Source organism: Flavobacterium sp. 38 (assembly GCF_057799715.1).
The window spans coordinates 173015-230685 of the sequence record NZ_JBYNWZ010000007.1 but is presented as its reverse complement, the minus strand read 5'-3'; the positions used below and the strand labels follow the sequence as shown (position 1 = coordinate 230685).

The following is a 57671-nucleotide window of genomic DNA, read 5'->3' as shown; positions in this document are numbered from 1 at the left end:
TGTATTTTTAAAGTGTCCTTTAAAACTTTATTTAATTTCGCATATCTAATTCCTCTAATATTAATAGTATCGCGCAAATCTTCACCTATCTTCAAATACTTTACTCTATTAACATTAATGGTGTCTCTCAAAATCTCTTTTACTTTTAAATATTTTCCTCCATCGACATTAATAGTATCTGAAACTAAATTTGATTTTTTTTTAGAATTGATTTTTTTTCCTATATAAAAATAAAATTCTTGATTTTCTTTTGGAATTATAATATCACCCAAATAAGATTCACTTTCTGCACTTAAAACTTTCTTTAATATGTCATCTGTTTTTTTATCACCCGTTGGCTTTAATTCCTCAATTATCAAATCATCTCCATAATAAAGATATGTTTTATATTGCTTTTCTTCAGCAACACCACCTACATCACTAACAACACAGGTATGCTTAAAAGCATCATTTATTTGTTCAGCAGTGATACCTTTGTCTGAATAAAAAGCTTTATAACTTTCGTATTTTTTACAAAAATCGCTTAAAGTTGCTTTTTGTTCGTGAACTTCCTTCATCTTTTTTGTCAATTCTTCAGAATACTTAGGATTAGGGTCATTTTTAATTTTATCCAACAGTATTTTCAATTCTTCTTCGTTCGCTTTTAACTCTTTATCTTTTTCCACAAAATCAATAGATAATTTATCAAAATCAGCTTTTGCATTTTTCAGGTTTGGATTTTCATCTTGTCCAAAACTTTTAATTGTAAATAATAAAATTGTGAGCAGTAAAATTCTTTTCATACGCTTGGGGTTTTTAGTTAATTTATTTTTGGATTTTGTCATTTTTATCTTCTCTGTATAAAAAGCATGTTAATTGAAACTTCAAACACAGAAATACAAAAACTAAACAATTGTTAACAAATAAACTTAAAAAAAAGTTAAAAAATGAGTTTTAAACTCAAAATTTCCTACAAAAATATTAAAACAGGTATAAATACCTGTTCAATATTTTATAAAAACACCGTTTTAAGTTTATTTTTGTTTATGACATAAAAAACTTATTAAAATCCATTTTATTGACCTATATCAAATTTTTTGGCTTCAAACAACTTTAGATTTGCTTCTTATTATTTCTAAAAAAAGTTTTTATGATAAGTACAGAATTAAGTCCGTTGGTGCAGTTTGGAATTTCGAGTAAAGAGCGCGTTGAAAATGCTTTGGAGCAGCTTAAAAACGGAAAAGGCGTTTTAGTAACCGATGATAAAAATCGTGAAAATGAAGGCGATCTTATATTTTCTGCTCAGTACATAAATATTCAAGATATGGCATTAATGATTCGCGAATGCAGCGGTATTGTATGTCTTTGCTTAACCAATGAAAAAGCAGATCAATTAGAACTTCCGTATATGGTAACAGAAAATACAAGCAGTTTTCAAACTCCTTTTACCATTACCATTGAAGCGAAGAACGGAGTAACAACAGGCGTTTCTGCACAAGATCGAATTACTACCATCAAAACAGCTATTGCTGCTAATTCGCAAGCAAATGAATTAGCAAGACCAGGTCATATTTTTCCATTAAGAGCAAACGATAATGGCGTTTTAGGCAGAAATGGCCATACTGAAGGAAGTGTCGATTTAATGAAATTGGCAGGCCTTCAACATGAGGCCGTTCTTTGCGAGTTGATGAACGAAGATGGAAGCATGGCTAAACTAGACAAAATCGTTAGCTTTGCACAACAGCACGATTTAGTGGCTTTATCGATTGAAGATATTATTTATTACCGCAAATTCGTGAGAGATTATAATTAACCATGATATACGAACAGCTTGGCAATTCTATTCGAAAAAGCATTACTATTTCTGATGAAGATTTAGAAATCGTTCTTTCCTATTTTAAATTATTAAAAAAAGGAAAAAATGAGGTTTTATTGGCTCAGGGGCAAATCAGTCAAGAGACTTTTTTTGTTGCGAAAGGCTGTCTGAGAATCTTTTTTATTAATGAAGAAGGAAAAGACGTTACTCGATATATTGCTTTTGAAAATCAGTTTGCTACGGCTTTGGTTAGTTTTATTACTAAAATGCCAGCAGCAGAAAACATTCAAGTTGTAGAGAAATCGGAATTGCTGACTATTTCTCATGAAGATTTTAATCATTTAATGAAAATTATTCCGCAGTGGCGAGAGTTTTACAGTAATTATCTGGAAAAAGCCTATGTGAATAATGCTAATCGTCTAATGTCTTTTACGACTATGGATGCTTTGGAAAGATACACTCAGCTTTTGAAAATAAATCCTGCAATCGTAAAACGGCTTCCTAATAAAATTGTAGCTTCATATATTAATATTTCTCAAGAAACTTTGAGTAGACTGAAGTCTAAGGTTTGATTTTTTTGCCACTAAGTTTTTTTCGCCACGAATTACACAAATTTCTTTTTGTTTAGCCACAGATTAAAAGGATTAAAAGGATTAAAATCTGTGAGAATCATTTTAATCTGTGGCTAAAAATAATTAGCGAAATTCGTGAATTGCTTCGCCAGTTCGCTATCGCTCGAGTCGTGGCAGAAAAATTTGCGATAAAAAAAAAACCGAATCTAAGAAGATCCGGTTATATGATATTTATGATTCGCAACTGCTGCACGAAACGAGACTTGTTACTAATTCTTTAGAAACACTTTGACTTCTTTGGTAGTACAAACTTTTTACTCCTTGTTGCCAAGCTTCGATCATTAAGCGGTTTACATCTTTAATTGCCAATTCGGCTGGAATATTAAGATTTAAACTTTGTCCTTGATCTACAAACTTCTGACGAATTCCTGCTTGCTGTACAATTTCTAACTGGCTGATTTCTTTAAATGTTTTAAAAACATCTTTTTCAGCTTGAGTCAATTGTTCCATGTGCTGAACGCTTCCTCCGTTTAGCATAATTCCTCTCCAAACTTCTTCGTTATCTAAACCTTTTTCTTCCAACAGTTTTTTAAGGTATTTATTTTTACGCATAAAATTCCCTTTGCTTAATCCAGCTTTGTAATAGTTACTGCTGAAAGGCTCAATTCCTGGCGAAGTTTGCCCTAAAATTGCCGAAGAAGATGTTGTTGGAGCAATTGCCATCGTTGTTGTATTACGTCTTCCGTAACCTTTTAGCAATTCTGGTTCGCCGTAAATTCTAGCCAATTCCTGACTTGCTTTGTCGGCTTTATCGCTAATATGTTTGAAAATTTCTGTTGTTTTCATTTTTGCTTCCATTCCTTCAAACGGAATCATGTTTTTCTGCAAATAAGAATGCCATCCTAAAACGCCTAAACCAAGTGCACGGTGTCTTTTAGCAAATTTATTCGCTGCCGAAAGATAATAGTTACCTTCCGTTTTTTCGATAAATTCTTGTAAAACGGCATCTAAGAAAAAGATCGCTAGTTTTACTGCTTCAGTATCTTTCCACTCTTCATATAATTCTAAATTCATAGAAGACAAACAGCAGATAAATGATTCATCATGCGTTGACGGAAGCATAATCTCGCTGCATAAGTTACTGGCATTGATTCTAAGATTCTGGTCTTTGTAAACTTGTGGTTTATTTTTATTTACATTGTCACTAAAGAAAATATAAGGCAACCCTTTTTGCTGACGGCTTTCTAATACTTTCGCCCAAATTTGTCTTTTTTCTGCATCACCGTCAATCATTTCCTGCATCCAGTAATCTGGCACGCAGATTCCAGTAAACAAGTTCTGAATTGGATTTCCAATACTTTTAATTTTCAAAAACTCTTCAATATCTGGGTGATCCACATCCAAATAAGCTGCAAACGCTCCGCGACGAACTCCACCTTGAGAAATCGTGTCCATTGCCGTGTCAAAAAGCTTCATAAAACTTACCGCTCCACTACTCTTTCCATTGTCTGTTACAGCACTTCCGCGTTCGCGTAATTCACCAAAATAACCAGAAGTTCCACCTCCAATTTTCGTCTGCATAATTACTTCTCCAAGCTTATGCGTAATTCCTTCGATTTTATCTGGAACATGCACATTAAAACAAGAAATTGGCAATCCTCTTTCTGTTCCCATATTGGCCCAAACAGGCGAACTGATACTCATCCAGCCTCTTTCGATCATTTCCATGAAAGATTCTTTCAATTCTGGTTTGTACAGTCTTCTAGCTGCGGCAGTACAAATTCTATCGATCGCTCCTTCTACAGTTTCTCCTTTTAGAAGATAACCGCGATTTAAAATCTGTTCACTTTCAGAATTTTTCCACCACATTTTGCTGTCATTTTGTGGCTCAAAATTAGTATTTGCTGGGTTTGTGTCTATCGTATTCATGTGTATTATGGGCTTGTATTAAAAAAGATCGTTTGCTGTGATACTCTTATCGTGTTTCGTATATTCGACAGGACGTTTTGCAAAGAAATCGTCTAGACTGTTGGCAAAAACCTCTTCTTCAAACCAAGTCATTTTTGAATATTCATCTGGAGAAACGTTAAAAATAGGTTCGATGTTAATTTGTTTCAAACTTTCATCAATTCTAAATTTCATGAAGTTTACCAAATCTTCTTTATTTATTGTTTCAACTGCTCCATCTTCAAAAATCCAATCCAAAATATCCGCTTCAACAGTAATCGATTCTTTAACCGTTTCTCTAATTAATTCTAACGTTTCAGCATCAAAATATTCTGGAAATTCTTCACGAATTTTATTGATGATGTAAATTCCGCCATTGGCATGAATCTGTTCGTCAATTGAAGTCCAAGCAATAATATTGCTCACATTCTTCATATATCCTTTGAATCTTGTGAAGGACAATAAAATGGCAAACTGACTGAATAAAGACACGTTTTCGATCAAAATACTGAACAAAATCAGCGAAACCATGTATTTTCTGTTGTCCTGAGACTTTGTGTCTTTTAATACATTCGAAAGATAATCTACACGTCTGCGAATTACAGGAACGTCCAATAATTTTTCGAATTCGTCATTATAACCTAAAACTTCTAGTAAACGAGAATACGCTTCTGAATGTCTAAATTCACATTCTGCAAAAGTAGTTCCCAATCCGTTGAATTCTGGTTTTGGAAAATGCTCGTATATATTGCCCCAAAAACTTTTTACAGCTACCTCAATTTGCGCAATTGCCAATAAGCTATTTTTGATTGCCGTTTTTTCTGCCAGATTTAAATGCGCATGAAAATCTTGCGTATCGGCAGTAAAATCTACTTCAGTGTGTACCCAGTAAGCTTTATTAATAGCTTCGGTAAATTGCAGAACCTCAGGATATTCAAAAGGTTTATAATTGATTCTTTTATCAAAAATTGACATATATATAGAGTTTTAAGTGACTTTTTTAAGATAGAAAAACAGAACACTGTATTTGGGGAAGTGGCAGCGTGTATTTCTAATTATACAAATTTAAGTCGCATATATTCTCATGTCCAGTTTTTGTTGTTAAAAATCAGCTCAATTATCAACAGTTTAAAAACTTCAAAAAAGAGCCGTAAAAGAATTTTTATCAACAGCTCGCGAGCATTTTGTAATTTGCATGGAGCTAGCAGTTTCTATATAAACTTCGGGAAGTTATCAACATCAAAAAAGCATCGATTTTGGAACAAATCAGAAAACAAGTTATCAACAATACTTTTTTTAAAATCGAATTTTCATCCTATTTTGGAGAGAAAAAAAACGTCTAATTATTAATAACGATTCTAAATAGAATTTTAAAGCGTTTCTAAAACTCAACATAATCCACTTTATAACAATCACTTAAATAAAAATGAATAAAATCTAAAATAATTGATTTTAATAAACTAATGATTTAAATCAACTTTAACAGTTAAAATTCTACTGTTCCAATTTTAGGTTTAGAAACGTCTTAAAAATTAATTTCCAGTTAAAATTAATTTCATTGAACATTTCAAAAAAACCTCATTTCAAAAATTACTTTTCCATCTTAAATTAAAGAAAGATTAAAATTCGCTTAAGCGATTCTTAAAATTTAGTAAATATCAATGAGAAAAGGCTTTTTACTTCAAATTGTTGTTGGTTTAAAAATATTAATCTTTACATTTGCCTTTATTTTTATTTATTCTAAATAGATAAAGAAAAACCAAAACAGATTATTCTAACAAACATAAATTACATTTCGATATGAAAAAGAATCTACTTGTTTCTTTTGCCTTCGCAACAACATTATTTGTAAGTGCACAGCAAAAAAATACACTTTTAGATGCCAATTTCTGGAAAACTTCTCCGAATACGGAAATTGTGAAAGCTGAAATCGCAAAAGGAAATAATCCGGCAGAAGCCAATGTAAATGCTTTTGACGTTACGACTTTAGCCATCAATAATGAAGCTCCAATAGAAACCATCAAATTTTTAATCGATCAGCCAGGAAATTCAATTACAAAATTAACTCACGATAACCGTATTTACTTGCACTGGGCTGCTTACAAAGGCAATACAGAATTAGTGCAATATTTAATTGCAAAAGGTTCTGATGTAAACTTTGAAGACAGCCACGGAACTGCTCCAGCAGATTTTGCAGCTTCAAACGGACAGTCGAATCCAGAAATGTATGAGGCCTTTTTTAAAGCAGGAGTTAATCCGACCAAAAAATATGCAAACGGTGCCAATCTTTTGCTTTTGGCTATTGCTTCTGATAAAGATTTAAAAGCTGCCGATTATTTTTCTACTAAAGGAATGTCTCTAAAAGATGTTGACAATGATGGAAATACTGCTTTTACGTATGCAGCAAGATCTGGAAACATTGCGCTATTGAAGAAACTTTTAGAAAAAGGAATTAAACCAACGGATAATGCACTTTTGGTTGCTGCACAAGGAAGCCGAAGAGAAACAAATACACTTGAAACGTATAAATATTTGGTTGAAGAAGTAAAAATTAAAGCAACTGCTCAAAATAAAGCGGGACAGAATGTATTGCACATTTTAGCAGGAAAACCAAATCAGACCGAAATTATTAAGTATTTCTTAGACAAAGGTGTTGATGTAAACAAAGCTGATAAAGAAGGAAATACGCCAGTTATGGCAGCTGCTTCAGCTAGAGAAATTGCTGTTTTAGAACTTTTTCTTCCGAAAGCAAAAAACGTAAATGCTCAAAATTTAAAAGGAGAATCGGCTTTAACAAAAGCAGTACAATACGGAACTCCAGAAGCGGTAAGCTTGCTTTTGGCTAAAGGTGCCGATGTAAATGTAAAAGATAAAGACGGAAATAATTTAAGCGTTTATTTAGTACAATCTTATCGTCCTGCAGGAAGAGAAAAAGCAACAGCAGATCCTTTTGATGCAAAGGCAAAACTGCTTCAAGACAAAGGATTAAACCTAGCTGCTCCTCAAAAAGACGGAAATACTTTGTATCATGTAGCGATTACAAAAAATGATGTGGCGCTTCTTAAAAAAATCACTGATTTAAAAGTTGACATTAATGCTAAAAACAAAGATGGTTTAACCGCTTTGCACAGAGCAGCGATGACTTCTAAAGACGATGCTATTTTAAAATATCTAGTTTCTGCGGGAGCAAAAAAAGACATCAGCACAGAATTTGACGAAACGGCTTACGCTTTAGCTAAAGAAAATGACTTACTTACTAAAAACAACGTTTCTGTTGAATTTTTAAAATAAAACAATTAGATAATAATCAATATTTGAAATTCCAAATTCCAAACTCTATTTTTGGGATTTGGAATTTGAATTTTAGAATTTAAATTACCAATCAATACATACAATTTTTATGAAATCAATATTAAAAATGGCTCTTGCGGGCGCTTTTATTTTTTTAGCTTCTTTTCAATCTCAGGCACAGTCAAGCAAATACAAGATTATGCTGCAAATGAATAATTATATGGGAGAAGGTGCTTATATCGTTGTTTCTCTGATTAATGCAAGCGGTGAATACGAAAAAACCCTTTATGTAATGGGAGACGACAAGAAATGGTATAAATCATTGAAAGAATGGAATAAATTTCACACGCTAAAAAATGATGACATCAGTGCTAAAACTGGTGCTTCTGTAACGGGCGGTGACCGTAGCGTGACTACCATCGAAATCGAAAATTCTAAAATTAATAAAGGATACAAATTACGTTTTGAAACAGCTGTTGAAGATCAGAAGTACTATGTGAGCGATCTTGAAATTCCGCTTTCAACTGAAGGTCTAGCTGACAAAACAGATGGCAAAGGCTACATCAAATACGTAAGATTAAGTAAAATATAATACGATTACATTTCTAGAATACACTCAATGACTCTTTCTTTTTGGCGTTACGCACACTTGGCTTTGGCCTTATTTTCTTCTATTTTTTTGCTTTTGGCTTCGGTAACTGGAATCATTCTGGCCGTCGATGCGGTTCAGGAAAAAACACTCCCGTACAAAGCTGAAAATTTCAATAAAATAACTCTGGGCGAAACGCTACCCATTTTAAAGAAAGAATATTCAGAAATTACAGAATTGAGTGTAGATTACAATCAGTTTGTAACGCTTCAAGCCATTGATGCAGACGGAAATGACATTAAGGCATACATTGATCCAAAAACTGGAAAAGCATTAGGAACTCCTGTAAAGAAAACCGAATTCATCAAATGGATTACGAGTTTGCACCGTTCGCTATTTCTTCATGAAGCAGGACGTTTTTTTGTGGGGGTAATTTCTTTTTGCTTGTTATTAATAGCAATTTCGGGTTTCGTTCTGGTTTTAAAAAGACAGCGCGGCATTCGAAATTTCTTTTCTAAAATAATAAAAGAATATTTTGCACAATATTATCATGTGCTTTTAGGAAGATTGGCTTTAATTCCGATTTTGATTATTGCACTTACCGGAACTTATTTATCTCTGGAAAGATTTAACTTTTTTATGGGTGAAGAAAAAGCAAAACCTATAAAAACTGAACTTTCAGACAAAGCCAAAACGACTTCAATTTTCAATACTACTTTATTATCGGATGTAAAAAAGATTGAATTTCCTTTTACAGACGATCCTGAAGAATCTTATATCATTGAATTGAAAGACCGAGAAGTTGAAGTAAATCAGGTCACAGGAGCTGTAATTTCTGAAAAACTTTCTCCAATGACGGCACAATTTGCTGCATTAAGTTTAGATCTTCATACGGGAAGAATTAACGGAATTTGGGCTGTAATTTTAGCTATTGCCTGCCTTAATATTCTATTCTTTATCTATTCTGGTTTTGCTATTACTTTGAAAAGAAGGTCAAGCCGAATTAAGAATAAATTTAAGGGGAACGAGAGTACGTTTATTCTTTTAGTCGGTTCAGAAAACGGGAGCACATTCCGATTTGCTAATTCTATTCAGAAACAATTAATTGATCACGGACAAAAAGTTTTTGTGAGCGAATTGAATAAATTTTCTGTTTATCCTAAAGCAGAACATATTATTGTTTTTACGTCGACTCATGGTTTGGGCGACGCGCCTTCTAACGGAACGCAATTTAAAACTTTGCTAGAAAAACAAAATCAAGAGCAAAATATTAATTTTTCTGTTGTAGGTTTTGGTTCTAAATCATATCCTGATTTTTGCCAGTTTGCCATTGAAATTGATCAACTTTTAGAAAAACAAAAATGGGCAGAACGTTATTTGAAATTACAGACTGTGAATGATAAATCGGCTGTGGAATTTGTAGAATGGGTAAAATTATGGAGCGAAAAAACGGGAATTCCGCTAGCGACAACTCCATCATTATACAATCATGTCCCGAAAGGTTTGCAAAAATTAATGGTTTTAGACAAAACACCAATTTCTGAAACCGAACACACATTTATTCTAACGCTGAGAGCGAGTGCAAGAGCTAAGTTTAGTTCGGGCGATTTATTGGCCATTTACCCTGCCAACGATTCTAGAGAACGCCTCTACTCTATGGGAAATCATTCTGGAAATATCCAACTAGTTGTAAAACTGCATCCAAACGGATTGGGTTCTGGTTTCTTGAATGCTTTGGAACCTGGAAATGTGATAAAAGCTCAAATTGTTAAAAATCCTGCTTTTCACCTTCCAAAGAAAGCTCCTAGAGTGGCTTTCATTTCAAACGGAACAGGAATTGCTCCTTTCTTGGGAATGATTGAACAAAACAAAGCAAAACAAGAGCTTCATTTATACAGCGGATTTAGAATGGAAACGCCAACTTTAATGGCTTATAAAAAGTTCGCTGGAATCATGATTCAGAAAGAACATCTGGACAATTTTCATGTGGCGTTATCGCGTGAAGCTGAACATATTTATGTGATGGATTTAATTAAAAGAGATTCTTCTTTCTTCGTGACTTTATTGAAAAAAGGCGGTGTCGTTATGATCTGCGGTTCGCTTGCCATGCAGAAAGATGTTGAAGCTATTTTAAGTGAATTGTGTTTAACAAAAGGATTAAAAACACTCGAAGAATATAAAGCTAATAAGCAGTTTTTAACAGATTGTTATTAAGAATTTTAGATTTTAGATTTTAGATTTTAGATTTTAGATTTTAGATTTTAGATTTTAGATTTTAGATTTTAGATTTTAGATTTTAGATTTTAGATTTTCTAAAAAAAATCGCTGCGCTCTTTTTTTTGGAATTTGTAATTTAATTTTTTGAATTTTAAATAAATCCCAGAGGGATGACATATTTATAGATTTAATGTGACCTCCCGAAAAAAAGCCCCAGCTGGGCGGCATATGTATCGCTCCGCTGGAGCTTTTGAAAACAACACTCATTATAAATCTATAAATATTATGCTCCTCCGGAGCTTTATCGAACTAATTTATTTATGCATAAACTAATATCATATAAATTTTTATTCTTTTTTGTAATTACATGCCACTTTTCAACACATTCACAAGTATTACGAAAAAGAACAACGCTTCTTATGGGCGGACGTTTTGATATTAGCATTGTCGACAAAGATTCACTTTCGGCTGAACAGAATATTGATATTGTGATTGGCGAAATCACGCGAATAGAAAACTTAATCTCCGATTGGAAATCCGATTCGCAGGTTTCTCAAGTCAATCAGAATGCGGGAATTAAACCGATAAAAGTTGACAAAGAAGTTTTCGAATTGACACAAAGGGCAATTAAATTTTCTGAAATAACCAATGGCGGATTTGATATTAGTTTTGCTGCCTTAGATCGCATCTGGAAATTTGACGGTTCAATGACCGAAATGCCTTCGGCGGAAGCCATAAAAAAATCGGTAGAAAAAGTGGGCTACAAAAACATCATTTTAGACAGTACAGAATCGACCATTTTCTTGAAGTTAAAGGGAATGAAAATTGGTTTTGGCGCTCTAGGCGAAGGTTATGCAACTGATAAATGCCGTGCTATGATGATTGCAAAAGGGGTTCTAGCGGGAATTATAAACGGTTCTGGAGACATGAGCACGTGGGGAAAACAGCCGAGCGGAAAAGATTGGAAAATCGGAATTACGAATCCGTTTAAACCGGAGAAGATTTTAGCCGCTGTACCGCTTAAAGAGGGCGCTGTCACTACTTCTGGCAGTTATGAAAAATTTGTCGTTTTTAACGGAAAACGATATTCACATATTATAAATCCTGCAACTGGTTATCCTGCAACGGGTTTGTGCAGTTTAACCGTTTTCGGTCCAAATGCCGAAACCGCTAATGGATTGAGCACTTCCATGATGGTTTTAGGCCAAAAAGAAGGTTTGCTTTTACTTCAAAAATTTCCAAACTATAGTTGTGTAATGATTACAGACAAAGGAAAAGTTATTAAGTCTAAGAATTTTGCTTATAAATTGTAGATTGATTTAACCGCAAAGTTCGCAAAGATTTAGGCAAAGTTCGCAAAGTTTTTTTGATAAAGCTTTGCGAACTTTGCGCTTTTAAAAGTTACTCTAAAATTCTTGCGCTCTTTGCGGTTAAAAACTATAACCATAAATGGTCTTATATGAATTATATGGTTTAAAAAAATTAACATTAAAAAAACATTAGAATCCTCCATGCAATTCTAATAATCTTCTAATTGCTTTATTTAGATTAAATTTAAATTATCATATAAGTTTGCGGCACTTTTATATGCAGACTCAATATGAGAACAACTTTACTTCTATTTTTATTTACCATTTCGGCTTGGTCGCAATCTGGAAATCTTACCGGAAAAGTCACTTTTGGAGCCGATGAATTAGCTTACGGTTCTACTGTAATTATCAAGGGAACCCAAAAATATGCTATTGTAAATGATTTTGGACGTTATGAATTCAAAGGATTAAAGTATGGCGAGTACATTTTAGAAACTTCTTCTATGGAAGGCCAAACAAGAATTACCAAAATTAATGTGAATAAACCCAATACCGAATTCAACATTTCATTAGATAGAAATGCTCCTAAAGATTTACAAGAAGTTGTAATTAAGAAATCTTCTATCAGAAAAGAAATAATGGAAAAAGGTTTTGCTGTAAACGTAATTGAAACGCAAGAAGCAGCACAAAGAAATCTGCAAACCAACGATTTATTAGATCGTTCTGGTGGCGTAAGGATTAGACAGAATGGAGGTCTAGGCTCTAGTGTTACCTACAACATTAATGGAATGTCTGGAAACGCCATACGCATCTTTATTGACGGAATTCCGATTCAGACTTATGGGGCGTCATTTAGCTTAAATAGCATTCCACCCGCTTTAATTGAAAGAATTGAAGTATACAAAGGCGTAGTTCCTGGTTATCTAGCAGATGATTCGCTAGGAGGTGCTATTAACGTTATACTTAAAAAGGGATCTAAAAACATGATTGCAGCTTCTGTTTCTTATGGTTCTTTTAATACGATACAATCCAATTTCAGTACGACTTATAGAGACAAATCTGGCTTTACTGTTAAAGCGAACGGATTCCAAAACTATTCTGACAATGATTATGAAGTCTGGGGAAGATTCGTTTATAACATTCTGCCAAACGGACGTTACGATTACATACGAGCAAAACGATTCGAAAGTATGTACAGATCGTATGGAGGAAGACTTGAAGCAGGTTTTACAGATGTAAAATGGGCCGATAATTTTTCGATCAGCTATAATGGTTCTGAAGATTACAACCAGATTCAGCACGGACAATATATGACCAAACCTTATAAAGGGCGCTTTAGCGAATCTGCTGCCAATGTTTTCAGCATCAACTATAATAAAAAAGATTTCTTGATTAAAAAACTTGATTTCTCTTTAATTTCTGTTTACAGCCACAGAAATGATGTAATCAATGACACCGTAAAATGGAATTATAATTGGGATGGCGAAAAAGCGCTGGGTCTTTATGGCGAGCCTACCACAACAACTCAAGGAGCACAACAGGGAGCGCCAACAATATTGCATCAAAGATCAGATATTTTTAATACACGAGCTGGTTTAACATACACTATTATCGACAACCATAAAGTTTTGGTAAATAATATGTTCTATAGCGTGGACCGAAATGATTTGGATGAAATGTTGCCAGAATTGGTTCGTAATTTTTTAGCAACACGCGATTTAGAAAAAAATGTTTTTTCAGCTTCATATGAAATGCAGGCTTTCAAATCTCGTCTAAAAACCAATCTTTTTGTAAAAAATTATGCTTTAAAAACAGAACAGGTTACTCCTAAATTAGTGAATCAAAATGGTCAGAGCAATCTAGTATTTGAAGCCGATTCAAGAAATACCAATTTTACTGGTTATGGTTTTGCAGGTTCTTATTCTTTTTTACAAAAGGCAATGTTAATGCTTTCTGCCGAAAAAGCGATTCGATTGCCAAACGAAAATGAAATTTTTGGACTACCAGGTGAGAATGTTCTAAGCAATCCTAATTTAGGTCCTGAGCAAAGTGAAAATCTTAATGTGGGTTTAAGATTAGGTCCGTATCTAATCAATCATCATAAATTTTCATTTTACGGAAATGCTTTTTGGAGAAATATTCAAGATAAAATTGTTCGACAAATCAGTGATCGTGTTAATGAGGCTGTTCAAGCAACGCCTTTTATCAATTTAGGAAGATCACAATCTGTTGGTTTTGAAACCTCTGTACAATATTCGTTTAAAGATAAATTATTTGCAGGTGTCAATCTTTCTAAATTCAACTCGGTTTATAAACAGAAATATGACGCTAACGGAAATCTGCTTTCTTATTATAACAAGCAATTGCCAAATGAGCCTTTCTTTAATATAAATGGGAATCTGCAATACAATTTCAAAAATTTAATTCAAAGTAAATCAGAACTTAACCTCTATTACTATTGTGGCTATGTAGCTCCATTCTATACTTCTTGGCTTGAGATTGATAGAACTACAGCTCAATTTCCGCAGGATTTAGGTTTAAGCTATGCATTTCCTAACAAACAATTTATAGTAAGCTTTGATGCTAAAAATATTTTTGACGAGCAGGTTTATGACAATTTTGCCGCCCAAAAACCTGGAAGAGCTTTTTATATCAAGCTAAATTACACGATCAGTAAATTCTAATCACATTATAAATAACTAATTTTTTAAATCCATAAATATGAAAAAGAACAACTTTAAACTATTTACCTCTGGTTTATTACTAGGTGCATTAGCGTTGACTGCATCATGTAGCAGCGATGATAACAAAAATGAAAATGCAGAACCAGTTAATCCAATAACAGACGGAAGATGGATTACTGTAGCAGGAGCTTTGATGCAAACAGATCCAGGTGATGGAAACGGTGGAACTAGAGTTTTTGCTATTAGTAAAGAAAATGCAATTGATCCTAACTTTTCTGTAAATGTTTACGATCAAGGAGTTGCTGTTCAATCGAATAGAACGGCTCGTTTACAGTCTTCTGTAGACGGAAACACACTTTTCAATATTACGTATACCGGTGCAAATGGTGGGGAATTTATGACGTACCAAGTTACTGGAGCTAATAAATTTATTGAATCTAATGCAAAAGTAAATATTTCTCAATATGCTGGAACTTCTCCAAGATGGGTAAAACTTTTTGACGGAGATAAAACGGGTGTGGCTGTAAACGTAAGTACTCCAATAATAAATACGAATGAGGACAAGACGTATAAAAATACAAGAGGAAAGGCTACAGTGTTGTCTTTAGACATGAAGCAAACTCTAATTTCTGCATTCAAACAATATGAAATTCCGTTAAGCGCTGAAGAAGAAGCGCAAGGACACCATATTTTCCGTCTAGATGCTCCAACTTTAAATAAAGCAGGAAACAAATTAATCATTGGAACTTGGATGCGTAAAACAGATCCTGCAACAGGACAAAATGCATCTTCTTTCACTCGTTTAGGTTCAAAATCTGTTATTGTTGATTATCCTTCGTTAGAAAATCCAAAAGTTATTACTTCGACTGTAGGGTTTGGAGATACAAGCGGATACAGAAGTTTCAACAGTTTTGTGGCTACAGATGGTAATATTTACCAAGCAACACAAAGAGATGCTCAAAAAGGTTCTTACATCTTAAAAATCAACCAAAACAACGAATATGACAATTCTTATGTATTTAGTTTAGATACAGCTTTAGGAGTTAAAGGAAGTTATATCGATGCTTGGAGATATGCTGGAAACGGAATTGCGTATGCGGTATATACTTTTGAAGGAACTGAACAAGGTTACTTAGCTAGATTAGACTTGAATGCAAGAACTGCTACAAAAGTTGAAGGAATTGATTATGATGCTGATTTAAATTTTGGACAATACCAAGGTTTTGTTGTTGATGGAAACAACTTCTACATCGCTGTAACACCAGTAGGAAAAGATGGTAATATTTATGTAATTGATATTCCTTCTGGAAAAGTTACTAAAGGTGCTAAATTGCTAAACAAACCAGGAAACCACTACATTGGGGTATTCTAAAATATAAAAGGTTGTGAATAGCAATCTCTAAGATTTCATTCACTTGAGTTTTTTTTTAATTGGACATTCCGCTTCTATTTATAGCAAGCGGAATGTTTTTTTTATTAAAATAGTTTTTAAGTTAAACACATAGAAACATAGACTTTTTATGTCAAAATATGCGAAGGAAACAAATAATTTAATAGTCTGCTTTGTGCATTTAAATAAGTGAAACGTCTTTTTTCAAGTATGCAAAACTATGTTTCTATGTGTTTAAAATAATTTGAACATTAGAATTTTGAAGCGAATTCTTTTGCAAAATCTTCCAATTTGATTTTCCCATTTACAGTTCCATCATTGTTTAAGAAATCTACAGCTATGGTTTCGTTTCTTAAACCTGTTCCCATTTCGGTATATAAACCTGCCATTTCTTCTGGAACGCCAGCTTGCGTCATTCCGCCGAAATATTGCTCATCTGTAAATTCAACCCACGGAAGTTCTGGTTTGCCAATGGCAGTTCCAAACGCTTTTACAATTTCTGAAGGTGTTTTTACATCACTAATAATATATTTAATGTTTTTACCTTCGGAAGTTTTCTGCAACTCTTCTGCGACAGCATTTGCAATATCTTCTGGATGCACTAACGGAATTCGGTTTGATGCAGGAAAATTGGCTCCCATTATCCCCGCTCCTTTTATCATCGGGATATCATTAAAGAAATTGAAATAGAAATATCCTGCTCGTAAAAAAGTGATAGAAGTATCTAATTTCTCGTAAATCTTCTCAATATTATACAAACCTGCAATTGGTCCGTTACCTGCTGGCAAATCGGCTCCAATACTGCTTAGCATTACCACTCTTTTGATGTTGGCGTTTTGGATTGCTTTCGCGAAAGCGTTACCTGCATCTGTCGTGTTTTGAATAATATTGACACCGCCCATATTTGGAGGAGTCATCGCAAAAAGAGCATCTGCTCCTGCAAAAGTTTTAGAAAGAAAATCGGCATCGCTAACTGATCCTATTGCGGCTTTTGCTCCTAAATTTTCGATCGCCTCTTTTCGATCTGCATTACTGCTAATTACCGTTACGTCATGTCCTGACTGTACTAATTGTGCCGTTAATGGCTTTCCTATGTTTCCTAATGAACCTGAGATTATAATTTTCATCTTAAAATGTTTTTTTATTTAACAAGACAAAGGTATATTTGTACTTACTTTTATACAAGTACTTACCCTAAAGTATGTATCATGACCTCAATTAAAGAATCGTCTACCATTCAGGAAAACAAGCAGTATGCGTTGGAAAAATGTCCTGTAACTTTTGTTATGGAGAAAATTGGAGGCTACTGGAAACCTATTATTTTATATCATTTATCGACCGGAGATAAACGTTACAGCGAATTGAAAAGAGCCATTCCAGCCGTGACAGAAAAAATGCTCATTCAACATTTAAAACAATTAGAAGCAGACGGATTGGTCATTCGTGAAGCGAAACCCGTTGTGCCTCCATTTGTAACGTATAAATTAAGCAACGCTGGAACAGGCTTGCTTCCCGTTATTGATGCGATGGCTACATGGGCTTTTAAAGTCAAAGACGGCGTCTATACTATTTGATAGACACCGCCTTCTTTTAAAAAACAAAAACTAATTAACTTAACTTGTTAAGGACGCTGATGACGCGGATTTACTTCGTAAAGACACGGATAAAACGGATTTTTTGTTTCACGCAGATTTTAAAATGATTTAGGCCGATTTAACAGATTCTTTTTTTATTTAATTAAAAAATGATTTAAAAAATAATCTGCGCTTTCTGCTAAAATCTTTTAATCCCGATAGCTATCGGGAGCGTGAAACAAAAAAATCAGCGCAATCAGCATACTATAGAATTTTAGTTTTGCTTAATGAAAACCAAATCTTCATCGTAATTTGCGATTGCTGTTAATGCATTAAAAATATATTTTGAGACTAAAGCACCGCCTTCAAAATTGATTAAATCGATATCATCATCGGGTGTGTGGTATTGCGGATGCCCACCTGTGTGAAAACCAACTGCTGAAATGGACTCTTTATAAAAAGAAACATGATCGGAACCTCCCACGTCGCCTGCATGAATAACAGGATTTAATCCACTGTTTTCTTGGAGTTTTTTCATTAATTCTACTCCGTTAGGAAAAGTTCCTGCACCACCCATGTAAAGCTCTTTTTTCTCGTTTAATCTTCCGACCATATCCATATTCAGCATAACTTTTACGGCTTCTTTGGTAACTGGAAGATGATTTACAAAATATTTTGAACCTATTAATCCTTCTTCTTCTCCGCTGAACGAAATAAAAATGATGCTTCGTTTTGGTTTTACTTCCATTTTAGAAACTTCTTCTAAAATGCACAGCAAAGCCGAAACTCCTGAAGCGTTATCATCTGCTCCATTATGAATTGCAAAAGCTTCTTTCTTTTTACTTCCAGAACCTTGTCCGCCCCAGCCCCAGTGATCGTAATGCGCACCGATTACGATGTATTCGTTTTTTAAAACAGGATCTGAACCTTCGATATAGCCTACAACATTTTGAGTCGCCACGCTATCCGATTTCATTTTATTGATTCCTTCTTTTATAAAAACTTTGAAAGGCTGGTAATGCGAATTTTCGAATTCTTTGAGACCATATTTTTTGAAATGCTTCTGAATATAAGCTGCTGCTTTATTATTCTGTTTTGTACCAGGAAAACGGCCTTCCATCTTATCAGATGATAAATATTTATCGTGTTTGTAAAACGTTTGTGCCATGTTCTGAGCGTTTGAAATAGTGCTCAAAAAGAAGAAACTCGATACAATAATAATGTTCTGTAAAATTTTCATATTCGTTATCTAAAAATTTGGGACGCTGATAAAACGGGTTTACTTCGTAAAGACGCGGATTAAAACGGATTTTTTTGTTTCACGCTCCCGATAGCTATCGGGATTAAAAGATTTTAACAGAAAACGCAGATTTATTTTTTTAAATCATTTTTAATTAAATAAAAAAAGAATCATTTTAGATCTGCCTAAATCATTTTAAATCTGCGTGAAACAAAAAAATCCGCTCAATCAGCGTCTTCGCGATAGCGAATCTGCGTTATCAGCGTGCCATTGCAGGTTTTTATAAACTAAGCTCAAAAACGGTATGTTTAATATATTTTCGATCGTAAGTATATAAAACATGTATTCTTTTGTCTGTGGTTTGTATGATAGCCGGATAACTGAACTCTCCTTTTTCTTGTTTTTCGAGATCAAACAGTTTACTCCATCTTAAACCGTCTCTAGAATATTCAACATCTAAAATATTTCTTCCGTTAAACCAGTCTTTACCCATTGGCAACGGATTATTTACTAATAGAAATGTGTTTTTATTCACGGTTAAAGCATCGATACCCGAATTGGAATTAATAACATTTATGGTATTGGTGCGAATCCAGCTTTTACCATTGTCTCCCGAACAGCTGGCAATTATTTTATTGTGTTTGCTTCGGGACAGCATCTGAATATCTGTAGCGCTGTGAATTAAAAATGTCGGCTGAATGATATCAAAGTTCTGATTGTTTTCTACCGCTATTTTCTTCCAAGAATCGGTTGCTTCTGTGTATTCTTCAACATGTACGCGCCATTCGTCTGTATTGATGCTTTCTGTACTGCTTCCGCATAAAATTACGCCAGGTGTAGTTTCGATTGGTTTATTTCGAATTGGACCTAAAATTCCGTCTGGAAGATATTTCGGTTCTCCCCAGGTTGTTCCGTTATCTTTCGAAACAATCATAGCGCCAAACCATTCTCTCGGATTTTTTCCAATTTTATAAAACAAATACAAATTCTGGCTTTTGCTTTTAAACAAAACCGGATTCCAGCACGGAAGTGTGTCTCCGTTTTTAATCAACGGCTGAATTAAGCTTTTTGGTGCCGACCATTTTTTGTCTTTATAAGCCGAAATGTAAATTGCGACATCTTTTGCACCTTCATATTTTCCGCCAAACCAAGCTGCTAAAATCTCATTTGGCTTGTATTCTACCAAAGTCGATGCGTGACTTGCTGGCGTTGCAGGCGGATCTGCAATGTAGCCGCTTTCTATATTAACCGCTTTTATTTGAGCATGTATTGCATTATTTGAAAATAAAAATGCTGCAAAAATGATAGCGGTAGTTTTTAATTTGAAATTCATTATTTATTTTTTTTATGCGTTCGTTAAAATCTTTTGACGCGGATTAAACGGATTTACTTCGTAAAAACGCAGATAAAAACGGATTTATATTTTTAGTATTAATTAGTTACCAAGAAACTCAGAAGCTTAGAGCCTTTGCACCTTAGAAACTTAATTATAAAACAAAAGGAGAGTTACCTCTCCTTCTGCTCAAGTAACAAATCTTTTGATCTTTTACTTTACCAAATTAATTATTTTGTGTCCCACCAAAGTCTTGTTCCACCTGAATCTGGACCTCCTAATTTAGAAACTCCGTCTTCTACAGCCGCTTTGTTTGATGAGTACTCATTTGTAGTGTAAATAATTCTTTTCATCAAAGATTTACCAACTCCAGCATCTGGGTTATCTGTGTTTAAAGCTGGATAGATTACTTTAGCATCGCTACGACGTAAATCTGCCCAAGCTTCCCAAGATTCTGGGAAAATTGCTAAGTATTTTTGAACCGCAATCTGAGTTCTTTGATCAGCAGTAGATGCAGACCAAGCAACTGGCAATTTAACTGGAATATCTTGTAAATCTAATGTTGGATATACTGTTAAGATGTTTGGCAATGTTGGCAAACTTGTTCCGTTGATGTAAGCATTAACTACAGCAGTATCTGTGAATCCCCATTGTGCAAGAGACAATCTGATACCTGTTTCGTATAATGTTTTTGCATCTCCACCCATGTTCCATCCATTTAAAGCTCCTTCTGCTCTACTCAAGTAGTTTTCAGAAGCCATAAAGATTTCGATGTTTTTAGTTTCGCTACGTGTATTATTTGGACCATTCCCTAATTCGTCATTATTAAATTTAGAGAATTCAGTAGTTCCAAATTGATCTTCTAAACCTCCAACTGGGTTTCCTCTATATACTCCTGATGCGATTGGGGCAAACCATTTTGATAAACGTGGATCTTGGTATCCTACTAAGATACTTTCCATAGAAGAAGTCATTACATAACCCCAACTATTTACAATCATGTTTAAGTTGTTTGGAGTAATATTACTTGCTTTAAAGAATGCGCTCTGATCGTTTGTTTGCATAACTCCGGCAGCTACAGCAGCTTCAGCCTGAGTTTTTGCAGTTGTAGGTTCTTTATCAGAAATTCTTAAAGCCAAACGTAATCTCATACTGTTTCCAAAGATTCTCCATTTGTCAACACTTCCTGCGTATACTCTATCGTTTGGGGCAAGAGAGGCAACTGAAGTTGCAGAAGTAGAACTTAATGTAGCATTTGCTTCGTCTAATAATTTGAAGAAGTCTGCATAAATAAATTCTACGCTATCGTAAGGAACTTTTTCTTTTCCGTTACCAGCTTCAGTGTAAGGAAGTGGTCCGTAAGCATCAACCATTTGGTTGTACATGAAAACTTTCCATATTTTTAATACCGCAGTAGCTTCCGCATTTCCTTCAGATGCTTTAAAAGCATTTGTTAGAGCTGGAGCTGCAACTGTGTAAAATCTTGTCCATCCTCTTCCTTCGTATCCGTTTACGAAAGCATTTCTTTCTGTTCCGTATCCACAGTTTAAGTAGTGGATAAATGTTGATGATAAAATACCTGTAGCAATACCCCAAGTACCTTGATCATCTACACCTGGCGACGAATAAGAACCGTTGTGGATACCTGCGTATAATGCAGATGCAAATGCAGGACCTGCTAAAGTAGCATCCAACTGATCTTCAGTCAATGAATTAGGATCTTTGTTTATTTCGTCGAAGTCCTTTGTACAGCTAGAAAAAGTAGATAGCATCGCTACAGCAATTCCTAGTGTTTTTATTTTAAAACTATATTTCATGATATCTCTTTTTTAATTAAAATCCGAATTTAACATTAACTCCATAATCTCTCGTTGAAGGAATGTTGAAAGATTCTATCCCTTGTAAGTTTCCTGTACCTGCTCCAGCTTCTGGATCAAAGTGTTCTGCTTTGTTTAAGAAGAAGAACAAGTTTCTACCTACTAATGAGAAATCGATGCTTGTAAATCCTGAGTTACCTAATAATTTTTTTGGCATTGAATAACCAAAAACAAGCTCTCTTAATCTGATGTTTGTAGCATCATAAACGAATGGCTCTGCGATTGGAGTTCTTTGTCCGATTGCTGTCCAGTATTGTTCAGCATTGATGCTTGCTGTGTTTGGAGAGTAAGTTCCGTTTCCGTTATCTACCACACCATCAACAATGATTCCACCATTTCTTCCTGCTAACGTAATATCACTTACCCCTAAACCAGCTTGTCTAGCTTGAGTGTATGAAATAACTTCACCACCGATTCTAAAATCAACCAAGAAGCTTAAAGAGAAATCTTTGTATTTAAAGTTGTTTTTGAAACCTGCAGTCCAATCTGGGTTAAAGTTACCAGCACGAACATCAAAACCATTTGTTGCTAATGGAATACCTGCACTGTTTACAATGATTTGTCCAGCTTCGTTTCTTTGGAAACCTTTGATGTATAAATCACCGTACTCACCACCTTGAACAACTTTACTTCTTACTAAACGTCCTTCACCAATTACTAATTCATCACGTCCTTCAAAGATAGATTTAACTTTTGACTTATAAGAAGCGTAGTTTGCTGTAATATCCCAAGAGAAGTTTTCTGTTTGAATTGGAGTTGCAGAAAGCGTTAACTCGATACCTTTATTTTCAATATCTCCACCGTTTACGATTGCTCTAGAATATCCAGAAGACTCAGGAGTGTTGATGTAGAAAATCTGGTTGTTTGTTAATGTTTTAAAGTAAGTGAAATCTAAACCTAAACGGTTGTTGAAAAATCTAACATCAGCACCAAACTCATTAGAAGAAGAAATCTCTGGCTTCAAGTTTGGATTTGCTTTTGTGTTTTGTCCGTATAACATACCACCGTTTCCTCCGATGTATGAGAATCTTTGTTGTGTCTGATAAGGATCTGTATCGTTACCAACTTCTGCATAAGAAGCTCTAAGTTTTGCAAAACTGATTACTTCTGGTAATGTAAACATATCAGAAAGAACAGCAGAAAGTCCGAAAGATGGGTAGAAATAATCTTGTGGCAATGTAGAAGACCAGTCATTTCTAGCTGTTAAATCTAAGAATAAGTAGTTTCTGAAACCAATTTGACCAAATCCGTAGATAGAGTTGATTCTTTTTTCTGAAGCTGTAGAAGTAGATTGAACTGTTTGCACGTTTGATAATGCGAAGAAGTTTCTTTTACTTAAAACACCGCCAGAGTTTAAAGCTGAACTGTTTTGTTGCAATGAACTTGCTCCTCCATTAAGACCAATAGAGAAATCTCCAAATTTTTCGCTGTAAGAAAGTAAAGCATCAATATTTAATTCGCTCACCGTTTCATAAGATTCGCTGTAAGAACCCATGTTACTGTTAAATGCATTTGTAGCATATCTGTTTCTTACGTTTTTGTTTGTCATTTGGTCTAAACCAGCTCTACCTTGTAAGCTTAATGTTTTTGTAAACTCATATTTAAGAGAAGCTAAACCAATAAATCTATTTCTTTTGTCTGTACGAGCATCGTCACGTAAAGCAGACCAGAATGGGTTTCCACCTGGAGCTCCAGTTTCGTCTAAGAAATAGTTTACTTGTCTTTGTCCTGCAGCATCAAAGAATTCGAAATCTTTGTAATCGTTATAAGCGATACTACGAGGCAATAAGTAAGCAGATGTTCCGATAGATTCTTCACCTGTTCTTAACAAGTTATCGATGTCTTGAACGATGTAGTTTGTTTTTACATCCAAAGATAATTTATCAGAAATTTTGCTTGTCAATCTTAAGTTAAGATTGTGTCTGTCCATTTGGTTTCCTCCAACAATACCTTCTGCACGTGTGTTAGTATAAGAGAAATAACCTTGTGCTTTTTCGTTACCAGCAGTTACTGTTAATGTATTAGCTAAGTTATAACCTGTTTTGTAGAAATCAATAACGTTGTTTGGCTGTGCAATATAGCTTTGAGTCGCTGGCCCAGCATAATTTGGGTTACGAACCAACTGCCATGCAGAAACCTGACGTCCGTCTAGAGGCGCACCCCAGCTTGAACTTGAGTTAGAAACATAAGCTCCATTTGTACCTTGACCGTACTCATTTTGCAAGTTCATCAAATTATAAGCAGAAGAAGCCATAAAGTTAGATGATAATGTAACTGAAGTTTTTCCAGATTTACCCGATTTAGTTGTAATTACGATTACACCATTTGATGCTCTAGAACCGTAAAGAGCCGCAGCAGATGGTCCTTTAAGAACAGTCATCGACGCAATATCTTCTGGGTTAATGTTAGAAATACCATCTGGCTGTGTAGTACCTCCTGTATCAATATCAGGGTTACCAGTAGTTGTACCGTTACTAATTGGCACACCGTCTACTACATATAATGGCTGGTTGTTTCCATTAAGAGATCTGTTACCTCTTAAAGTAATTCTAGAAGAAGAACCAACACCATTTGAAGTTGTAGAGAAGTTAAGACCCGCAACTTTTCCAGAAAGTGAGTTCGCAACGTTTAATGATCTTGCTTCAGAAAGTTCGTCTACAGAAACGTTCTGTGCAGAATACGTAATTGCTTTTTTCTCTCTTTTAATACCAAGAGCTGTAACAACTACCTCTCCTAACTGTTGTGTATCTGGTCCTAAAGATACATTAATTGTAGTTTGTGATCCAACAGCAACTTCTTTTGTAGCAGATCCTACATAGGTAAAAACTAAAACTGCTGATTGATTTGGAACACTAATCGCATACTTACCGTCAAAATCGGTAGAAGCACTTGTTTTAGTTCCTTTAACAATAATATTTGCTCCAGGAATTGGAATCCCAGTTTGAGCATCTGTTATCGTTCCTTTTACTGTAGTCTGCGCTTCTAGGCTTTGGAAACCAAAAAGGCATATGACCAACAGTAATTTTAGTACGCTTTTAATCATATTAGTTGTTTTTTTAGAGTTAATAACATGTTAAACTTAAGAATACATTTTGTTAACGAATCAAAATTTCGACAAATGACAATTTTGAAAAGGTGTTGGTGAATCTTTAGTCCAAAAATGAAAGAAAACGTTTTCATTTGTAATCCTAGTCTTGTTTATTTACAAGGCTTAAACCCTAAATAATTTAGAGATTTAAGCCTTTTATAATTGTATTCATTTTTTTAAAGCAAAAACGCCGAAATATCTTCGGCGTTTTCGGGTTTTTAGTTCAAAACCTTGAATTTTAATTTTAACAAATCGACCGAATTTCCGCCGACTAAAACTTCGAAATCTCCGGGCTCTACAACCTCCTTCATTTCTCTGTTCCAGAGAGATAGCTCATCCTTTGTAAGTGTAAAATCGACACGTTTGATTTCTCCTTTTTTGATGAATAACCTTTTGAAACCTTTTAATGTTTTTTCTGGAGTTGTAACGCTGCTGTAAACATCATTTACATAAAGCTGAACAACCTCGTCTCCATCAAAATTTCCAACGTTTTTCACATCGACACTAACTTTCAGTTCACCATCTTTTTTAATTTCAGTCGAACTGATAGCCATATTCGAATATTCAAACTTGGTATAACTCAATCCGAAACCAAAATTGAATAACGGATTTTCGCTCTCTGCAACGTATCTGTGTATTGCTGAAGGTTTTTGGTTATAATATATAGGTAACTGCCCAACTGATTTCGGAACTGTAATTGGCAATCTTCCCGCCGGATTGTAATCTCCAAATAAAACATCAGCAACGGCTCTACCACCACTTTCTCCTGGGAACCATCCTTCTATAATCGCAGGGATATTATCAGCAATCCAGTTTGTAGATAACGGACGTCCGTTTAATAACACACAAACTACAGGAGTTCCTGTTTTCTGAATCGCTTCAACTAATTCCTGCTGTATTCCGTGTAAATTCAAATCGGCAACGTCTCTGTTCTCTTCTACCAATTCGTTAGATTCTCCTAAAACTACAATCGCAACATCTGCTTTTTTAGCGGCTTCAATCGCTGGCTGCATGTTTACTTTTTCTAAGTTCCAACGCAAGTGAGCTCTGGCTCCCCAGCCTCCTTCCCACATTTCAATGCGGACTTTGTATTTCTTACCAGCTTCAATATTTTTTGGAGTGGTTACAATGCTTGTCGCTCCTTTTGTCCAGTTGTCAACAACCAATACATCATCAACCCACATTCTGATTCCATCATCAGAACTTAAACCTAACCAACCATCAAATGATTTATCTGATTGAATATAACCTGTCCAACGAATAGAGAAATCATCCACATTTACACCATCACCAGGAGCCCAAGGCCAGTCAAATTCTAATTGGCTGTCAATACGAGTTAAAGCTGGAGTTCCTTCTAAATTTCTGTTGTTAAAATATTCTCCTTTTAATCCGTTTTGAGATCCGTCTGAAGTAAATAAATATTTTGATGGAATTGCCTGTCCTTTTACAATTAGTGGTACACCTTCTTCATAAACCACATTTGCCGTTTTTCCAACCACTTGCTGAATGCCTTCAAAAACCGTTGTTCCAACACTATTTTTAGGAGAATAACCTCCCAATCTTGAAGCGTTTGCATTTGGTCCGATAACCGCAATGTTTTTAAGGTCTTTTTTCAATGGAAGAAGATTGTTTTCATTCTTCAATAAAATCATCGATTTTTGAGCCGCTTCTAAAGCAACTGCTTGATTTTCTGCAGTATGAAAACGCTCTTTAATTAAGTTTTTATCTGTAAACGGATTTTCAAATAATCCTAATAAGAATTTCAAACGTAAAACACCTCCAGCAGCACGATTGATGTTTTCTTCCGTTAATTTTTTCTCATTAACCAATTCGATAATCGTATTCTGCCAGAATTCGTTTGAAAAATCATAAAACTGCATATCAACACCAGAAGAAACCGCTTCTCTAATAGCATCTTTTGGAGAATCAGCTACTTTATGAGTGGTCTGAATGTATTTAATAGCTCCTAAATCAGAAACTACAATTCCTTTAAAACCCCATTCTTTTCTCAAAACATCTGTCAATAACCAATGATTTGCCGCGCATGGAATTCCGTCTAACTCAGAATACGCACACATTGTTCCCAATGCACCGCCTTTTGTAAACGCTTTTCTAAAAGAAGGCAAATGATCTTCACGAGCCGAACGTTCTCCTACCAAAATCGGAGAAGAATTTCCTCCCGCCTGCGGAATACCGTGAACTGCAAAGTGTTTAGGCTCTGCAATGATAGAACGATCCGATTTTAAATCGTCTCCTTGCAATCCTTTAATAAAAGCCAAACCAATTTCGCTGTTTAAAAAAGCATCTTCTCCAAACGTTTCAGCAACACGTCCCCATCTTGGCTCACGTCCTAAATCTAAGTTTGGACCAAAACCAAAGTGAACTCCATGAGCACGGGCTTCCATACCGATAACTTTACCCACTTTATCCAGAACATTTACGTCCCAAGTTGCTCCAAGTCCAATGTTCATTGGGAAAGCTGTACTTCCTTCGTCTAAATATCCATGAAGCATTTCACACATAATAAGTGCCGGAATTCCCCAACGGTTTCCTTTAATTACGTTAGTCTGAAGGTCGTTTATCATTTTCGCTGAACGCGGATAAAGATCGTGGATCGCTCCAATTCCTAATTTCCCGATTTTTTCAGCCGATTTACCTTTAGCAAAATCTTCTTTTTCTTTAAAAAAATCTCCTCTGTACATATCCATCTGACGTACTTTTTCTTCAAGCGTCATACGGCCTAACAAGTCTTGCACTCTCTCTTCTACCGGCAGTTTGGCATCCTGATACGGATACTTTTTCTGGGCATGGCTTTGGTTAAAAAAGCCAACAGCCATTACAAAAATAATGGCTGTTTTTCTCATTCTTAATTGTAACATAGTTGTGTGTATTTTAATTTTGAATCACTTTAAGCTTTGTTCCATTCACAAAATCATCGTGTGAAATAAAAAAAGTATTAAGTGTTTTTCCGTTTAGCTCAATCGAATTGATTTTCCCATCATTATTGACTTGTCTTTCAATTACAATGCTTTCTTTTTTATAATATCTTGGATCTAATTTAATCGTCACTCTATGAAACATTGGCGTTGTAATAGTATAAATTGGATCTCCCGGAGATATTGGATAAATTCCCATCATCGAGTACACCAACCAAGCCGACATCGTTCCGGTATCATCATTTCCTGGCAATCCTTTTGGTTCATTTTTGAAATATTCGCGAACCAGTCTTTTTACATGATCCTGAGCTTTGTACTCTTCGCCTTTGACATAATTAAACAAATACGGATTGGCAATATCTGGCTCATTCGCCATATCAAATTGCTTCATGTCGAAGATTTTCTGCAATTGTGCCGAAAATGCTTGATCGCCGCCCATTAATTTCTTTAATCCGATGATATCATGAGGAACCATGAAATTATACTGCCATGCATTTCCTTCGATAAAACCAACATTTTCTTCAAAATTGGCTCCAGAAGCAGGATCAAAAGGCTCGTACCAATCTCCGTTTGCAGTTCTTGGACGAAGTAAATTCAGATTCTTATCAAATAATTTTCTATACGATAACGAACGGTTTTTAAAACGTTTTACATTGTCTTTGTCCCCAAATTCGTTGGCCATAAGCGAAATAGCATAATCTGAAATATTGTATTCCTGAGTCGTCGAAACGGGACCTTTATTATCTGTCGTTACATATCCTTTTTTGATATAATCTTTCAATCCTGGACGAAGCGGATTATGCTCAACCTGATCTGCGCCTTTCAACATTGCGTAATACGCTTTATTGACATCATAATCACGAATTCCTTTTAAGTAAGTATCTGTAATTACAATACTTGCAGGATCACCAACCATCGTAAAAGTTTCTGTAGAATTCAATTCCCATTTCGGTAACCAGCCGTTTTCATCAAACATGCTCAACATGCTTTTTACCATATCAGATTGCTGTTTTGGATAAACCAAAGACATCAACTGGTGCACATTTCGGTACGTATCCCATAAAGAAAATACGGTATAACGGGTACCATCGGTTTTACCAATTTTAGTTCTTTTGATTACGGGATATTCTCCGTTAATATCATTTAAAGTATTGGGGTGAATTAAAGTGTGATACAAAGCCGTATAGAAAATCGTTTTGTCATCTTTTGTACCACCTTCAACCAGAATTTTAGACAATTCTTCGTTCCATTCGTTGTAGGTTTCTTTGTAAATGGCGTCAAAAGATCTATTACCTACTTCTTTTGCTAAGTTTTCACGGGCATTTTCGATACTTACGTAAGAAATTCCGATCTTCACTTCAACTGTTTCTTCTTTTTCAAATTTATAAGTAAAATAACTTCCAATACTATCGCCCACAACGGTTTTGATTGTATTTTCCATTATTCTCGCTTTTCCGTTGTAACCCATCCATTGCGCTTCAAGGCCGTTGTATTTTGCAGGTTTTTTCCAAATCCCAAATTTATCGGCAGGTTTAGAAAATTGAGCCACAAAATAAACGGGATAAGCATCTTCTGGACTGTTGTAGCAAAACGAACCAACCGAACGCATTCCCTCAATTTCTGTCGGCGATACTACTTTTATCATCGCACCTTCTTCATTCGTTAAACCTAATCCAAGATTTAGCAAAATGTTTGATTGCCCTTTCGGGAAAGTGAATCTGCTCACCCCAGCTCGTTTTGAAGCCGTGAATTCGCCCTTTACTTTATACTTGTCGATGTTTACGCTATAATACGCTGCTTTTGCCACTTCTTTAGAATAAGTCGAACCGTATTTTAAATGATCGATTTCTACTGCTCCAGTCGTCGGCATCAATAAAATAACACCCAATTCTGGACAGCCGACACCGCTTAAATTCACCTGACTGAATCCTGTCAAAAACGTATTTTCATTCACATATGGATTAGAAAGCCATTGGCTGTCTTTTTCCATCGGTGTACCTTTTATTCCCGCCACATTAAACGGACTAATACTTGCCATTCCGCGCGGTGCAATTGGCCCAGGAAATGCTGCTCCAAAATTGGAAGTCCCAATAATTGGATTAACAAAATCGGCAGGCTCCTGCGCAAAAATGCTGATGCTAAAAAACAGCATGTACAAAATACATGCTGTTTTGAATTTATTATTTGTATTTAAAACCATAGGCTTCGTTCTTATCTGTTAATCGCTTCGATTTTTAAAGTCCAAGCTTCTTTTGCAGGAAGATTGTTTCTTAAACTTTCTGGAATCGTAACTGTAAATCCGTTATCTGATTTTATCCATTTCAATGAAGTTTTAGAACCTAACATTGTAATTTTCGTTCCTTTCTTAGGGCTGATCGATTTTACTGTAACTGTTGCAGGAATTTTGTCTTCTCCTTCTTTCGCTAAATAAAAAGCAAATACATTCCCCGCTTTATTTTGTGTAAAACAAATGTTTTCTTCTTTGTAAGGCTCGATTGGTTTAGTGTTGTAAATCGCTGTGCTGTTTACTTTCATCCAATCTCCGTAAGCTTGCAATAAATCGTACGCCCCTTTATCCCATTCTCCTTCTGGACTTGGAGCAACGTTTAATAATAAGTTTCCGCCTTTAGCCACAATGTCAATTAACATATGAATACCTTGTCTTCCAGTCATGTAAGTAGCACCTGGAGAATAAGACCATCCGCCGCCAGCAGGGATACAAGATTCCCATGGATAAGGCAAAGTTTTAGCAGGAACGCGTCCTTCTGGAGTTAAGTAGTTTTGGTTTTTACCGTGAACCGCTCTGTCAACTACGATTAAACCTGGTTGTTTAGCACGCGCTTTAACCACTAATTCATCCATTTTAGGATCTTGGTCCACTACTCTGTGTTTGATGAAACCATTTTTAGATTCGTTTTCTGCAAACTTCTCATCGTAGTTTTCTTTGATGTTCACTTGGTCTCTTTTACGAACCCAACCTCCGTCTAACCAAAGAATATCAACTTTTCCATAATTAGTCAAGATTTCCATAATTTGGTTGTGCGTAAAATCAACATATTTCTGCCATTTTTCTGGGTATAAAGACGGATCGTAGTTTACGTTTCTGTCGAATGGCGGGAAGTATGGATCCCAATAGTTTTCGTTATGCCAGTCTGGTTTAGAAAAATACGCTCCAGTTGAAATTCCTTCGCCTCTAAATGAGTTGAAAATCTCTTTTAAAACATCTGCTTTTGGATTTGTATGAAAAGGAACGTCTTTACTTGTAATCTTATAATCAGAATATTTAGTATCGTACATATTGAATCCGTCATGGTGTTTTGTCGTGAAAACCATGTATTTCATTCCTGCATATTTAGCCGCTTTAGCCCATTTTGCAGGATCAAATTTTACTGGATTAAAAGTTTTTCTCAACCCTTCATAATCTGCAATGTATTGATTGTAACTAGCAGGATTGCTTCCTTTTTTACGCTCACACCATCCGTAATCTTCTGGACAAATAGACCAAGACTCTACAATACCCCACTGGCTGTAAGTTCCCCAGTGCATTAGCAAACCAAATTTTTTGCCTTGCCATTCATCTAAGTTTTTCAATACTAACGGGTCAGTTTCTGGTACGTATCTTTCATCTTCATATATCGCCTGAGCGAATAGCTGAGCTGAAAATAAAAGGGCGATAATGAATATTCCTCTTTTCATCTTTAATCTATTTATTAGGTTTTATTTATTCTATGTTTTTTGTTTAATAGTATTCTTAGTTTAACTTTTCAAGTATCGGCTGGTCTGTAAAAGTTAATTCTGTTTTGCTATTTTCATTAAGCTGCTCCAATACAACAACTTTATTTTCGCCTTTTTTCAACCAACAGCCTGGTACATAAAGCGTTTGTTGTGGTCCTACTTTCCAGTAGCGTCCAAGATTGTGTCCGTTAACAAATACAATTCCTTTTCCCCAATTTGTCATATCAAGAAAAGTATCGGCTGGTTTATCAATGTTTACAATAGATTCGTATATAACTGGACGTCCAGATTTTACTTTTTCATTTTTAAGAACTGGAACTTCATTCATAGGCATTTTATACATTTCCCATCCGCCACTAATTTCATATTCATTTATAAATACTGGAGAAATAATTCCTTTCGTATTGTGAACTATTTCGGCACCGTAATTAATGCGTCCCATATTTTCAACTAAAATTTCTAAAATACCGTTAAAAGGAATAGTGACTTCCAACTCGTAGTTATTGAAAACTCTATTCAACTCGCCAACATTAACTCCGTTTACATAAACTGTGGCAAAGTCTCTTAATCCCTCAATCTTTAATTTGCCTGTTATTGGTTGCGTAAATCTTTTTCTATACAAAACATATCCATGTCCCTGACCCAGTTTTTCAAATGTTAAGGGCTGATCGTTTACAACAGGTTTTTCCTTTTTTATCCAACTTAAAACATCCATGCTAGATTTGATAGGCTGATTAGGATATTTTACAACGGCTATTTTCTCTGGAATTGATGCTAATTTCGTTTTAGAATATTTTTGCATTAGATCGCGAATAGCCATAAATTTTGGTGTCGCCCAACCCGCCTCGCTAATTGGTGCATCATAATCATAGCTTGTAATATCTGGCTGAATATCTCTTTCTTCGTTATAATTTGCTCCAGAAGTAAATCCGAAATTAGTACCGCCATGCACCATATAGTAATTAAAAGAAACACCTGCATCAAGGTACTTTTTAGTCTGGCTTGCAATCTCCTCAGATCCAATTTTAATAAATGGTTCTGCCCAATGATCCAACCAGCCAGAATAAAACTCTGCAACCATATAAGGTCCTTGCCCTTTATGGAATTTATCAACCTGTTTTTTTAAATTTTCAATATTGGATTCTCCATTTGCTGTTGGCAACACGCCATCAACCAAACCTCCTTCAAACAGCCAACTTCCATCAGAAGTAAAAAAAGGTTCTTGAAACCCAGTTTGTTTCAGCATATTGTAAATCGCTGTTTTGTATGCTGCATGATCAGCCGCTGCAATATCTGTTCTTTGAGAAACATAAGAACCAAATTCATTTTCAACCTGAACCATAATGATAGGCCCTCCTTGGTTAGCAAATTGTCCTTTTACCTCTGCATACAAATGTTCAATATACGTTTTACAAGCGTCTAAAAAGGCTTTATTATTGGTACGAATAACTAAATCTGGATTATTTTGCAACCACCAAGGATATCCTCCAAATTCCCATTCGCCACATGCATACGGACCCGGTCTAAGAATCACATACAATCCTTCGCTTTTAGCAATACGTAAAAACTCTCCTAAATCTCTATTTTCTGTTTTAAAATCCCATACGCCTGGCGCAGTTTCGTGATAATTCCAAAACACATAAGTCGCCACGGTATTCATTCCCATCGCTTTAAGCATTTGCAGTCTATGTCTCCAATATTCTTTTGGAATACGTGCATAGTGCATTTCTCCAGAATGTATTTTAACAATTTTCCCGTCTTGCTTAAATTCTCCATTAGATATAGAAAATCCTTTGGTTTGTGCCTTGCTAAAAAACGGCATCAAACAAATCAATAATATTCCGAGCTTAAATAGTATCTTCTTCATTTTTTATGTCTAAATAATTAATTGATTACAATTTCATCTACAAACAACCAAGAGCTTTCTCCTTTTGGGCTTTTCTTTAAGTTGCCTCCAATTACTTTTACAAAACGCGCATTTTGTTTTTGGAAATTGATTTTGAAATCTTTCAATTCTGGAACTGCATTTACAGCATAAGGACGCATAATTTTTCCTACCTGAGTATATTTAACGCCATCTGTAGAAATCAAGACCTTTACTTGAATTGGGAAATTAACTCCTGCTCCCTGGCTTTCTAAAGTTCCAACCGACACTTGTTCGATGCTTTCTACTTTTTCAAGATCGATAACCAATTCCATATCGTTAACCAACCAAGCTTGCCATTGTCCGTCATGGAAATTTTTGCTTCCGCGAATGGTGTTTACCATAGTATTCGCATCTCCCTTATAACTCTGGTTGAAAGGTGTTAAGTATTTCACTTTTTTCGCAAATCCTTTGTGGAAAACAATCGTATCCGTAAATGTTTTTCCGACTGGTTTGTCATCTTGAAATAAAGAAGCTTTTAAAACAGTAGTTTCTTTTATTTCAATTGGAGCAACATATTTTACAGCATGATGGTCGATGCTTTTATCTCCTAAAACATAACGAATGTCCGGATTAGGAAATTCATTTTTCAATTCTACTTTGATTTGTTTATTCCCTAAATCAGCAGTAGAAGAAGCCGTTACTAGATAAGCGCTTTTCGCATAATTGATTCCCAAATAATCGTAGCGTTTCATCATAGTGAATAATCTCGTTGTAAAGTCATTCCAATTGCGTTTCTCTTTCGGACTCCATAAAGTTTCTGATAAAGCCGCCAATCTTGGGAAAATCATGTATTCTGAATCTTTTGGCAAGGCTAAATGCTCTGCCCATAAATTTGCTTGTCCGCCTAAAACATGTGCTGCTTCTTGAGGAGTCATGGTCGAAACTACAGGATCAAATTTGTACACTTCGCTTAACGGATTGTAAGCATCAAAAGCTAAAGGTTCTTCGTTTTGCGGACCTTGATAAAAGTTGAAATAACAAGGCGATTCTGGAGTCATAATTACATCATGACCTTGGTCTGCCGCTTCGATTCCGCCTTTCATTCCTCTCCAGCTCATAACCGTTGCGTCTGGAGCCAAACCGCCTTCTAAGATTTCATCCCAACCGATTACTTTTTTACCTTTTGAGTTGATGTATTTTTCCATACGTTTTACAAAATAGCTTTGCAATTCGTTGACATCTTTCAATTTCTCGTCTTTGATTCTTTTCTGGCAATGCGGACATTTTGCCCAATTGGTTTTAGTCGCTTCGTCGCCACCGATATGAATATATTTTGAAGGGAAAATCGTGATGACTTCATCAATTACATTTTGCAAAAATTCAAAAGTGGTTTCTTTACCCGCACAATAAATATCAGTCAAAGGCCAAACCCCGCCTGACGGAACACCAATTCTTTGATTGAAACAAGCCAATTCTGGATACGCTGCAATCGCGCTGCTTACGTGCGCCGGCATTTCGATTTCAGGAATTACTTCGATTCCTTTTGTTGCTGCGTATTTTACGATTTCTCTTAATTCGTCTTGCGTAAAGAATCCGCCGTACGTTCCTTTTTCGTCAGGATTTGTCGTTAATCTGGCATTCCAAGAAACATTTTCCTGATCTACTCTCCACGCTCCAACTTCTGTAAGTTTTGGATATTTTTTTATTTCGATTCTCCAACCTTGATCGTCAACTAAATGCATGTGCAACACATTCATTTTGTGCATCGCTAAACGATCGATTGTCGCCAGAACATAATTTTTATCAAAGAAATGACGCGATAGATCCAACATTAAACCTCTCCATTTAAAACGAGGTTCATCGTTAATTGTCAAACTTGGAACCTGCCATTTTGCAGAAGTAATCGCAAATTTACTTTCAATCGCTTCAGGAAGTAATTGACGAACGCTTTCTAATCCGTAAAGGAAACCTACATTTCCTTTAGCAGAAATCACAATATTTGTTGGATTTACATCTAAAACATAAGCTTCATTTTTTAAGTTCGGATCTACTTTAAACTGAACAAAATTACTTACCGGAGCTTTAGTTGTTGTTTCTGGTTTCCATCCTGCAGCAATTTCAAATTTAGAAGCTAAAGCATTCGCTGCATCTTTTTGAAAATCACCGTTTACGACAAATTTTGTGTCTTTTGTAAACTCAAAAACACCTGTTTTAATAAGAGTCTGACTCGGTTTAGGAATGATTTTTATATCACTTTCTGTGTAAACTTTCTGGGCATGAGCCGAAAAAACTGAAGCGATTAGGGTTAATAGGAATAGTAATTTTTTCATTCTTTGTTTTTTGGTTTGTCTCTTTGTGGTTCGTTTTTTTAAAACACATAGAGACATAGTTTTTTGTTTTAGTTTGTCATCCTGAGGAACGAAGAACACGCCAGTAGCTCCTCATAGTAACTCGCCAATCTTTGTAGAGTTTCTCGCGTGTTCTTCGACTCCGCTCAGAATGACAATGCTTTGCGTATCTCTTCAACGGATTAAAATCCGTTGCTACAATATGGTTCGTTCCTACGGAACTCTTACGAAAGAGCCTTCGGCTCGAAACATATTGTAGGGATGGATTTTAATCCATCCATTTTGCAAAGTTATTTGCTATGTTATTTATTCTTAGTGAAACTTTTAAACACAATAAAATCTATGTTGCTAATGTGTTTAAAAATTTTCATTTCAATCTTATTTATCCCAAGACATTTTAAATTTCGCATCCTCCATTCTGTGGCCTTTTACGTCATCAGAAACGGCAAAATTGAAACCAGATCTTAAACTATATCCTGCATATTCGCCGTTTTTATTCAAAGCGATAAAACCAACCTGCAGGTATTCCATGTCTTTGTGATTTTTGTGTTTGTTGTAAATACGTTCTGTAATTTCTTTACAAGCCTCAAAAGGCGATTTTCCCTGACGCATTAATTCGACCACCATTGCGCTTCCCGCAGTTCTGATCACGGCTTCGCCTAAACCAGTTGCTGCAGCTGCTCCCACCTCGTTGTCCAGGAAAAGACCCGCGCCGATTATTGGGGAGTCACCGACGCGTCCGTGCATTTTCCAAGCTGCACCGCTCGTGGTACATCCACCCGAAAGATTGCCATCCTGGTCTAACATTAGCATGCTTATGGTATCGTGATTTTCTATATTGATAACTGGTTTGTATTTTGAATCTTCCAGCCATTTTTTCCAGTCTTTTTCAGATTCTGGAGTTAAAAGATTTTCTTCTTTAAATCCTTCTGATAAAGCAAATTGCAATGCGCCTTGTCCCGCTAACATTACGTGAGGCGTATTTTGAAGCACTCTTTTCGCCACAGAAATCGGATGTTTAATTCCTTGTAAAAAACAAACAGAACCGCAGTTGCTGTTGTGATCCATAATACAGGCATCCAGTGTTACTTTTCCTTCGCGGTCAGGATATCCTCCGTAACCAACGCTTCGAACAGTCGGATCTGCTTCAGGAATTTTCATTCCAGCTTCAATTGCGTCTAAAGCTGATTTTCCTTCTTTTAAATTTTTCCAAGATTCTTTATTGGCAGGCAGACCATGATTCCAAGTCGAAATAATGATCGGTTTCTGCTGTTTTTTCTCTTTTACATCTTCAACTTCATTTTCATGATTTGCAGCAAATCCGCTAACGCCCAAAACAGAACTTACGGCCAAGGTGCCTAAAGCTGTTTTCTTGATAAAATCTCTTCTATTTGACATGTGGTTTTTTGTTTTTGGTTCAACATTAAGAATTCAATTATTCTTGATGTCGCTAATTTACTTCGTAAAAAATTTTTATCCCAGTAAAATCTTTTATAAGCTTGCTTTTACTGCTTTTATCGTCTTTAAATTACTTTCTGATAAAGCATTTCCGTCAAAAAATGAAACTCCTGTTGCTCCATTTTTCTTAGCTTGAAGAATTGCTTCTTTCAATTCTGCATCCGATTTTAATCCTGGAATATAAATTCCGGTATTTACTTTCGTAGGTTTTCCTTCTAAATCGGCTACGCCTTGTTTAGTTGCATAACCAACCCAATCAATTTCTTCGTCATAGAAACTGTGGTAAATCATTGGATATACTTCGTCAATATTCCATTTGTCCCACCGCTGACGCACCATATGGTCTGCCATTTCTGGATAAGGAAAAACGGCTGCCGTTAATTTTACATTGTGTTTATGAGCAATTTTATACGCATCGTCAACCACTGCTTTTACAGCATTTAAACGAAAGTTTTTCCACTCCATATCGATTGAAGTATTGTGGCTTTTCTTTGGATTTTTATGATGTTCTTTTTCAAATTTAGAAACACAAGCATCACAATAACAGAAATCAAATTGTGGTAATTCTACATCCTGAACTAAATTGTATTTTGGTAACAAACTGATTGGCAAAAAGATATCTGGGAAACGAATGTAATCTAAGTGAACGCTTTCGATTCCTTCTACTTTTGCTAAACCTTCAACCAATCCTAAAACGTGGTTTCTAGATTCTTCTTTAGTCGGGCAAAGCCATTGGTAATAATCTACATACGGACGATTATCAAAACAAGATTTTCCTTCTTTACTAACCTGATACCAATCTGGATGCTGTAGCGCCACTGAATCGTTTGGACGGTTCATCGCCATAATCCAAGCGTGAACTTTTAAACCTTCTTTTTTAGCTAACGGAACCAATCTTCCTAAAAGTTTCGGATCTGTATTGGTGTTGATTAAAACTTCATCAATTCCGCCGTCTCTGTATTTTTTGAATTCTTTTGTATAATCTGCATCCGATTTTTTAGGATCAGCAGTTGTCCAAACTCCAAAATTGAATTTTCCGTTTTCTTCTGTTTTATTTTCTTTTTGTCCGCATGAAAATAAACTCAGCGAAAGCGCCAAAACTGCAATTTTAGAAATGCTCTGTAACTTATTCGTTCGTAATAATTTTACCATCTTCTTTAATTATTAAGGTTTTGTTTGAAAAAGGGCTTTTTACAGCAATATTAAATCCTGATAAATGATTCTCTAATGTCGGTTTTAAAACTTTTCCGTCAACAATTATATTTTTTGTACTGATATCTTTTAGGGATTTAGCCCATGTTTTATTCTTGTCAAAATATCTTTTTTGAGCTCTATACAAAGTGTACAATTCCCATTTTACTTTTTCTTCCTGCGGAATTGTGAATTTATCCTCGCTTTCTTTTGAAGAGAAGTATACATAAGCCCATTTTTCGGGCTCATGCATATTTATGACTCCCATAGGCGACCAAACCCAATTGTATTCTGGGAGAAATTTTCCTTCTTTATCTTTTTTACGTTCATATTTTCCATCGACAATATCATGCTGCCAATTCACACGTGAGAAATTGACTTTCCAAAATTTATCTTTTGGAACGATATTATCATGATACGAAGTTTTATAAACCGACCATGGAATGGCAATTTCTAACGTCCAGCCTTTATCAATATCCGAAGGATTATTTAAAGTTCCGTGCACTTTTACTGCTGATTTTAGTCCGTCGATATTCCAGTCGTTTAAAACGGTGTTTTTTTCACGGTATGGTTTATTGATGAATAAATCCCAAGCCGTGTTTAAAGCATTAATTTCTAATTCATAATAATTATGAGTATCATTATCTGGATCGATAAAAACCTCAAAATCATTATTATAAAAAATAATAGTATCGCGCTGTTTTAGATTTGCCCAAACGTGAGGCTCTTCCATTTTGGCGAGAATGTAGTAGTAATTATCGTCCCAGAGCATTTTGACCTGAGTTTTGTATTTTGGAGTTTCAACACCTTCTATGTCGACAAAAGGCGTTGTCCAAGATGCTTTTTCCCAAGCTTTATCTGCTTCATCGCCGTCAATAACAATTTCTTTAGATGTTTTATACGCAATATAACTTTTTGGTGTAACCTCTTTTTCAGATTGCGCATACCCCATCAACGCAACAAAAAATACGGCAAGGGACAATAATTTACTTCTACTATGCATCTTCTTATTATAAACTATTTTCTTTTGTAAACTGAATTACTTCACTTAATTTTCCGAAAGCAATTGCTACGTGAGTATCTGCTGCACCGTAATAAACTGCTAATTTATCTTCTTCAATACTGTGTAAAGCGGCACATGGGAAAACTACGTTTGGCACATCTCCAACCATTTCATACGTTTCTGCAGGCCCTAATAAATAAGGCTGTGTTCTGTATTTTACCTGATCTGGCGAATCAACATCTAAAAGTGCTGAACCCATTGCATAACGGAAACCGTTGCAAGTATTTATAACTCCGTGGTAGATCATTAACCAGCCTTCGTCAGTTAAAATCGGAATTGGTCCTGCTCCAACTTTTGTACACTGCCAAGCACTTTTTTCGAATGGAGACGGTTTCATTACCAATCTGTGTTCTCCCCAATATTTCATATCAGGACTGTAGCTGATCCAGATATCTCCAAACGGCGTGTGTCCGTTATCACTTGGACGGCTTAACATCGCGTATTTTCCGTTAATTTTTTGCGGAAACAAAACTCCATTTCTGTTGAATGGCAAAAAGGCATTTTCACATTGGAAAAATTCTTTAAAATCGAAAGTGTAACCAATACCAATTGTTGGTCCGTTGTAACCATTACACCAAGTAATCCAGTAACGATCTTCGATCCAAACCACACGCGGATCGTATTTATAAGCAGATTCGATCATTTCTGTATTTCCAGATTTCATCTCAATCGGTTCGTGGTTGATGTCCCAATTGATTCCGTCTTTACTGAAACCAGCAAAAATATTCATCTGAACTGCTTTATTATCACATCTAAAAACCCCAGCATATCCGTCTCCAAAAGGTACAACTGCACTATTGAATATACTGTTTGATGAAGGAATCGAATATCTGTCGATAATTGGATTCTCAGAATATCTCCACATTACATCTTTACTGTTTTCGGGTCTGTCTTGCCAAGGAATAGTACTCATTTTTTTATTGTTTATTGTTTGTAGTTTTTTGTTTATTGTTTGTTGTTCGCCAGTTTTGTCATCCTGACGAAGGAAGGATCTCCGCAAGAAGCTCCATCCAGTATTTCGCCAATCTTTGTCGAGCTACTCGCGGTTCTTCGACTCCGCTCAGAACGACAATCTTGCGTACCCATAGTTGAAACTATGGGCTATGTTCAATGCTATGTGTTAGAAACTAGTTTCTTTCTTTCTCCTTTTCAAGCAAAAGAAAAATCTATGTTTCTATATGTTTAATTTTTATCTCAATCCAAGAAATCTTGCTTCTTGCATCTATTTTCTATTTTCTATTTTCTAAAATCTACTCCTCTATCTTCCTAACTCTATCCAACCAAGTAAATTTCAATACTGTCGTTGTCACTAAAAAGACTGCCAACGCTACTAGAGCTTTTGGATAATCTCTGATAATGAAATAAATCGGAAGCAAAATCATACTCGACTGCCAAACGATTCCGATAATACAATTCATCATATCTAAATAGAAATCATTATTTTTTTGGAATGACTGATCCTCTGCTTTTAATTGTTTGTAAACTGGATTCCAGAATCCCCAAGGTCTTACATTTGAATAGAACGATTTTAAAACTTCCATATCGGTTGGTTTGCTCAAGTAAGTTCCTAAAAGACAACCTAAAATCGACATTCCGAAGATTAATGGGAATAAGTAAATTGATGGCACTTGCGAAAGATCATGCAAGAATGTTCCCGCTGCTAAATTTCCTTTGTTTTGGTCTAAAATAAACTGAAGAGAAGCTGCGATCAATCCGCCGACCATTCCCCAGAAATAACCCCATCCATTAAAACGCCACCAAATCCATTTTAAGAAGTTGGCTGCAACATAACCTCCGTACAAAGCACTTGTTATCCAAAGTGTTAGAGAGTTGATCGAATCTGCAAAAAATCCCATGAAAACTCCTAAACCAACAACTAAGAAAGAAGAAATCTGACTTACTTTAATATAATGCTTGTTTGAAGCAACTGGCTTGAAATATTTTTTATAAATGTCATTTACAATATACGCTGGCCCTGCGTTTACGAAAGCTGAGAATCCAGACATGAAAGCGGCTAAAAGTCCAGCCAAAAGAATTCCTTTAATTCCAACCGGAATATAAAGATTAACGACTTTCGGCATTAATAATTCTAAATCGGCTCCAGTTAAGTTTACGTTTGCGTTTAACTCTGGCGCCAAATTCACCAAAGCAATTACTACGATTCCTGTGATTAATAAATATCTAGGAATGAATAAAATCAAGTTGGTAAAACCGCTCATGTAAGCCGCTTCTTTAACTGATTTTGTAGAAAGAACACGCTGTAAATCGTAACTTGGAGTTGGTCCTGCAACGCTAGCAAAGAAACCTTTGAATAACGTCATTCCGATGAAAGCACCAAACATTTTGTAGCCTTCTGTATCGATTAATTTGTTGAATGTTTCGAATTTATCGCTCCATTGCGTTTCAAATTCCCATCCAAAGAAAACATTTTTCCATTCTGGCGTGATAACCGAATTGATTTGGATATCAGTATAATTAATGAAGGCATAACCTGCGATTAAAACTCCGGCAACAATCATAATAATGTATTGTACAACTTCTGTCGCAACCACAGAAAACATTCCCCCTTTAACCGTGTAAATTGTAGTTAAGAAAATGATTAATAACGCATAAGCCTGTTCTGACGTTAAGAAAACCGATCCATTCATGTGAACTGTCAAATCCCAAGGCAAAATAATCGTCACAAATTTTCCAATTCCAACGAAGAAATAAGCGATAAAACCAATGGTTGAAATAATTGCAAAAATAGCTACAATAATATGAGACGCTTTTCCAGCTTTATCACTTCCAAAACGCGTTAGAATCCACTCAGATCCTGTCATTACTTTCGACCTTCTAATCCATACTGCGAGGAACATCATGACAAAAATCTGGTTCCAAATCGGCCAAAGCCACATAAACATGAAACTTTTTACGCCGTATAAAAACAGAACGCCAATCATCCAGGAAGTTCCCGAAACATCAAACATTCCAGAGCCATTACTTAGCCCTAAAAAATACCATTTGATTGATTTTCCTCCCAAGAAATAATCATCAAGACCTTTTGATGCTTTTCTTGAAATCCAGATTCCTATACCGACCGAGAGGACGATGTAGATTAAAATGATTGATACGTCGATAATATTCATTAATATATTTATTTTGAGTTAGTTAGTTTAGACCGAAATTTTTGTTTGGCTCTGCTCCCATTACAAAATGAAGCACGCCACCGTTTAGCATTTCTTGATGAGAAATTGCTGTTTTATTGAACGGCTTTCCGTTTAAGGTAGCCGATTGGATATAGAAGTTCTGTTTGGAAACATTTTCTGCTTCAATCACAAAAGTTTTTCCGTTTGGAAGATTTAAAGTTGATTTTTCGAAAATCGGACTTCCAATTTCATATTCACCAGAAGCAGGATTCATTGGATACAATCCCATCGAACTGAACACATACCAAGCTGACATTTGCCCGCAGTCTTCGTTTCCGCTCAATCCGTTTGCCGTAGTATTGTATTGCGTGTCTAAAATATGACGCACCCAATATTGTGTTCTCCAAGGCTGTTTAGCGTGATTGAACATGTACGCAATATGGTGACTCGGCTCGTTTCCGTGCGCATATTGTCCGATCAATCCAGAAATATCAGCAGAAACATTACTTCCTGTGATCTCAGAACTTTCTGTAAACAATTGCTCTAAATGTTTGGTGAAAGTTTCATTTCCTCCGTGAAGTTTGATAAAATTATCTACGTTATGAGGCACAAACCAACTGTGCTGCCAAGCATTTCCTTCTGTATAATCGGTATGTTCTCTGTGGTTAGAGTGTTTCGGATCAAAAGGTTCATTCCAAGATTTTCCGTCTTGCGATTTTCCTCTCATGAAACCAGATTTCGAATCAAATAAATATTCGTAAGCTTTAGAACGTTTTGAGAAAAGCTCATAATCTGCTTGTTTTCCTAACGCTTTAGCCATTTGCGCCACGCACCAATCGTCGTACGCATATTCTAAAGTAATGGTAACCGATTCGTCTAATAAATTGTACGGAATATAACCGTATTGTTTGTAGAAATTCAATCCGCGTTCGTCTTGCATCATCGTAGCTTTCATCGCTTCGTATGCTTTTTCAGCATCAAAACCTTTTATACCTTTAAAATAAGCATCTGCAATAACTGGGATTGAATGATATCCTGTCATTGTGTTCGTTTCATTCGCGTAAAGCGTCCAAACCGGAAGTATTTTTTTAGTTTCATAATACGCTAACATTGAGTTTACTAAATCTGAAACTTTTGTTGGCTCCAAAATAGTTAACAAAGGATTTTCTGCTCTAAAAGTATCCCAAAGCGATAAAGTCGAATAAGCGGTGTAATCTTTTGCCGTTACAATTTTATCGTCTTCTGTTCTAAACTGGCCATTTTTGTCGCTGTACGTTACTGGCGCTACTTGTGCGTGATACAAAGCGGTGTAGAAAATCGTTTTTAAAGAATCTATAGAAGTTTCAACTGTAATTTTGCTTAAAGCTTTGTTCCAATCTGCAGCAGCTTTCGATTTTACTTTTTCGAAATCTTGTTTTTCGGTATCTAAATTCAATTTTGCATTTTCAACACTTACCGAAGAAAGAGCGACTTTTACATCTAACTGATTTGAATTTTTATAATCAAAAAACAATTGCAGAGCTGTATTTTCTCCTTCAGCATTTCCGCCAGAAACTACTTTTTTATCGGCAGTTAAAATAGATTCTGTAATAGGTTTAGAAAACTTCGCTACAAAAAATACTTTCTGATTTTTTGCCCATCCTGTACTGTAACGGAAACCGCTGATCGTATTTTCATCTTCAATCTTAATAGCCGTTTTGGTCGCTTTGTCCCAGTTGATGGCAAAACCTAAATCGACAACTACAGATTGTATATCGTTAGCTGCATAAGTATATTTATGGTAAGCGGTTCTTTGCGTAGAGGTTAATTCTACATTGATTTTAGGATCCTCAAGAAAAACTTGGTAAGAACCCGGTGTTGCTTTTTCGTTAGCATGGCTATATTTTGATTTATACGGAAGGAAATCGCGTGAAGCGGCTTTGGCGGTTAAGTCTAACTTTTTGTTTGTCGGCATAAATAAAATATCTGCCAAATCACCGATTCCTGTTCCGCTTAAGTGTAAATGACTAAATCCAGAAACTATTGAGTCAGAATAATGATAGCCAGAACACCAGTCCCAGCTTGAAATTCCATTATCTGGACTCACTTGCAGCATCCCAAACGGAACTGTTGCGCCTGGATACGTATGTCCGTGACCGCCAGTACCTATAAAAGGATCTACATAATTTGTTGCAAAACTTTTTCGATCTTTGTTTTTATCTACATTTATTTTGCAACTTGCAGCAAAAATTACCGTTAAAGAAAGCAGAGTAATTTTCTTCATATCAAAACAATATTAATTTAACTTTAAATTTAGATAAATTCAACTTTTACCAAAATATTTTTAGACGGACGACATTTAAACAGCTCTAAACATCAAAAAATAGTAACAAACGACACTTTAAAGACCACATATGATTTTTAATGCCAACAAACCATACAGCTTACCTATTCGCTATCATGTTTATTTCTGGCTGACGTATTTTGTATTCAATACATTTCGCTGGGGAAGCTATTTTAACGACTACGTTTACTCCTTAAAAACCACTTTACTCGGATTCCCAATTCACATGGCACTGTGTTATCTAAATATTTTGGTTCTAATGCCACATTTGGTTTACAAGAAAAAGTATGTCCTATATATTATAAGTGTACTTTCTGCCATATTTGTAATGGTCGTTCTTAAATTCAATCTGACTTATTTACTGATTACGCACGATGTTTGGCCCGAAGGTCCGCAAACCATCAATACACTTACACTCAATTATACTATAGATATGATGATGGGCGAATTGTATGTAATGACTTTTGTAACTGCAATAAAAATCACTTTGGATTTTTTAAAAGAACAGAGACGTGTTACAGATCTTGAGAAATCGCAGCTGGAAACTGAATTATTGTTTTTAAAATCGCAGATTTCTCCACATTTTTTCTTTAACACCTTAAATAATATCTATTCGCTTTCTGTAGAAAAATCTAGCAAAACGCCAAAAATCGTTCTGAAACTTTCTGAGTTAATGCGCTATATGCTTTACGAAACAAAAGGCAAAAAGCAGACTTTAGAAAACGAAATCATGTGCATTCAGAATTATCTTGATTTGGAACGAATTCGCAACGGAGAACGCTTAGAAGTCGATATGTCAATTTCTGGAGATATTCATGACAAAGAAATTTCGCCTGTTTTACTTTTGACTTTCGTCGAAAATGCATTCAAGCACGGCGTAAACAAAAACACTGGGAATGTACTAATTGACATCAGATTTAAAGTAAAAGGAGATTACTTACATTTTACAATTTCAAACCCAATGCCCGAATTTACCGTACATAAAGATAATTTTAACAAGTCAAGTGGTATAGGTATCGAAAACGTAAAAAAAAGACTCGAATTGGGATATAATAAAAGTGACTATAAGCTTTCATTTAAAAATAAAAAGAATATTTTTGTCGTTAAACTAGTTATAAAAGTCACATAGCCCCTGCTTTTAGATATAACTAAAATTATACTTACAAGATAACCACACATTGGCCCAAAATAACAGTACAAATGAAAATAAAGTGTTTAATTATCGATGATGAGCCATTGGCAATAAACGTTATTAAAAATTATATTGAGCAGATTGAAGAATTAGAATTGGTAAGCACTTTCAGTAATTCTATTGAAGGCCTTAATTTTTTAAAAAACAATACGATTGATGTAATTTTCTTAGACATCAATATGCCTGTTTTGGACGGTATTAATTTTATTAAAAGTTTAGAAAATCCTCCATTATTGGTTATCACAAGCGCTTATGACCAATTTGCTATTGAAACTTACGAACTGGATGTATTAGATTATTTGGTAAAACCAATTGAGTTTCCGCGTTTGATGAAAGCGGTAAACAAAATCAGCAAACGTCTTAATGCCAATACCAAAGCACCTATAGAAAACAGTAAAGAAAATCCGTTTATCTTCGTTAAGATTGATAAAAAGAAAATGAAGAAGATTTTCTTGAACGAAATTTTGGTTATCGAAAGTTTAAAAGATTATCTAAAAATAAGCACTACTTCTGGAAAGTTCATCATACACAGCACTTTATCAGATTTCACGAGTTTATTACCCGAAAGAGATTTTATCAGAATCCACAGATCATACACCATCGCGATTGACAAAATTGACGCCGTTGAAGGAAATAGCATTGAAATTGAAGGACTTCGTTACGTTATAGGAAGGTCTTATATTGACGAAGTGAAGCAGAAAATTTTGAATTCTTCGATATAGTAGATTTAACCGCAAAGAGCGCAAAGAATTACGCAAAGGTCGCAAAGTTTATTTTTTAAGCTTTGCGATTTTTTTTTATGGAGAGATAAAAATAAAAAAAGAGCTGTAAGCTCGATTCATATTGTAGCCCGGGATTTTAATCCCGGGATTGATGGATTCCAATACAAATTAGATCCGTAGGATCGAAGCATTTTTTGTTTTTTATATATGTCGTTCCTACGGAACTAATTCAAAACAAAAATTATCATTTCAACGGATTAAAATCCGTTGCTACAAAATTGTCCATTCCTAACGGAATTTTTATTGTTTTTTGATATTGAAGTTTGCACAAAAACTTTGCGACTTCGCGACTTTGCGAGATTATATAACAAACGTTAGACGCACTGCAGTGCGTCTCTACAGACAATCTTTGAGAAAAAACTTTGCGCCCTTCTCCCGAAGTTTCGGGACGCTCAGGATGACAAAACTTAAAAAAAACTTTGCGAATCTTTGCGTATCCTTAGCGCTCTCTGCGGTAAAACCATTTACAGTGAAACAAAAAAAAAATGCGGCCAACCACGACCGCATTTTACTCAATTATAGGTAACTAACCAAAATAAACCATGAAATAGTCTATTATCTTTATTGCTGCAAAAAATCACTAAAAGTGATATCTTTTAAACGCTTCTATAGCCGAATAATCTGCTAAACCTAAGCTGTGATATTTTTCTGCAGTCAATCTATTTCTGTCTTCAACTCGCACCCAAAACTCCCTGCTGTCATCACCTTGAAACATTACGCCGTCTTTTTGAGACTGGTGATAAAAAATAGCATGTCGTTTCTTCATAACCTGGTCAGGACTCATTGGTACTGCCATGTCAATTTGGTACGATTCCCATTCATGCCAAGCGCCTCGGTACAGCCAAACCCAACAATCATTCATAAAGCTTTTGTGTTTTAATCTTTTCAAAGCTTCAAACAAACTGTCTAAACACACTTTATGAGTTCCGTGCGGATCTGCTAAATCTCCAGCGGCATAAATTTGATGCGGTTTTATTCTTTCAATAATGTCGCACATAATGTCAACATCTGCATCCGAAAGATTATTCTTTTTAACCGTTCCTGTTTCGTAAAACGGAAGATCCAAAAAGTTTACGTTTGAATCTGGCAAACCAATGTAACGTGTTGCGCCAAAAGATTCGCTTCTTCTTATTAATCCTTTTAATTTTCTAACTTCAGGCGAATCAATTTCTGTTCCTGTTCTGTTTTTAAGAAAATCAATAATCTCGTCAGAAACTTCAGAATTCGGATTCAATGCTTTAGAGATTTCTGCAAATTTCAAAGCCTCTTCATTCGAAACGGCAATATTTCCAGAAGTCTGATACGCCACATGAACCTCATGTCCTTGTTCGACCAAACGGTCAAAAGTTCCCCCCATCGAAATCACATCATCATCTGGGTGCGGGCTGAAAATAATGATCCTCTTTCTCTCCGGCGTGGAACGCTCCGGTCGATAAGTATCATCTGCGTTGGGTTTTCCGCCCGGCCAGCCAGTGATTGTCTGTTGCATTTTATTAAACATCTTAATGTTCAAATCGTATGCAGTTCCTTCTTCTGTCAAAAGACTCGACATTCCGTTGTCGTTATAATCTTTATCCGTCAGTTTTAAGAAAGGTTTCTTAGTCAGCTCACTTAACCAAGCCACCGCTTTCAATTTTAATTCATCTGTCCAAACACAAGATTTCACCAGCCAAGGCGTTTTTACTCGTGTCAATTCAGACGAAGCTTCCGTATCCAGAACAAATGTTGTGTTGTTATGCTCTTGTAAATACGTCGCTGGAACTTGCGAAGAAACCTGTCCTTCGATTGTCTTTTTTATAATTCCTGCTTTACTGATTCCCCAGCCTAGCAAAACAATTCTTTTTGCATTTCTAACGGTTCCAATTCCCATTGTAATGGCTTTTCTAGGCACATTATCAATTCCTAAAAAAGAAGAAGCCGCATCGACACGGGTTATATGATCCAAAGTAATACTTCTGGTTCCCGAATTAACGTGAGAACCTGGTTCATTAAATCCGATATGTCCTGTTCTACCGATTCCGAGCAATTGAAAATCCAATCCGCCGTACGACTTGATTTTCATTTCGTAATCGATGCAATATTGCTGTAATTCCTCGGCGCTCACCTGCCCGTCTGGAATATTTATATTTTTTGGAAGAATATTGACATGATTGAATAAATGCTCGTGCATAAAATGATAATAACTTTGAATATCATTTTTATCCATCGGATAATATTCATCTAAGTTGAAAGTCACTACGTTTTCAAAACTCAGACCTTCTTCTTTGTGCATTCTTACCAATTCTTCATAAACCTTAATTGGCGAAGAACCTGTAGCCAAACCTAAAACACAAGGCTCGTTCAGCTCATTTTTTCTCTGAATTAAATTGGCAATTTCCTGCGCTACAAGTAAAGAAGCTTCTTGCGAAGATTCGAAAATAACATTGTGAATTTTCTCGTAACGAGTTTCTTCAAATTGCCCTGCTTCTCTAAAACCTATATCTTCTTTAATCATTTGCCTTGCCATTTAATTTCTAAGATAAAAGTAGAATTAAATTATCCGTTAGTCTTAAAAATTCGACTAATAACGGCTGCGCTTCGGCAAAAGACAAAATAAGAATGCTAAGCTATTTCTAAAGTTTCCGAAAAAGCTTTTATTCGACAACTCCAATTTCAGAAATCGAAACACTTTGTGATTTTCCAACGCCAGCTGTAGCGACAAACTTTAAAAACCTTGCTTTAACTGCAGCAAAACTCTTAATTTGTTCAATTGGATTATGTTTGATATTTGAGAACTCTCCTTCTGATTGCTTATCCCAATAAAAACTATCTACACTCGTATACAGTTCATAATTAGAGATCAGATTCAAGTTGTTACCAACCTGCTGTGGCGTATACGTAAAACCTTTAATGCTTACCAATTCTCCCATGTCAATCACAACACTTTGAGGCAATTTATTTTCATCATTTCCAAATCCCCAATCTGTATTTGGATTTCCGTCGATAATGCGTTCAGCAGATGTATTGTCGCCACTCGAAACCGAAACTACTTTCCATTTCTCTTTAGAAACCCCATATTTAGCTGTTTTTACCGCACTGTTGATTTTCTCTTTTGTATTTCTAGCAATTGCTTTTATTTCTACCGCTTTATTATATATGAATGGAGCTTTATACAAAATGCTTTTTTCCGATGGATTTTTTCCGTCAAGCGAATAATAAACAGCAGCTCCATCTTCCGATTTAATCGTAACCAAACCATTTTTATCGCGAAGAATTTGAGGCTCTCTAACGAAAGTCGGAGCATTATAGGCTTCAATTGTACTGAATACAAATCCAGCTTTCGCATCTAAAACATTAATTCGAATAGCCGAAGCTGTAACGCGTTCTAAACGCAAAATTCTTTTGTAACCAATTGTAGTTTCATTGGCAATCGTTTTCCAATTTCCATCAATTTTGGCTTCAACAGAAAAAGATTTAACTCTCTGTCCTAGCTTAATATATTCCTGAAGCAAAATTCTATTGATAGCTGTAGGCTTTTTAAACGTAAATTCGATTGTTGCTTCCTTTACCTTTTCGTCAGTTGCCCAATACGTGTTTTTATTTCCATCTATAACATTTTGAGGTCCAAAATTAGAATCGGCTCCTTTTGTATTTGAAGCTTGAACTTGTGTATCTGCCAATAATTCTGTTTTGAAATCGGCTTTAATTGTAGCAACTAATTCTTTCAATCTCGCTTCATCATTTTCATGAACCAAACCACGTTGATCAACTGGAAGATTCAATAACAAAGTCGCATTTCGACCAATCGATTCGTAATAAATATCGACCATTTCGTCAAGCGAACGAACTTTATCGTCTTCAACTGAATGGTAAAACCATCCTGGTCTGATCGAAACATCAGCTTCTCCCGGAACCCATTTTTCTCCGTCTTCATGACCCGACATAAATTCGGTATAATGCACTTTGCCAGCCAATTCATCTTTCTGACGAAGCAGTGACCAATTGGTTTTTCCTGCTCTTCCCTCTTCATTTCCAATCCATCTTGCTTCAGACGGACCAACACCCCAAACCAACGTTTTTGGCGCTATGTCATAAATTAATTTATAGGTCTCCTCCCAGTTGTAATAAGTTAACGAATTGATCTTTCTCATTTCATTGGCTCCGCCGTAGTATCCATCACCACCATTTGCGCCATCAAACCACATTTCGAAAACATCTCCGTAATTGGTTAATAGTTCTTTTAGCTGATTTCTGAAATACGTGATATACTCCGGTTTTCCGTACTGCGGATGATTTCTGTCCCAAGGCGAAAGATATAATCCTAATTTTAAATCGTATTCTTTACAAGCAGCTGCTAATTCTTTTACCAAATCGCCTTTTCCATTTTCCCAAGGCGAATTTTTAACTGAACGTTCTGTATACGCCGAAGGCCATAAACAGAAACCGTCATGATGTTTGGCTACCAAAATAATTCCTTTCATTCCCGACTCTTTCGCAATGCGAGCCCATTGGCGAACATCTAATTGTGACGGATTAAAAAGTTCTGGCGATTCGTCTCCGTAACCCCATTCTTTGTTAGTAAAAGTATTTAATGAAAAATGCACAAAAGCATAAAATTCCATTTCCTGCCAATCGATTTGTTTCTGTGTCGGAAGCGGTCCAAAAGGTTTTGGAGCATTTGGTAATTCTTGTCCGAAACTGCTTGTGAAAGCGCCAAAAAGACAAAGCGAAAGGAAAATATTTTTCATTAGGGTTTTGGTTTTAATATATTCTAAACTATAAATGTACTAGAATTAAGGATTTTGTTTTAAAGAATTTCGACCAATGACTATTTTAGAAGAGTTTTGGTTAAAAAACCAAATTTATAATAACATTCTTATATTTTTATCTTTTTCTCCACAATGATTTTATTAAATTTGATTTCGTTTTACAAAAGCAATTGTAAAAAAATATTCTTTTAATTTATCTAGACTTTAATGAAATTCCAAATTTTAATTTTCCTCTTTTTTGTACAATCTTCATTATCATTTGCGCAAAAAGCGACATTCAATATAAAGTATTCTGAGCAATTGGCCGTTTTTGTTTTTATACAGAATCTTTCTGAAAACTATCCCGAAAATGTTTTCAAAACCGAATTTCATAAGTCGAAATATAATACAGAAGAATTTCAAAAATTAGTGTCAGAATTTGACAAACTCGCTATCGATTACAGTTATAAATTTGATGGATTTCCTGAAGACTCAAAAAAACCAATGCAGTCTAAAGATTTTTTAAGAAAAAATCTCATTGAAACCGAGAATTTAAAAGATTTCAAAATGCGTTCAATTGGAATTGTAACGAACAAGACTTTAAATGATCTAACCAGAATTATTTCTGCATTTACTCCAATTTATAATGAATTGATTTACAATCCGAACAAAGAGAAGTTTGAAAAGCAAATTGTAGAAATTACTAAATATGCAAATGAAAACAATATTCAGGATTACTTTACAATAGGTTTAGCATTCTACAATTCAAGTTGGGATACGTCAATTCCGTTCGAAATTGCTTTTTATCCGCTTCCCAATTCTAAAGGTTTTACAGCGCAATCATTTGAAAATAATTTTATCAGCGCCATTCAAACTGACTTAACAAATTACAAAGATCTTTTTAGCGTAATGCTGCACGAAACGTATCATATTATTTATAATGAACAATCACTTGAAGTTAAGACTGAAATTGCAAATGCTTTCAAAGAAAATAAGTCTAAATACAGCAATTATGCTTATCAACTCTTAAATGAAGTGCTTGCAACATCATTAGGAAATGGTTATGTTTATGGAAAGCTTAATGGCAAAATAGATGAAAAAGATTGGTATTATCAAAAATATATTAATCTGATGTCTAAGGAAATTTATCCAATGGTAACTGAATATATCGCTCAGAAAAAACCTATCGATAAAAGTTTCATTGACCGCTACATTGCGATTTATGAGCAGAAATTTCCTGATTGGATAAACGAATTAGATAATGTAATGAGTTACAGATATGTCATTTCTGAAAATGAAGATGATTTTAACGTTATTCAAAAAAAATTCCGTTTTCGCTCTAGAACCGAATATGAAACGGAAATTTCAAAAAGTTCTATTGAAAAAATGCAAGAAACAGCATTAACAAAAATGATAATTGTTTCAAAGAATAATAGTGAAAACTTAAAATTGATTAAAAAAAGTTTTAAAGAACTAAAAAACTGGAAGTTTGATTCGGAAAAAGAATTTAACTATAAAATTTTATTAGACGATAAAAGCCAGCTGTTCATTATAAACCAAAAGAAATCAACATTAGAATCTGTAATTAATTTATAATGGCTAATTCTAAACTTCTTTTCTTAGCCTTGAAATAGAAATCAAAATCGCTGACAAAACCACAAAAGCAATTAAAACGAATAATCCATTTACGAGAGCAGTTTTAAAGCCCAATTTAGTTGCGTCAATAAACGGATACGGGTAAAAATTGGTCGTAATTCCGTGAAACAAAGTATAAATAATATAGAGAATCGGATAAACGAGCCATCCCAAAATAACCTTAAAAGAGATTCTTTGTGGACTCACAAAAAATAGCCAATACGAGAAAAATAAAACTGGCACTACCGAATGAAATATTTCGCTTACAATAAGATGATGTCCTTTTAAATCGACGATGTGACGAAGAAGCAAATTAAAAACCATTCCGACAATTAGAATATAAACGGTTACGGCTGTAATTGTGGTGCATTTTTTAAAAAACGCATTAAGCTTGCATCTGCCTCCAAATAATAAAAAAGCGGTGCAAAAGAAAACGATTGTATTTGTTGTAATTGTAAAAAAACTGAAAAAACGTACGGCTGCACTAAAGAAGGTAAAACCAGGTCCTTTTAATAATAAATAAAATTGTACAGGTAAAGCATATAACTCGAGGGCAAAAATAATACCCAACAAAATCTCTCCTTTTATAATGGTATTTTCTTTTTCCATATTATACTATAAGTCAAACCACTAATATAAGGAATTTTATTGGATTTTACTACATCACTCGTTTATGCTTTTCGCTTTCCACAATTGTTTTTTCAAGTCTTGACAATTGTGTTTTTTCCTGTTTGGCACTCATAATCCAATGAATCATAACTTTCTTGTAAGATGGTGCTTGTTTCTCAAAAAATTCCCAGGCTATTTTGTTGCTTTTAAATTCCTTTTCGTAAGCTTCTAAAAGCGGGATAGGTTCTTTCTTTTCGTGCGAATATATTTTTGATTTATTTTCTGATAGAAAACTAAAAGCTTTTAAACCTGCGTCCGTCATTAAACCTGCTTTAGTCAAATCTTCCATTTTTTGAACATTAATGGCACTCCAAATACTAGAAGGCCTTCTCGGAGTAAAACGAATGCTGTAGCTTTCATCATTAATCGATCTGCGAACTCCGTCAATCCATCCAAAACAAAGCGCCTGATCTACAGATTCTGACCAGCTCATCGAGGGCTTTTTGCTTGAAACTTTATAAAAACCAACTAAAAGCTCTTTTTCTTTTTGATGGTTCTTTTCTAGCCATTTTCTAAAATCTTTTTGATCTGCAAAAAAAGTCGGTGTCATTTTGTTTAAAATTTTAATCTCGCAAAGTCGCGGAGACGCAAAGTTTAAAATTAAAAAAATTAAACCATATAAGTCATGTAAGTTTAATTAAGCCAAAAACTTAAAATTCTTATATAACTTATATGGTTCAAAAAAAATCACAGCTTATATTTAAGTGTCGCAGGTAACATTATCCCAATCTTGATCCATGTAATGAATTAGCCAGTTGAGCGCATATTGCCTTTCGTATACAATTCCTGGATTAATGTTTTCTATTTGTCTTCCATTAATTCTTTCGTCTACACAAGCCCAATTATATCTGTAATACAAATCGGCAGCGTCTAAAATTTCTTTTTTAGAACGAACTTCATGAACTGCGTTTATAAATTCAAAAGGATTTTTACCTTGTCCGACAGGATAATTTTCCGAACTAATATTTCCAAGATCACAAAAGGCATTCGGAAAATCAATTACATCTACTTTTTTCAAAGCCCACATCAAGGTCCAAATACCTTCACATTTCCAAGTTTCGTACATTTTTTTGTCTTCCGTTGGGTTTGCTAGAAATTCCTTTTCGCCTTCGGTTACAGATTCCCAAAGTTTATATTCCTGCAGATAATCAACCGCTTCTTCAGAAGAAATATTATTGAAAGCAACCAAATTCGTCACAGCCAAAACGCTTACTCTTTCGGCAATTTCCTTTGCTGATCGAATTGTAGTTTCTCTTTCCGATTCAATGCAAGGCAAATGTTTGTTGATTTTTATATTTTCGCTTTCCAGAATTGCTTCGTTTTTTGCTTTTCTTTCTATTTGATCTTCATCTAAATCCGTTTGATCGTTATCAAAATATTCCGAATTGATATTAACTTTTAAATCCTCTATTTCACATTTTCCGTCTGTATCAATAATCAGATTTAAATCTTTATCCAGAAAATGCTGCGTTTCAGATTTACTGATAATAGTTATAGGCTGAACAAACAGAACAGCGTCAAATTCCCTTGCCAAATCAACGATAATGGCATTTAACTCTTTTAATTCTCCTTTATCTTCGCGAATCGAAAATTCTGAATTCAGCGTTTGTATTTTATGAAGAAATAATCCTTTTACCTTTTCATTTTCAGTCGGTAACGAATCTACAAATCCATACAGTCCTTTTAAATTGGCAGTTAATTCAGAATCATCTATTTGCGGAATTTGATAAGAAGGAACAGCTCTTTCTCTGTAAAATAGTGTTATTTTCTTTGACGGACTTAAGATTCCGCCTTTTACTTCAAATTCTAGATTTTCACCATTAGTAGAAAAAACGCCATTAGGAACATGAGAAAGAAATATTTGCTTGATTTTTTCCAGTCCTAAATGATGCGAATAAATTGTACAAATCATTTTTCGGCTTTTAAATATTATAAAGCTAATATAGGTTTAATTCTACAAAGAACACAAAAAATACTTCACAGTATATTATGAAAAATCTCGCAAAGGCGCGAAGGCGCAAAGATTATACAAAAAAGAAAACCATATAAGTCATTTAAGATCATTAAGTCAAAACTTAAAATTACTTATATAACTTATATGGTTCAAAAAGCTTAGCGACTTCGCGCCTTTGCGAGATTTTTTTAATTTACTTTTATTGTAATTTCTGAAGACGACAATCCATTTGCAGAAACTTTCAAACGAATACTCTCTTTCTTCCCATTCGACTGAATAATCGCAATACATTTTCCGTTGAACAACTTACAAGAATTCGCTTTAAACGATTCCAAATTGGCTTGATAGCCATTATCAACTCCAACTAATTTTCCTCCACCAGAAACTTCAAAATTGATTAAGTCCATTGCTTCTGGTAATGAGTTTCCTTTTTTATCTACTAGCGAAACCGTCACATAAACCAAATCGTAAGTATCATTTTTGATAGAAGTTTTATTTGCTTTTAAATCAATTTTAACAGCTTCACCAGCGGTATGAATTTCTTTTTCTAAAACTACTTTTCCATTCTTTCTGGAAACCGCTTTTAGCGTTCCAGGTTCGAACTTCACATTCCACGAAATATGCAAATCATCATTTTGTTTGGCTTTTTTGCCGAGAGATTTTCCGTTTAAGAAAAGCTCCACTTCATCGGCATTATTATAATATGCCCAAACAGCAACTTCTTGATCTTTTTTCCAGTTCCAATGCGGAAAAATATAAAGAACGTCTTTCTTAGACCATTCACTTTGGTACATGTAATATACATCTTTTGGAAGACCGGCTAAATCTACAATTCCGAAATATGAACTTCTTGCTGGATACGGATACGGATCTGGTTCACCGATATAATCGAATCCTGTCCAAATAAACGTTCCCGCCATGAAATCCTGACTTTTGATTGTTTTCCAGTTTTCTTCGTGTGTTGCTCCCCAATACGATTTCACCTGATCATAAGCAGAAACCGTCCAATCTGCATTTCCGTCAAACGGAGCGCCGTGTTTGGTTGGCCAAGCTTTTATTCCGTCAGGAAAATCATAATGTCCACGCGTTTCCAAAGCCGAAACACTTTCTGAAGCTAGTATTTTTTGCCCTTTAAATTTAGTTGGAAAATCTTTATAATCTTCGTGTTTATAATTGAAACCTAATAAATCTAAAGCGCCCGATTGATAAATAAAGTTTTTCTCAATTACATTTTCTGTCAAAGCGGAAGTTACGGGACGCGTTGTATCCAGATTTTTTACGATTTTTGCTAATTCTCTCGTAATCGCAATTCCAGTCGAATCAAACTGTTCGCGGATTTCGTTACCAATGCTCCACATCATTACAGACGGATGATTTCGATCTCTTTTAATAAAATCCTCCAAATCCTGTTTGTGCCAAGCATCCCAATCTTTGTGGTAATCGTTGGTTACTTTTTTCTTTTTCCAAACATCAAAAGCTTCGTCCTGAACAATGAATCCCATTTCGTCGCACAATTGCATCATTTCTAAAGAATGCGGATTATGAGACATTCTGATGGCGTTTGCCCCCATTTCTTTCATCAACGTCAACTTTCTGCGAACGGCATGAATATTTTCAACCGCTCCCAAAGCGCCATTGTCGTGATGCAGACAAACTCCATAAATTTTAGTCGGAACACCATTCAATGAAAATCCTTTTTCTGAGTCAAAATTGAAAAATCTAAATCCAAGTGGTGTTACGTAATTATCAACTAGTA

At 35.1% G+C, this 57671-nt stretch carries 37 protein-coding genes (2 of these 37 running past the window's edge); 12 read left to right on the top strand and 25 right to left on the bottom strand.

The window, feature by feature from the left end; all coding sequences use genetic code 11:
- On the bottom strand, window positions 1–782 hold the beginning of the coding sequence (locus tag AC3E9W_RS17540) for a hypothetical protein (protein ID WP_488769362.1). The gene continues 1195 nt to the left of window position 1, outside the view; 782 of the gene's 1977 nt are visible here — the first part of the coding sequence; it begins with the start codon at window positions 780–782; its stop codon lies beyond the left edge, outside the window.
- Window positions 783–1129: 347 nt separating this feature from the next.
- Between AC3E9W_RS17540 and ribB the strand changes: the two genes are divergently transcribed.
- Window positions 1130–1792, top strand: a complete 663-nt coding sequence (gene ribB / locus AC3E9W_RS17535; protein ID WP_488769361.1) for a 3,4-dihydroxy-2-butanone-4-phosphate synthase — start codon at window positions 1130–1132, stop codon at window positions 1790–1792.
- Window positions 1793–1794: 2 nt separating this feature from the next.
- Window positions 1795–2367 carry a Crp/Fnr family transcriptional regulator gene (locus AC3E9W_RS17530; protein ID WP_488769360.1) on the top strand — a complete coding sequence of 191 codons (573 nt, stop codon included), beginning with the start codon at window positions 1795–1797 and terminating at the stop codon, window positions 2365–2367.
- Window positions 2368–2598: 231 nt separating this feature from the next.
- On the opposite strand, the gene AC3E9W_RS17525 is transcribed toward AC3E9W_RS17530, so the two are convergent.
- Entirely contained in the window at window positions 2599–4296 is a 1698-nt protein-coding gene (locus tag AC3E9W_RS17525; RefSeq protein WP_306156317.1) for a ribonucleoside-diphosphate reductase subunit alpha, read from the bottom strand.
- An 18-nt stretch (window positions 4297–4314) separates the two neighbouring features.
- Entirely contained in the window at window positions 4315–5289 is a 975-nt protein-coding gene (locus AC3E9W_RS17520) for a ribonucleotide-diphosphate reductase subunit beta (protein WP_488769359.1), read from the bottom strand.
- Window positions 5290–6114: 825 nt separating this feature from the next.
- Between AC3E9W_RS17520 and AC3E9W_RS17515 the strand changes: the two genes are divergently transcribed.
- The 6 genes from AC3E9W_RS17515 (at window position 6115) to AC3E9W_RS17490 (ending at window position 15777) form a co-directional block, all read left to right on the top strand.
- On the top strand, window positions 6115–7605 hold the full coding sequence (locus AC3E9W_RS17515) for an ankyrin repeat domain-containing protein (protein ID WP_488769358.1): 1491 nt from the start codon (window positions 6115–6117) through the stop codon (window positions 7603–7605).
- A gap of 109 nt (window positions 7606–7714) precedes the next feature.
- Entirely contained in the window at window positions 7715–8197 is a 483-nt protein-coding gene (locus tag AC3E9W_RS17510) for a DUF2271 domain-containing protein (RefSeq protein WP_488769357.1), read from the top strand.
- 27 nt (window positions 8198–8224) lie between these two features.
- Window positions 8225–10408, top strand: coding sequence for a PepSY domain-containing protein (locus AC3E9W_RS17505; RefSeq protein ID WP_488769356.1), 2184 nt, complete (start codon window positions 8225–8227; stop codon window positions 10406–10408).
- A gap of 323 nt (window positions 10409–10731) precedes the next feature.
- A complete protein-coding gene (locus AC3E9W_RS17500; protein WP_488769355.1) occupies window positions 10732–11724 on the top strand; it encodes an FAD:protein FMN transferase in 993 nt (330 codons plus the stop codon).
- 287 nt (window positions 11725–12011) lie between these two features.
- On the top strand, window positions 12012–14405 hold the full coding sequence (locus AC3E9W_RS17495; RefSeq protein WP_488769354.1) for a TonB-dependent receptor: 2394 nt from the start codon (window positions 12012–12014) through the stop codon (window positions 14403–14405).
- 37 nt (window positions 14406–14442) lie between these two features.
- The gene (locus tag AC3E9W_RS17490; protein WP_488769353.1) at window positions 14443–15777 is read left to right on the top strand and encodes a DUF4374 domain-containing protein; all 1335 of its coding nucleotides are present in this window, start codon (window positions 14443–14445) and stop codon (window positions 15775–15777) included.
- 269 nt (window positions 15778–16046) lie between these two features.
- Here the strand turns inward: AC3E9W_RS17490 and AC3E9W_RS17485 are convergent, their stop codons facing one another.
- Window positions 16047–16922 carry an NmrA family NAD(P)-binding protein gene (locus AC3E9W_RS17485; protein ID WP_488769352.1) on the bottom strand — a complete coding sequence of 292 codons (876 nt, stop codon included), beginning with the start codon at window positions 16920–16922 and terminating at the stop codon, window positions 16047–16049.
- A gap of 81 nt (window positions 16923–17003) precedes the next feature.
- On the opposite strand from AC3E9W_RS17485, the gene AC3E9W_RS17480 reads away from it, so the two are divergent.
- On the top strand, window positions 17004–17369 hold the full coding sequence (locus tag AC3E9W_RS17480) for a winged helix-turn-helix transcriptional regulator (protein ID WP_488769351.1): 366 nt from the start codon (window positions 17004–17006) through the stop codon (window positions 17367–17369).
- A 274-nt stretch (window positions 17370–17643) separates the two neighbouring features.
- Here AC3E9W_RS17480 and AC3E9W_RS17475 read toward each other — a convergent pair whose 3' ends face one another.
- The 15 genes from AC3E9W_RS17475 to AC3E9W_RS17405 all read right to left on the bottom strand — a co-directional run bounded on the left by AC3E9W_RS17475 (window position 17644) and on the right by AC3E9W_RS17405 (window position 44896).
- Window positions 17644–18609 carry a M20/M25/M40 family metallo-hydrolase gene (locus tag AC3E9W_RS17475; RefSeq protein WP_488769350.1) on the bottom strand — a complete coding sequence of 322 codons (966 nt, stop codon included), beginning with the start codon at window positions 18607–18609 and terminating at the stop codon, window positions 17644–17646.
- A gap of 280 nt (window positions 18610–18889) precedes the next feature.
- Window positions 18890–19942 carry a sialidase family protein gene (locus tag AC3E9W_RS17470; protein ID WP_488769349.1) on the bottom strand — a complete coding sequence of 351 codons (1053 nt, stop codon included), beginning with the start codon at window positions 19940–19942 and terminating at the stop codon, window positions 18890–18892.
- A 230-nt stretch (window positions 19943–20172) separates the two neighbouring features.
- Window positions 20173–21759: a SusD/RagB family nutrient-binding outer membrane lipoprotein gene (locus tag AC3E9W_RS17465; protein WP_306156306.1), complete on the bottom strand. Its 1587-nt coding sequence runs from the start codon at window positions 21757–21759 to the stop codon at window positions 20173–20175.
- Between the two features lie 16 nt (window positions 21760–21775).
- Window positions 21776–24862: a SusC/RagA family TonB-linked outer membrane protein gene (locus AC3E9W_RS17460; protein ID WP_306156305.1), complete on the bottom strand. Its 3087-nt coding sequence runs from the start codon at window positions 24860–24862 to the stop codon at window positions 21776–21778.
- A 263-nt stretch (window positions 24863–25125) separates the two neighbouring features.
- On the bottom strand, window positions 25126–27786 hold the full coding sequence (locus AC3E9W_RS17455) for a glycoside hydrolase family 3 N-terminal domain-containing protein (protein ID WP_488769348.1): 2661 nt from the start codon (window positions 27784–27786) through the stop codon (window positions 25126–25128).
- A 13-nt stretch (window positions 27787–27799) separates the two neighbouring features.
- Window positions 27800–30043, bottom strand: coding sequence for a GH92 family glycosyl hydrolase (locus AC3E9W_RS17450; protein WP_488769347.1), 2244 nt, complete (start codon window positions 30041–30043; stop codon window positions 27800–27802).
- Between the two features lie 11 nt (window positions 30044–30054).
- Entirely contained in the window at window positions 30055–31539 is a 1485-nt protein-coding gene (locus AC3E9W_RS17445; RefSeq protein ID WP_488769346.1) for an alpha-L-fucosidase, read from the bottom strand.
- 55 nt (window positions 31540–31594) lie between these two features.
- Window positions 31595–33445 carry a glycoside hydrolase family 35 protein gene (locus tag AC3E9W_RS17440; protein ID WP_488769345.1) on the bottom strand — a complete coding sequence of 617 codons (1851 nt, stop codon included), beginning with the start codon at window positions 33443–33445 and terminating at the stop codon, window positions 31595–31597.
- Between the two features lie 17 nt (window positions 33446–33462).
- On the bottom strand, window positions 33463–35775 hold the full coding sequence (locus AC3E9W_RS17435) for a beta-N-acetylhexosaminidase (RefSeq protein ID WP_488769344.1): 2313 nt from the start codon (window positions 35773–35775) through the stop codon (window positions 33463–33465).
- Between the two features lie 396 nt (window positions 35776–36171).
- Complete coding sequence (locus AC3E9W_RS17430; RefSeq protein ID WP_488769343.1) at window positions 36172–37191, bottom strand: isoaspartyl peptidase/L-asparaginase family protein; 1020 nt, start codon at window positions 37189–37191, stop codon at window positions 36172–36174.
- Between the two features lie 93 nt (window positions 37192–37284).
- The gene (locus AC3E9W_RS17425; RefSeq protein WP_488769341.1) at window positions 37285–38403 is read right to left on the bottom strand and encodes a putative glycoside hydrolase; all 1119 of its coding nucleotides are present in this window, start codon (window positions 38401–38403) and stop codon (window positions 37285–37287) included.
- Window positions 38378–39445 carry a carbohydrate-binding family 9-like protein gene (locus AC3E9W_RS17420; RefSeq protein ID WP_488769340.1) on the bottom strand — a complete coding sequence of 356 codons (1068 nt, stop codon included), beginning with the start codon at window positions 39443–39445 and terminating at the stop codon, window positions 38378–38380. The genes AC3E9W_RS17425 and AC3E9W_RS17420 overlap by 26 nt, the downstream gene beginning before the upstream one ends.
- 7 nt (window positions 39446–39452) lie before the next feature.
- Window positions 39453–40418 (bottom strand): glycoside hydrolase family 130 protein, encoded by a 966-nt coding sequence (locus tag AC3E9W_RS17415; protein ID WP_456895013.1) that lies wholly within the window; start codon window positions 40416–40418, stop codon window positions 39453–39455.
- 337 nt (window positions 40419–40755) lie between these two features.
- On the bottom strand, window positions 40756–42633 hold the full coding sequence (locus tag AC3E9W_RS17410) for a sodium:solute symporter family protein (protein WP_488769339.1): 1878 nt from the start codon (window positions 42631–42633) through the stop codon (window positions 40756–40758).
- 22 nt (window positions 42634–42655) lie between these two features.
- A complete protein-coding gene (locus AC3E9W_RS17405; RefSeq protein ID WP_488769338.1) occupies window positions 42656–44896 on the bottom strand; it encodes a GH92 family glycosyl hydrolase in 2241 nt (746 codons plus the stop codon).
- A gap of 130 nt (window positions 44897–45026) precedes the next feature.
- Here AC3E9W_RS17405 and AC3E9W_RS17400 point away from each other — a divergent pair, with 130 nt between their 5' ends.
- Together AC3E9W_RS17400 and AC3E9W_RS17395 are read left to right on the top strand one after the other, a co-directional pair.
- Window positions 45027–46085, top strand: a complete 1059-nt coding sequence (locus AC3E9W_RS17400; RefSeq protein ID WP_488769337.1) for a sensor histidine kinase — start codon at window positions 45027–45029, stop codon at window positions 46083–46085.
- 71 nt (window positions 46086–46156) lie between these two features.
- Window positions 46157–46870, top strand: coding sequence for a LytR/AlgR family response regulator transcription factor (locus tag AC3E9W_RS17395; RefSeq protein WP_306156292.1), 714 nt, complete (start codon window positions 46157–46159; stop codon window positions 46868–46870).
- 640 nt (window positions 46871–47510) lie between these two features.
- Here the strand turns inward: AC3E9W_RS17395 and nagB are convergent.
- Both nagB and AC3E9W_RS17385 read right to left on the bottom strand, forming a co-directional pair.
- Window positions 47511–49424: a glucosamine-6-phosphate deaminase gene (gene nagB, locus AC3E9W_RS17390; protein WP_488769336.1), complete on the bottom strand. Its 1914-nt coding sequence runs from the start codon at window positions 49422–49424 to the stop codon at window positions 47511–47513.
- Window positions 49425–49563: 139 nt separating this feature from the next.
- Window positions 49564–51657 carry an alpha-L-fucosidase gene (locus AC3E9W_RS17385; protein WP_488769335.1) on the bottom strand — a complete coding sequence of 698 codons (2094 nt, stop codon included), beginning with the start codon at window positions 51655–51657 and terminating at the stop codon, window positions 49564–49566.
- Between the two features lie 228 nt (window positions 51658–51885).
- Here AC3E9W_RS17385 and AC3E9W_RS17380 point away from each other — a divergent pair, with 228 nt between their 5' ends.
- Entirely contained in the window at window positions 51886–53253 is a 1368-nt protein-coding gene (locus AC3E9W_RS17380; protein WP_488769334.1) for a hypothetical protein, read from the top strand.
- 9 nt (window positions 53254–53262) lie between these two features.
- Here the strand turns inward: AC3E9W_RS17380 and AC3E9W_RS17375 are convergent, their stop codons facing one another.
- From AC3E9W_RS17375 to AC3E9W_RS17360, 4 genes are all read right to left on the bottom strand, one after another.
- A complete protein-coding gene (locus tag AC3E9W_RS17375) occupies window positions 53263–53901 on the bottom strand; it encodes a Pr6Pr family membrane protein (protein ID WP_488769333.1) in 639 nt (212 codons plus the stop codon).
- Between the two features lie 49 nt (window positions 53902–53950).
- Window positions 53951–54511, bottom strand: a complete 561-nt coding sequence (locus tag AC3E9W_RS17370) for a YdeI/OmpD-associated family protein (RefSeq protein WP_306156287.1) — start codon at window positions 54509–54511, stop codon at window positions 53951–53953.
- A 150-nt stretch (window positions 54512–54661) separates the two neighbouring features.
- A complete protein-coding gene (locus AC3E9W_RS17365; RefSeq protein WP_488769332.1) occupies window positions 54662–55873 on the bottom strand; it encodes a DUF4272 domain-containing protein in 1212 nt (403 codons plus the stop codon).
- A 230-nt stretch (window positions 55874–56103) separates the two neighbouring features.
- Window positions 56104–57671, bottom strand: partial view of a glycoside hydrolase family 2 TIM barrel-domain containing protein gene (locus AC3E9W_RS17360; protein WP_488769331.1) — the 3' portion only. It continues 838 nt past the right edge of the window; only the last 1568 of its 2406 coding nucleotides appear in the window; the start codon falls outside the window, past its right edge; its stop codon occupies window positions 56104–56106.

What these genes read in the sequence shown, in the direction of transcription:
- AC3E9W_RS17530 (WP_488769360.1), top strand. Translation starts at nt 1,795, where the DNA reads ATGATATACGAACAGCTTGGCAATTCTATTCGAAAAAGCATTACTATT.
- AC3E9W_RS17370 (WP_306156287.1), bottom strand. Translation starts at nt 54,511, where the DNA reads ATGACACCGACTTTTTTTGCAGATCAAAAAGATTTTAGAAAATGGCTA.
- AC3E9W_RS17520 (WP_488769359.1), bottom strand. Translation starts at nt 5,289, where the DNA reads ATGTCAATTTTTGATAAAAGAATCAATTATAAACCTTTTGAATATCCT.
- AC3E9W_RS17475 (WP_488769350.1), bottom strand. Translation starts at nt 18,609, where the DNA reads ATGAAAATTTTACAGAACATTATTATTGTATCGAGTTTCTTCTTTTTG.
- AC3E9W_RS17400 (WP_488769337.1), top strand. Translation starts at nt 45,027, where the DNA reads ATGATTTTTAATGCCAACAAACCATACAGCTTACCTATTCGCTATCAT.
- AC3E9W_RS17515 (WP_488769358.1), top strand. Translation starts at nt 6,115, where the DNA reads ATGAAAAAGAATCTACTTGTTTCTTTTGCCTTCGCAACAACATTATTT.
- AC3E9W_RS17495 (WP_488769354.1), top strand. Translation starts at nt 12,012, where the DNA reads ATGAGAACAACTTTACTTCTATTTTTATTTACCATTTCGGCTTGGTCG.
- AC3E9W_RS17460 (WP_306156305.1), bottom strand. Translation starts at nt 24,862, where the DNA reads ATGATTAAAAGCGTACTAAAATTACTGTTGGTCATATGCCTTTTTGGT.
- AC3E9W_RS17430 (WP_488769343.1), bottom strand. Translation starts at nt 37,191, where the DNA reads ATGTCAAATAGAAGAGATTTTATCAAGAAAACAGCTTTAGGCACCTTG.
- AC3E9W_RS17440 (WP_488769345.1), bottom strand. Translation starts at nt 33,445, where the DNA reads ATGAAGAAGATACTATTTAAGCTCGGAATATTATTGATTTGTTTGATG.
- AC3E9W_RS17485 (WP_488769352.1), bottom strand. Translation starts at nt 16,922, where the DNA reads ATGAAAATTATAATCTCAGGTTCATTAGGAAACATAGGAAAGCCATTA.
- AC3E9W_RS17480 (WP_488769351.1), top strand. Translation starts at nt 17,004, where the DNA reads ATGACCTCAATTAAAGAATCGTCTACCATTCAGGAAAACAAGCAGTAT.
- AC3E9W_RS17425 (WP_488769341.1), bottom strand. Translation starts at nt 38,403, where the DNA reads ATGGTAAAATTATTACGAACGAATAAGTTACAGAGCATTTCTAAAATT.
- AC3E9W_RS17525 (WP_306156317.1), bottom strand. Translation starts at nt 4,296, where the DNA reads ATGAATACGATAGACACAAACCCAGCAAATACTAATTTTGAGCCACAA.
- AC3E9W_RS17500 (WP_488769355.1), top strand. Translation starts at nt 10,732, where the DNA reads ATGCATAAACTAATATCATATAAATTTTTATTCTTTTTTGTAATTACA.
- AC3E9W_RS17385 (WP_488769335.1), bottom strand. Translation starts at nt 51,657, where the DNA reads ATGAAAAATATTTTCCTTTCGCTTTGTCTTTTTGGCGCTTTCACAAGC.
- AC3E9W_RS17505 (WP_488769356.1), top strand. Translation starts at nt 8,225, where the DNA reads ATGACTCTTTCTTTTTGGCGTTACGCACACTTGGCTTTGGCCTTATTT.
- AC3E9W_RS17395 (WP_306156292.1), top strand. Translation starts at nt 46,157, where the DNA reads ATGAAAATAAAGTGTTTAATTATCGATGATGAGCCATTGGCAATAAAC.
- AC3E9W_RS17490 (WP_488769353.1), top strand. Translation starts at nt 14,443, where the DNA reads ATGAAAAAGAACAACTTTAAACTATTTACCTCTGGTTTATTACTAGGT.
- AC3E9W_RS17435 (WP_488769344.1), bottom strand. Translation starts at nt 35,775, where the DNA reads ATGAAAAAATTACTATTCCTATTAACCCTAATCGCTTCAGTTTTTTCG.
- nagB (WP_488769336.1), bottom strand. Translation starts at nt 49,424, where the DNA reads ATGATTAAAGAAGATATAGGTTTTAGAGAAGCAGGGCAATTTGAAGAA.
- AC3E9W_RS17455 (WP_488769348.1), bottom strand. Translation starts at nt 27,786, where the DNA reads ATGTTACAATTAAGAATGAGAAAAACAGCCATTATTTTTGTAATGGCT.
- AC3E9W_RS17510 (WP_488769357.1), top strand. Translation starts at nt 7,715, where the DNA reads ATGAAATCAATATTAAAAATGGCTCTTGCGGGCGCTTTTATTTTTTTA.
- AC3E9W_RS17445 (WP_488769346.1), bottom strand. Translation starts at nt 31,539, where the DNA reads ATGAAAAGAGGAATATTCATTATCGCCCTTTTATTTTCAGCTCAGCTA.
- AC3E9W_RS17410 (WP_488769339.1), bottom strand. Translation starts at nt 42,633, where the DNA reads ATGAATATTATCGACGTATCAATCATTTTAATCTACATCGTCCTCTCG.
- AC3E9W_RS17380 (WP_488769334.1), top strand. Translation starts at nt 51,886, where the DNA reads ATGAAATTCCAAATTTTAATTTTCCTCTTTTTTGTACAATCTTCATTA.
- AC3E9W_RS17405 (WP_488769338.1), bottom strand. Translation starts at nt 44,896, where the DNA reads ATGAAGAAAATTACTCTGCTTTCTTTAACGGTAATTTTTGCTGCAAGT.
- AC3E9W_RS17415 (WP_456895013.1), bottom strand. Translation starts at nt 40,418, where the DNA reads ATGAGTACTATTCCTTGGCAAGACAGACCCGAAAACAGTAAAGATGTA.
- AC3E9W_RS17450 (WP_488769347.1), bottom strand. Translation starts at nt 30,043, where the DNA reads ATGGTTTTAAATACAAATAATAAATTCAAAACAGCATGTATTTTGTAC.
- AC3E9W_RS17365 (WP_488769332.1), bottom strand. Translation starts at nt 55,873, where the DNA reads ATGATTTGTACAATTTATTCGCATCATTTAGGACTGGAAAAAATCAAG.
- AC3E9W_RS17465 (WP_306156306.1), bottom strand. Translation starts at nt 21,759, where the DNA reads ATGAAATATAGTTTTAAAATAAAAACACTAGGAATTGCTGTAGCGATG.
- AC3E9W_RS17375 (WP_488769333.1), bottom strand. Translation starts at nt 53,901, where the DNA reads ATGGAAAAAGAAAATACCATTATAAAAGGAGAGATTTTGTTGGGTATT.
- AC3E9W_RS17470 (WP_488769349.1), bottom strand. Translation starts at nt 19,942, where the DNA reads ATGAATTTCAAATTAAAAACTACCGCTATCATTTTTGCAGCATTTTTA.
- ribB (WP_488769361.1), top strand. Translation starts at nt 1,130, where the DNA reads ATGATAAGTACAGAATTAAGTCCGTTGGTGCAGTTTGGAATTTCGAGT.
- AC3E9W_RS17420 (WP_488769340.1), bottom strand. Translation starts at nt 39,445, where the DNA reads ATGCATAGTAGAAGTAAATTATTGTCCCTTGCCGTATTTTTTGTTGCG.